Source organism: Pseudomonas sp. P4_C1 (assembly GCF_056402155.1).
This window is the reverse complement of the sequence record NZ_JBFUHY010000029.1, coordinates 1-56,400: the sequence shown is the minus strand read 5'-3', so window position 1 is coordinate 56,400 and position 56,400 is coordinate 1. Positions and strand designations below refer to the sequence as shown.

51 protein-coding genes and 1 pseudogene (1 of these 52 only partly in view) are annotated in these 56,400 nt (G+C 57.9%); 27 read left to right on the top strand and 25 right to left on the bottom strand.

What is annotated here, in order from left to right; all coding sequences use genetic code 11:
• Window positions 1-239: the 5' portion of a GNAT family N-acetyltransferase gene (locus AC1DU9_RS17300; RefSeq protein WP_477810536.1), read on the bottom strand. It extends 181 nt beyond the left edge of the window; the window shows 239 of its 420 coding nt (coding positions 1-239); its start codon is at window positions 237-239; its stop codon lies beyond the left edge, outside the window.
• A gap of 329 nt (window positions 240-568) precedes the next feature.
• On the opposite strand from AC1DU9_RS17300, the gene AC1DU9_RS17295 reads away from it, so the two are divergent.
• From AC1DU9_RS17295 to AC1DU9_RS17280, 4 genes are all read left to right on the top strand, one after another.
• Window positions 569-1,510 (top strand): fatty acid desaturase, encoded by a 942-nt coding sequence (locus AC1DU9_RS17295; RefSeq protein ID WP_477810535.1) that lies wholly within the window; start codon window positions 569-571, stop codon window positions 1,508-1,510.
• Window positions 1,511-1,653: 143 nt separating this feature from the next.
• Window positions 1,654-2,445, top strand: coding sequence for a phosphate/phosphite/phosphonate ABC transporter substrate-binding protein (locus AC1DU9_RS17290; protein WP_477810534.1), 792 nt, complete (start codon window positions 1,654-1,656; stop codon window positions 2,443-2,445).
• A 140-nt stretch (window positions 2,446-2,585) separates the two neighbouring features.
• Window positions 2,586-3,134 (top strand): sigma-70 family RNA polymerase sigma factor, encoded by a 549-nt coding sequence (locus tag AC1DU9_RS17285; RefSeq protein ID WP_477810533.1) that lies wholly within the window; start codon window positions 2,586-2,588, stop codon window positions 3,132-3,134.
• A complete protein-coding gene (locus AC1DU9_RS17280; protein WP_477810532.1) occupies window positions 3,131-4,144 on the top strand; it encodes an ABC transporter substrate-binding protein in 1,014 nt (337 codons plus the stop codon). The genes AC1DU9_RS17285 and AC1DU9_RS17280 overlap by 4 nt, the downstream gene beginning before the upstream one ends.
• 129 nt (window positions 4,145-4,273) lie before the next feature.
• Here the strand turns inward: AC1DU9_RS17280 and gstA are convergent, their stop codons facing one another.
• Complete coding sequence (gene gstA / locus AC1DU9_RS17275) at window positions 4,274-4,876, bottom strand: glutathione transferase GstA (protein ID WP_477810531.1); 603 nt, start codon at window positions 4,874-4,876, stop codon at window positions 4,274-4,276.
• A 99-nt stretch (window positions 4,877-4,975) separates the two neighbouring features.
• Between gstA and AC1DU9_RS17270 the strand changes: the two genes are divergently transcribed.
• Entirely contained in the window at window positions 4,976-5,848 is an 873-nt protein-coding gene (locus AC1DU9_RS17270) for a LysR family transcriptional regulator (protein ID WP_477810530.1), read from the top strand.
• Between the two features lie 109 nt (window positions 5,849-5,957).
• Here the strand turns inward: AC1DU9_RS17270 and AC1DU9_RS17265 are convergent, their stop codons facing one another.
• Complete coding sequence (locus tag AC1DU9_RS17265) at window positions 5,958-6,593, bottom strand: glutathione S-transferase family protein (RefSeq protein ID WP_477810529.1); 636 nt, start codon at window positions 6,591-6,593, stop codon at window positions 5,958-5,960.
• A 393-nt stretch (window positions 6,594-6,986) separates the two neighbouring features.
• Here AC1DU9_RS17265 and AC1DU9_RS17260 point away from each other — a divergent pair, with 393 nt between their 5' ends.
• Entirely contained in the window at window positions 6,987-7,235 is a 249-nt protein-coding gene (locus AC1DU9_RS17260) for a DUF6124 family protein (protein WP_095942720.1), read from the top strand.
• A 20-nt stretch (window positions 7,236-7,255) separates the two neighbouring features.
• Here AC1DU9_RS17260 and gntR read toward each other — a convergent pair whose 3' ends face one another.
• On the bottom strand, window positions 7,256-8,287 hold the full coding sequence (gntR, locus tag AC1DU9_RS17255) for an HTH-type transcriptional regulator GntR (RefSeq protein WP_477810528.1): 1,032 nt from the start codon (window positions 8,285-8,287) through the stop codon (window positions 7,256-7,258).
• A gap of 214 nt (window positions 8,288-8,501) precedes the next feature.
• Between gntR and AC1DU9_RS17250 the strand changes: the two genes are divergently transcribed.
• Complete coding sequence (locus AC1DU9_RS17250) at window positions 8,502-9,035, top strand: gluconokinase (protein ID WP_477810527.1); 534 nt, start codon at window positions 8,502-8,504, stop codon at window positions 9,033-9,035.
• An 81-nt stretch (window positions 9,036-9,116) separates the two neighbouring features.
• Window positions 9,117-10,469 (top strand): GntP family permease, encoded by a 1,353-nt coding sequence (locus AC1DU9_RS17245; protein ID WP_095944529.1) that lies wholly within the window; start codon window positions 9,117-9,119, stop codon window positions 10,467-10,469.
• Between the two features lie 178 nt (window positions 10,470-10,647).
• On the opposite strand, the gene alaC is transcribed toward AC1DU9_RS17245, so the two are convergent.
• Window positions 10,648-11,865, bottom strand: a complete 1,218-nt coding sequence (gene alaC / locus AC1DU9_RS17240; RefSeq protein WP_477810526.1) for an alanine transaminase — start codon at window positions 11,863-11,865, stop codon at window positions 10,648-10,650.
• A 139-nt stretch (window positions 11,866-12,004) separates the two neighbouring features.
• Between alaC and AC1DU9_RS17235 the strand changes: the two genes are divergently transcribed.
• From AC1DU9_RS17235 to AC1DU9_RS17225, 3 genes are all read left to right on the top strand, one after another.
• Window positions 12,005-12,667, top strand: a complete 663-nt coding sequence (locus tag AC1DU9_RS17235; RefSeq protein ID WP_477787734.1) for a LysE family translocator — start codon at window positions 12,005-12,007, stop codon at window positions 12,665-12,667.
• 66 nt (window positions 12,668-12,733) lie between these two features.
• Window positions 12,734-13,219: a GyrI-like domain-containing protein gene (locus tag AC1DU9_RS17230; RefSeq protein ID WP_477810525.1), complete on the top strand. Its 486-nt coding sequence runs from the start codon at window positions 12,734-12,736 to the stop codon at window positions 13,217-13,219.
• 98 nt (window positions 13,220-13,317) lie between these two features.
• The gene (locus AC1DU9_RS17225) at window positions 13,318-13,806 is read left to right on the top strand and encodes a GNAT family N-acetyltransferase (RefSeq protein ID WP_057399032.1); all 489 of its coding nucleotides are present in this window, start codon (window positions 13,318-13,320) and stop codon (window positions 13,804-13,806) included.
• Window positions 13,807-13,951: 145 nt separating this feature from the next.
• On the opposite strand, the gene AC1DU9_RS17220 is transcribed toward AC1DU9_RS17225, so the two are convergent.
• Window positions 13,952-14,437 (bottom strand): GNAT family N-acetyltransferase, encoded by a 486-nt coding sequence (locus tag AC1DU9_RS17220; RefSeq protein ID WP_223459382.1) that lies wholly within the window; start codon window positions 14,435-14,437, stop codon window positions 13,952-13,954.
• Between the two features lie 141 nt (window positions 14,438-14,578).
• On the opposite strand from AC1DU9_RS17220, the gene AC1DU9_RS17215 reads away from it, so the two are divergent.
• The 3 genes from AC1DU9_RS17215 (at window position 14,579) to AC1DU9_RS17205 (ending at window position 16,652) form a co-directional block, all read left to right on the top strand.
• Window positions 14,579-15,004 carry a YybH family protein gene (locus AC1DU9_RS17215; protein ID WP_223459379.1) on the top strand — a complete coding sequence of 142 codons (426 nt, stop codon included), beginning with the start codon at window positions 14,579-14,581 and terminating at the stop codon, window positions 15,002-15,004.
• 66 nt (window positions 15,005-15,070) lie between these two features.
• Window positions 15,071-15,415: a YciI family protein gene (locus AC1DU9_RS17210; RefSeq protein WP_108215161.1), complete on the top strand. Its 345-nt coding sequence runs from the start codon at window positions 15,071-15,073 to the stop codon at window positions 15,413-15,415.
• A gap of 1 nt (window position 15,416) precedes the next feature.
• Entirely contained in the window at window positions 15,417-16,652 is a 1,236-nt protein-coding gene (locus tag AC1DU9_RS17205) for an RNA polymerase sigma factor (RefSeq protein ID WP_223459377.1), read from the top strand.
• Between the two features lie 125 nt (window positions 16,653-16,777).
• Here the strand turns inward: AC1DU9_RS17205 and AC1DU9_RS17200 are convergent, their stop codons facing one another.
• The gene (locus AC1DU9_RS17200) at window positions 16,778-17,632 is read right to left on the bottom strand and encodes a LysR family transcriptional regulator (protein ID WP_223459375.1); all 855 of its coding nucleotides are present in this window, start codon (window positions 17,630-17,632) and stop codon (window positions 16,778-16,780) included.
• Window positions 17,633-17,722: 90 nt separating this feature from the next.
• Between AC1DU9_RS17200 and AC1DU9_RS17195 the strand changes: the two genes are divergently transcribed.
• Window positions 17,723-18,157: a multidrug/biocide efflux PACE transporter gene (locus AC1DU9_RS17195; RefSeq protein WP_223459373.1), complete on the top strand. Its 435-nt coding sequence runs from the start codon at window positions 17,723-17,725 to the stop codon at window positions 18,155-18,157.
• Window positions 18,158-18,297: 140 nt separating this feature from the next.
• Here the strand turns inward: AC1DU9_RS17195 and AC1DU9_RS17190 are convergent, their stop codons facing one another.
• The 4 genes from AC1DU9_RS17190 to AC1DU9_RS17175 all read right to left on the bottom strand — a co-directional run bounded on the left by AC1DU9_RS17190 (window position 18,298) and on the right by AC1DU9_RS17175 (window position 22,981).
• The gene (locus AC1DU9_RS17190) at window positions 18,298-19,020 is read right to left on the bottom strand and encodes a TylF/MycF/NovP-related O-methyltransferase (protein WP_223459371.1); all 723 of its coding nucleotides are present in this window, start codon (window positions 19,018-19,020) and stop codon (window positions 18,298-18,300) included.
• Window positions 19,017-19,883, bottom strand: coding sequence for a hypothetical protein (locus AC1DU9_RS17185; protein WP_223459369.1), 867 nt, complete (start codon window positions 19,881-19,883; stop codon window positions 19,017-19,019). Before AC1DU9_RS17185 ends, AC1DU9_RS17190 begins: the two co-directional genes overlap by 4 nt.
• A 218-nt stretch (window positions 19,884-20,101) precedes the next feature.
• The gene (locus AC1DU9_RS17180) at window positions 20,102-21,715 is read right to left on the bottom strand and encodes an inorganic phosphate transporter (RefSeq protein ID WP_477810524.1); all 1,614 of its coding nucleotides are present in this window, start codon (window positions 21,713-21,715) and stop codon (window positions 20,102-20,104) included.
• Window positions 21,716-21,958: 243 nt separating this feature from the next.
• Entirely contained in the window at window positions 21,959-22,981 is a 1,023-nt protein-coding gene (locus tag AC1DU9_RS17175) for a transporter (protein WP_223459365.1), read from the bottom strand.
• Between the two features lie 271 nt (window positions 22,982-23,252).
• On the opposite strand from AC1DU9_RS17175, the gene AC1DU9_RS17170 reads away from it, so the two are divergent.
• Window positions 23,253-24,878, top strand: coding sequence for a methyl-accepting chemotaxis protein (locus AC1DU9_RS17170; protein WP_223459363.1), 1,626 nt, complete (start codon window positions 23,253-23,255; stop codon window positions 24,876-24,878).
• Window positions 24,879-24,938: 60 nt separating this feature from the next.
• Here AC1DU9_RS17170 and AC1DU9_RS17165 read toward each other — a convergent pair whose 3' ends face one another.
• A complete protein-coding gene (locus tag AC1DU9_RS17165; protein WP_223459361.1) occupies window positions 24,939-25,244 on the bottom strand; it encodes a PepSY domain-containing protein in 306 nt (101 codons plus the stop codon).
• A 154-nt stretch (window positions 25,245-25,398) separates the two neighbouring features.
• Window positions 25,399-26,529 (bottom strand): glycerophosphodiester phosphodiesterase, encoded by a 1,131-nt coding sequence (locus tag AC1DU9_RS17160; RefSeq protein ID WP_223459359.1) that lies wholly within the window; start codon window positions 26,527-26,529, stop codon window positions 25,399-25,401.
• Window positions 26,530-26,738: 209 nt separating this feature from the next.
• On the opposite strand from AC1DU9_RS17160, the gene AC1DU9_RS17155 reads away from it, so the two are divergent.
• Window positions 26,739-27,065: a DUF2025 family protein gene (locus AC1DU9_RS17155; RefSeq protein WP_223459357.1), complete on the top strand. Its 327-nt coding sequence runs from the start codon at window positions 26,739-26,741 to the stop codon at window positions 27,063-27,065.
• A 341-nt stretch (window positions 27,066-27,406) separates the two neighbouring features.
• Here the strand turns inward: AC1DU9_RS17155 and AC1DU9_RS17150 are convergent.
• The 3 genes and pseudogenes from AC1DU9_RS17150 to AC1DU9_RS17140 form a co-directional block, all read right to left on the bottom strand.
• Window positions 27,407-27,499, bottom strand: a pseudogene (locus tag AC1DU9_RS17150) (antibiotic biosynthesis monooxygenase); the annotation flags it as partial.
• 101 nt (window positions 27,500-27,600) lie between these two features.
• Window positions 27,601-27,924 (bottom strand): antibiotic biosynthesis monooxygenase family protein, encoded by a 324-nt coding sequence (locus AC1DU9_RS17145; RefSeq protein WP_223459352.1) that lies wholly within the window; start codon window positions 27,922-27,924, stop codon window positions 27,601-27,603.
• The gene (locus AC1DU9_RS17140) at window positions 27,921-28,628 is read right to left on the bottom strand and encodes a CTP synthase C-terminal region-related (seleno)protein (RefSeq protein ID WP_223459349.1); all 708 of its coding nucleotides are present in this window, start codon (window positions 28,626-28,628) and stop codon (window positions 27,921-27,923) included. The genes AC1DU9_RS17145 and AC1DU9_RS17140 overlap by 4 nt, the downstream gene beginning before the upstream one ends.
• 15 nt (window positions 28,629-28,643) lie before the next feature.
• On the opposite strand from AC1DU9_RS17140, the gene AC1DU9_RS17135 reads away from it, so the two are divergent.
• Window positions 28,644-29,585, top strand: coding sequence for a LysR family transcriptional regulator (locus tag AC1DU9_RS17135; protein WP_223459347.1), 942 nt, complete (start codon window positions 28,644-28,646; stop codon window positions 29,583-29,585).
• Window positions 29,586-29,591: 6 nt separating this feature from the next.
• Here the strand turns inward: AC1DU9_RS17135 and AC1DU9_RS17130 are convergent, their stop codons facing one another.
• Window positions 29,592-30,125: a DUF1003 domain-containing protein gene (locus AC1DU9_RS17130; RefSeq protein WP_223459345.1), complete on the bottom strand. Its 534-nt coding sequence runs from the start codon at window positions 30,123-30,125 to the stop codon at window positions 29,592-29,594.
• Between the two features lie 125 nt (window positions 30,126-30,250).
• The gene (locus AC1DU9_RS17125) at window positions 30,251-30,862 is read right to left on the bottom strand and encodes a TetR/AcrR family transcriptional regulator (RefSeq protein WP_223459343.1); all 612 of its coding nucleotides are present in this window, start codon (window positions 30,860-30,862) and stop codon (window positions 30,251-30,253) included.
• Between the two features lie 215 nt (window positions 30,863-31,077).
• On the opposite strand from AC1DU9_RS17125, the gene AC1DU9_RS17120 reads away from it, so the two are divergent.
• Window positions 31,078-32,136, top strand: coding sequence for an MBL fold metallo-hydrolase (locus AC1DU9_RS17120; RefSeq protein WP_223459341.1), 1,059 nt, complete (start codon window positions 31,078-31,080; stop codon window positions 32,134-32,136).
• Between the two features lie 23 nt (window positions 32,137-32,159).
• On the opposite strand, the gene AC1DU9_RS17115 is transcribed toward AC1DU9_RS17120, so the two are convergent.
• From AC1DU9_RS17115 to AC1DU9_RS17105, 3 genes are read right to left on the bottom strand one after another with little or no spacing between them, the layout of a single operon-like run.
• The gene (locus AC1DU9_RS17115) at window positions 32,160-32,480 is read right to left on the bottom strand and encodes a helix-turn-helix domain-containing protein (protein ID WP_223459339.1); all 321 of its coding nucleotides are present in this window, start codon (window positions 32,478-32,480) and stop codon (window positions 32,160-32,162) included.
• Window positions 32,473-32,835, bottom strand: a complete 363-nt coding sequence (locus AC1DU9_RS17110; RefSeq protein WP_263289677.1) for a type II toxin-antitoxin system RelE/ParE family toxin — start codon at window positions 32,833-32,835, stop codon at window positions 32,473-32,475. Before AC1DU9_RS17110 ends, AC1DU9_RS17115 begins: the two co-directional genes overlap by 8 nt.
• Window positions 32,836-32,881: 46 nt before the next feature.
• Window positions 32,882-33,199, bottom strand: a complete 318-nt coding sequence (locus AC1DU9_RS17105) for a helix-turn-helix domain-containing protein (RefSeq protein WP_223459337.1) — start codon at window positions 33,197-33,199, stop codon at window positions 32,882-32,884.
• Window positions 33,200-33,442: 243 nt separating this feature from the next.
• Between AC1DU9_RS17105 and AC1DU9_RS17100 the strand changes: the two genes are divergently transcribed.
• Entirely contained in the window at window positions 33,443-33,811 is a 369-nt protein-coding gene (locus AC1DU9_RS17100) for a hypothetical protein (protein WP_223459335.1), read from the top strand.
• Between the two features lie 24 nt (window positions 33,812-33,835).
• Window positions 33,836-34,525: a DUF6933 domain-containing protein gene (locus AC1DU9_RS17095; protein ID WP_223459333.1), complete on the top strand. Its 690-nt coding sequence runs from the start codon at window positions 33,836-33,838 to the stop codon at window positions 34,523-34,525.
• A gap of 19 nt (window positions 34,526-34,544) precedes the next feature.
• On the opposite strand, the gene AC1DU9_RS17090 is transcribed toward AC1DU9_RS17095, so the two are convergent.
• Entirely contained in the window at window positions 34,545-35,510 is a 966-nt protein-coding gene (locus AC1DU9_RS17090; RefSeq protein ID WP_477810523.1) for a hypothetical protein, read from the bottom strand.
• Window positions 35,511-35,629: 119 nt separating this feature from the next.
• Between AC1DU9_RS17090 and AC1DU9_RS17085 the strand changes: the two genes are divergently transcribed.
• The 3 genes from AC1DU9_RS17085 to AC1DU9_RS17075 all read left to right on the top strand — a co-directional run bounded on the left by AC1DU9_RS17085 (window position 35,630) and on the right by AC1DU9_RS17075 (window position 42,263).
• Window positions 35,630-37,420 (top strand): SulP family inorganic anion transporter, encoded by a 1,791-nt coding sequence (locus AC1DU9_RS17085; RefSeq protein WP_477810522.1) that lies wholly within the window; start codon window positions 35,630-35,632, stop codon window positions 37,418-37,420.
• 44 nt (window positions 37,421-37,464) lie between these two features.
• Window positions 37,465-40,968, top strand: a complete 3,504-nt coding sequence (locus AC1DU9_RS17080) for an alkaline phosphatase family protein (protein ID WP_477810521.1) — start codon at window positions 37,465-37,467, stop codon at window positions 40,966-40,968.
• 197 nt (window positions 40,969-41,165) lie between these two features.
• Entirely contained in the window at window positions 41,166-42,263 is a 1,098-nt protein-coding gene (locus AC1DU9_RS17075; RefSeq protein WP_477810520.1) for an HNH endonuclease, read from the top strand.
• Window positions 42,264-42,401: 138 nt separating this feature from the next.
• On the opposite strand, the gene AC1DU9_RS17070 is transcribed toward AC1DU9_RS17075, so the two are convergent.
• From AC1DU9_RS17070 to AC1DU9_RS17060, 3 genes are all read right to left on the bottom strand, one after another.
• The gene (locus AC1DU9_RS17070; RefSeq protein WP_477810543.1) at window positions 42,402-42,965 is read right to left on the bottom strand and encodes a BRO-N domain-containing protein; all 564 of its coding nucleotides are present in this window, start codon (window positions 42,963-42,965) and stop codon (window positions 42,402-42,404) included.
• Window positions 42,966-43,412: 447 nt separating this feature from the next.
• The gene (locus AC1DU9_RS17065; RefSeq protein WP_477810519.1) at window positions 43,413-49,679 is read right to left on the bottom strand and encodes a DEAD/DEAH box helicase; all 6,267 of its coding nucleotides are present in this window, start codon (window positions 49,677-49,679) and stop codon (window positions 43,413-43,415) included.
• A gap of 9 nt (window positions 49,680-49,688) precedes the next feature.
• On the bottom strand, window positions 49,689-53,015 hold the full coding sequence (locus AC1DU9_RS17060; protein ID WP_477810518.1) for an STY4851/ECs_5259 family protein: 3,327 nt from the start codon (window positions 53,013-53,015) through the stop codon (window positions 49,689-49,691).
• A 473-nt stretch (window positions 53,016-53,488) separates the two neighbouring features.
• Here AC1DU9_RS17060 and AC1DU9_RS17055 point away from each other — a divergent pair, with 473 nt between their 5' ends.
• The 3 genes from AC1DU9_RS17055 to AC1DU9_RS17045 all read left to right on the top strand — a co-directional run.
• The gene (locus AC1DU9_RS17055) at window positions 53,489-54,826 is read left to right on the top strand and encodes a hypothetical protein (RefSeq protein ID WP_477810517.1); all 1,338 of its coding nucleotides are present in this window, start codon (window positions 53,489-53,491) and stop codon (window positions 54,824-54,826) included.
• A gap of 200 nt (window positions 54,827-55,026) precedes the next feature.
• On the top strand, window positions 55,027-55,188 hold the full coding sequence (locus tag AC1DU9_RS17050; RefSeq protein ID WP_477810544.1) for a hypothetical protein: 162 nt from the start codon (window positions 55,027-55,029) through the stop codon (window positions 55,186-55,188).
• 376 nt (window positions 55,189-55,564) lie between these two features.
• A partial coding sequence (locus AC1DU9_RS17045) for a type I restriction-modification system subunit M (protein WP_477810516.1) occupies window positions 55,565-56,400 on the top strand: 836 nt, incomplete at its 3' end.

Below are 56,400 nucleotides of genomic sequence, written 5' to 3'. Positions count from 1 at the left end.
GCCGCAATCAACCCGGCGGCAATCCCTTGTTCGCGACACTCCGGATCGACAAACAACCCGGTCAGCCAATGCCCACCGGACACCGGACGCAAACACAGTGCGGCAACAATCTGGTCACGCCGTGCCACCCACAACCGTGCGTCGCGCACGGCTTTCATCGACGATTGGTGAGCGCGGTAGAACTTGTTCATCAATGGCCATAACGGCTCGTCGAGCAGGGTGAATTGGGTATCGGGCATGGTCTCGGGCTGTCGGTGTGCAAAGCGGGCTATTATAAAAGAACGCACGCGCCGGGATAGGTGTATACCTGTTCTCACATCCCCATGAGTGGAGTACGCATCATGTCCAAAGGTCTGGATTCAAAGAAAGCGGCGAAAAAGAAACCAGTGAAAACCGCCATTGAAAAACGCGCGGACAAGAAGGCCAAAAAGGTCGGCGTGTTCGGTCACTGATTCCGCGTTGTTCGATCGCTCCCATGCGCCATGGGAGCGATCTTCCTGAAAATAATCTGCAAGATTTCCCAAGGCTATTGCACAGAAGGGGACTGGTCCCCGATCTGAGCAACGCCATGCCCCATTACTTTGATAACGCCCACCAGGAAGAAATCGAAACCCTGCGCCGACGTTTCACAGCGCGCACCGAATGGCCGACCTGGTTGCTGTTGATCGGTGTGTACGGCGCCTGGTTTGGCATTGTGTTGAACAGCCATCGGTTGGGTTTGTGGTGGAGCACGCTGTTGCTGATTCCATTGCTGGTGTTGTGGCTATCCGTACAACACGAACTGCTGCACGGTCATCCCACGCGTTGGCCAACCCTGAACAAAACCCTTGGCTACGCGCCGTTTGCCGTCTGGTATCCGTACACCTTGTACCGCGATAGCCATTTGCTGCATCACCGCGACGAGGACCTGACCATCCCCGGTCGCGATCCGGAAAGCCGTTACCTGAGCGCCGGGCAGTGGCAGGGCAGTTCACTGCTGGTGCGCAGCCTGCACTGGCTGAACAAAACCGTGCTTGGCCGCTTTGCCCTGGGTGCACCGCTGGCCTTGCTGACGCTGGCTCGCGAAGAACTGCAGCGCTTGAGAGCGGGTGAGCGTCAGGCCTGGCTGATGTGGTTGAGTCACGGCTTGATGACAGGAGTGATGCTGCTGTTTATCGCAAGCTTCAGTGTGTTGCCGGTTTGGCATTACCTGTTTTTGATCAGTGTGCCGGCACTGTCGATCGCCATGATTCGCTCCTACTATGAACATCGTCCTCACGCGGCACCGGAGCAACGCACCGTGCTCAATGAAGCGGCATGGCCGTGGCGCTGGCTGTTCCTGAACCTGAATTTTCATCTGGTGCATCACGAATTGCCGGGGTTGCCCTGGTACGACTTGCCCCGCGCTTACAGGGCTCGCCGCGAGCAATGGCTGGCGCGCAGTGGTGGGTTTCTGGTGCAGGGTTATGGACAGTTGTGGCGTGAACATGGCGTCAAAGTCATCGACAGCCCAAGGCATCCGTTTTACTGAATTTTTGAATCGCCACTGACCTACTGTGGGAGCGAGCTTGCTCGCGATAGCGGTCTGACAGTCAACTCATTTGTTGCCAGTTACACCGCCATCGCGAGCAAGCTCGCTCCCACAGGGGATTTACGTTGCATGGGACTATATCGATGACCCAACACATCGCCGAACTGCTGATGTACACCGCCCCCGAACCCATCCACCAGGCCAACGAACGCTGGCTGGCGCGAATCCTCGAGCACCTGGGCGAAACCCGCCGTGATGTCGAAGGCCTGTCCCTGATGCAGGTGTGGTTGTCGCCGCACTTGCTGCTGACACAAACCTGCGGCTATCCGCTGATGACGGCATTGCGCGGCAAGGTCCGGGTGCTGGGGCGGCCTCGTTATGAGCTGCCGGACAGCAGCGATGGCAATCATTGCAGCCTGATTCTGGGACGCCTTGATGAGGCACGTCGAACCCTGGCGGATTTTCGCGGCAGGCTAGGCGTGATCAATGGCCAGGACTCCAACAGCGGCATGAATCTGCTGCGCCACCGGTTGGCGCCGCTGCAACGTGACGGACGGTTTTTTGCTCAGGTGGGAATCAGCGGCAGCCATCGCGAAAGCCTGCGCTGGCTGCGCGAAGGCCTTGCCGATCTGGCGGCCATCGACAGCGTGACCTTTGCCTACCTGGCGCGCCATGCCGCAGAGGAAGTGGCCGGCTTGCAGGTGATTGCCCGCAGTGCGCTCAGTCCTGCCTTACCGTTCATTACCGCCGCGACGGTCAACGATGAGCAGGCTGAAGAGCTTCTGCGGGTGATGAACCTGGCGTTGCGCGAATTACCGGAGGTTGCCGAAATCCTCGGTTTGCCAGAGGTACTGCCCGCCAACGAAAGCGACTATCAGGTTGTGCTCGATTATCAGCGTGAGGCTGAGACGTTGGGGTATGGGGAATTGCGATAGCGGCCTATTAGGCAATACTTTTTAATTCCATAAATTAATATAAAAATAAGTTTTAAGTAYTATTAATGAATAAGGCTCCTTGCTAGGATTCGCCTCACCGGACCACCGGACATTCAGCGACCCCTAACCCAGGAGCCCCTATGTCCGGCGCCGATATTCTTCATCGCAAACACGTGGACGGCCTGTTCCGCGCTCACTACCACTGGCTCTGCACGCGCCTGCGTCAGTCTCTGAACGATGCCGCCGCTGTCGAAGACATTGCCTGCGAAACTTTCGTGCAATTGCTCGAAGCCCCTGGCCTGACGGCCATCCGTGAACCCCGTGCCTTGCTCACCACCATCGCCCGGCGCCTGCTCTATCAGCGTTGGCGTCGAGGTGATCTGGAGCGCAGCTATCTTCAGCAACTGCAACAGGTCGAGCCGGTCCATGCCGAATCGCCGGAGGAACTGGCTCAGTTGTCCCAGACCCTGTCCCGTGTGGCTCGCAGCCTTCAGCGGCTGCCGGGCAAAGTGCGTTCGACCTTCCTGCTGTCGCGGATCGACGGCCTGACCTATCCGCAAATTGCCGCTGCGCTGGGCATCTCGCTGCGTTCGGTCAGCGACTACATGACCCGTTCCCAGGCCCTGTGCGACCGGCACAGCGCCAACCAATCCTTGAACCGCCCACTCCAGAACAAGAGGTCCGCATGAGATCGATCAAAACCCTGCTCGGCAGTTCGTTGCTGGCCCTGAGCCTGTTGTCCCACCCGGCCTCGGCCACGGAGAAAGTCGCGCCCATTCACTTTGGCGATATCACTTGGGAAAGCGGCAGCCTCATCACCGAAATCCTGCGCCTGATCGTTGAAAAAGGTTACGGCTACCCGACCGACACGCTGCCGGGCAGCACCGTCAGCCTTGAAGCGGCGTTGGCCAAAAACGATATCCAGGTCATCGGTGAAGAGTGGGCCGGACGCAGTCCGGCCTGGGTCAAGGCTGCCGCGCAGGGCAAAGTGTTCGGCCTCGGCGATACGGTCAAAGGCGCCACCGAAGGTTGGTGGGTGCCGGAGTACGTGATCAAGGGCGATCCCGAGCGCGGCATCAAGCCATTGGCCCCGGAGCTGAAATCCGTTGCTGATCTGGCGAAATACAAGGACGTATTCCGCGACCCTGAAGACCCGAGCCGCGGACGTTTCCTCAACAGCCCGACCGGCTGGACCTCGGAAATCGTCAACAGCCAGAAACTCAAGGCCTATGACCTGACCGCCAGCTACGTCAACTTCCGCACCGGCTCCGGTGCCGCACTGGATGCCGAGGTGGCGTCTTCGATCCGCCGTGGCAAACCGGTGCTGTTCTATTACTGGTCGCCAACACCGCTGTTGGGGCGTTTCAAACTGGTGAAACTCGACGAACCGCCGTTCGACGCGCAAGCCTGGAAAACCCTGGCCGACGCCAATAACCCCAATCCCAAAGGCACCCGCTCGATGCCAGCGAGCCTGGCCATCGGCGTATCGGCACCGTTCAAGGCGCAATACCCGGACCTTGTGACGTTCTTTGAAAAGGTCGACCTGCCGATCGATCTGTTGAACCAGACCTTGGGCCAGATGAGTGAAAAGCGCCAGAAACCCCGGGAAGTCGCCGAAGCGTTTCTGCGTGAGCAGCCACAGGTGTGGAAGGGCTGGGTGCCGGGGGAGGTGGCTATCAGGGTGAGTGCCAGTTTGTAGTTTTGTGTTGTCTGGACTGCAGTCATCGCGAGCAGGCTCGCTCCCACATTAAGTCTGTATTGCCCACAAAACCCRTGGTCAACAAAGATCCCCTGTAGGAGCGAGCCTGCTCGCGATTGATCTAACGTCCTACGCCAACTCTGCGGCCAGCGCGGCTTTCACCGCCGGCCGCAGATCTACCCTGGCCTGAAACCTTGCCAACGCCGGCCACTCATTCAAATCAATCTCAAATAACCGAGCCCAACGCAACACCGTAAACAAATACGCATCAGCAATACCGAACCCGCCCGCCATCAAATAATCCTGCCGCTCCAGCGTCTGGTTCAACACGGCCAAACGCTTGAACAGTTTCTCCTTGATCAGCGCTTTCACTTCATCCGGAAATCGAGCGTTGAACAACCAACCGAGCCCGCCATGAATCTCCGTCGAGATGAAGTTCAGGCATTCCTGCAATCGCACCCGCTCAAATGTCCCTTGGGCTGCGGCCAGTTTCGCGTCTGGATGTAGATCAGCCAGGTATTGCAGGATCGCCGGGCCTTCGGTCAGCACTTCGCCGTTATCCAGTTGCAAGGCGGCCACGTATCCCTTGGGGTTGATGGCCAGGAAATCATCGCCAGCAGCGGTTTTCTTGGTGGCGTTATCGACGCGGATCAATTCGAAGGGCAGTTCCAGTTCGCGCAATACGATATGTGGCGCGAGCGAGCAGGCTTGGGGGGCGTAATACAGCTTCATGGGGCGGGCTCTGGTTGTGGGTTTACGCCAGTGTCATAGTGCGCGGTACCCCCGGTAAAATTAATCTTTCAGAAATCTGCCATAAGGAACGCTACTGCCATGATGAACCTGATGCACTGGCGAATGGTGGTGGCCGTGGCGGATACCGGCAACATCACCCGCGCTGCCGAACGGGTCGGCATGACCCAGTCAGGCGCCAGCCAGGCCCTGGCCTTGATCGAGGAAACCCTGGGCGTTCAATTGTTCATCCGGGAAAATCGCCAGACGTTGCCGACAGCCATCGGCCTGCCGGTCATCGAGCAGGCACGGACCATGCTCGGCGCGCTGGAAGCCATTCGCAGCACCGTCGAGGCCGCAAAAGGTGTTGAACGCGGGACGATTCGCCTGGCCAGTTTTCCCATGGTACTGGCGACCTTTCTGCCACCGTTGCTGCGTCAGTTCAACCGGCTTTACCCCGGCATCGAGGTGGTCGCCCTGGAAGTCAGCGATGACGAAGTGGAAACCCTGCTCGGCGCGGGGCTGGTGGATGTCGGCGTGGTGCTCAATCCGTCTGCCGAGCGCAAGGCCAGTCCATTGGGACGAGATGCCTGGATGGCGGTGTTGCCCGGAGGCCATCCACTGGCGCGGCGAACTCATGAAGAGGGCGTCTCCCTCGACGAATTGTCGAAGCAACCTTTTGTACTGGCCACGGGCGGTTGTTCGACCAATGCGCGAAGCCTGGCTGCCGATGCGGGGCTGCAACTGCAGGATGTGCGCGTCGAGGTCCGTGAATGGAGCAGTGCGTTCACCCTGGTGCGGGAAAACATCGGCGTGAGCCTGGTGCCGGAGATGACGCTGCCAGGCAATCGGCAGGGGTTGCGCGTGGTGCCGGTGCTGCCGCGGATCGAGCGCGAGTTTGCCTTGGTGGTCGCGGCGAACAAACCACCGTCGGCAGCGGTGCAGGCGCTGCTGGACATGCTCGATGGACAGTAGCCTCGACAAGCTGTTGAACCGATTTTGTCCTCAATGCCGGCCGACTAGTGGCCTTGCAAGCCCGAGGTTGCCTTGCTGTGTGGCGATCCAGGCGGCAACCTGCGGCCATTCAAGGCAAGCCGTTGCAGCAATGCTTCAGGAAACCGGGGTGTTGCGCCAGGCGTTTGAAATACTCATCGATGGCGGGGTAGTCAGGACGGTCGATCGGCGTCATCAGCCAGCGATTGACTGACAGCCCGATGACAACGTCGGCCAGAGTAAAGCTTGGCCCGGCGACATAGGCCTTGGTGGTCGCGAGTTGATGTTCGAGGATGCTCATTTTCTGGTTCCAGCCGCGGATGCCGACGTCGAGGCGATGGGCGTCCTGGAATTCCGGGTCCTTGCGCACCAGTGCCATGAACGCATAGGTCCAGGACGGATTGAGCTCGATGGCTTGCCAATCCATCCACTGCTCCACCCGAGCGCGGGCGGCCGGTTCGCCAGGCAGCAGTTCGTGGTGGTGTTGGTGTTTGCCGGCCAGATAGCGGCAGATGGTATTGGATTCCCACAACACGCCGGCTTCATCGATGATCACCGGCACCTGAGCGTTGGGATTGAAGCGCAGGAACTCGGGGCTGTGGGTGGACGCGAAGCCACTGCCCCAGTCCTCGCGTTCGTAGGTTATGCCCAGTTCTTCGCAGGTCCACAGGACTTTTCTGACGTTGATGGACGAGGCTTTGCCGAGAATTTTCAGGGTGTGTTCCATTTGAGCAACTCCATCGCGAATGGCGTAGGTGTAATTGTAGGAGCGGTCTGTAGGAAAGGCGTTTCGACAGGTTTCCGCTGCCTACGAATTATTGCGTCATTGCCTACAACTACGCCAGAATCCGCCGGCTTGTGCGCCTGGTATCCGGACTCTATCGTTCCGCGTCGCTGCAAATTCAGCGATCGGGTTTCGCAGCCCGGGTATCTCTAGACGCATGGCGTCCACCGTTCGTGATCAGGTGATTTTGTGCCTGGCAGTTCACGTTATGGCGGCTGTGCGTGGGAGACCTTCGGGTCTACCGGGTTCTAGAGTCCCGGTCTGCGACCCGCGTACAGCTGCCACCCTTCGTATCGCAGCGAATCGTGGCAGCTCCATTACTCTAGGAGCATCACCATGTTCAAACCCACGCCGAACCCCCCACGCAATCCCAGCCCAATGTTCTCCATCTCTCCCGGCATCAATAACGAAACCCTGTTGGCGCACGCCTGCGAATCGTTGGCCTCGGCGAGCGTCATGACCAATGACTTTGCGGCATTCCTGGAAGGTAGCCAGCGCAATACGGCATTGGCGATTGCACAGATCATCATGCTGGCCGAGCTGGCGGTGAACCGGGTGCTGGATAACCTCGATCCGCAGGATTAATCGCGGAACCTGTGTCGCGCCTACGTGCTTTCACGCACCTTCAACTCAAACCCCATGTCCTGCACCGGCTTGGCCACGGTATTGCCGGCCATCAGCGTCAGCATTTGTTCCGCCGCGCGGCGGCCGATGGCTTCGCGTGGGGTGTTGATGCTGCTCAGGCGCGGGACCATGTGTTCGGACATCGGCAAGTCGTTGAAGCCGAGGATCGCCACTTGCTCGGGGATCTTGATTCCGCAGCGCATCGCTTCGAGCAAGGCGCCCTGGGCCAGGTCGTCGTTGCCGAAGAAGATCGCGTCGACATCCGGATGACTGGCCAGCAGTTGCAGGAACAGTTCGCCGCCGAGGCCGACGGAGGATGAGCGGGGCGTCAGCACTTCCAGGTCCGGGTCATACAGACCGGCCTTTTGCAGGGCTTTGCGGAAGCCTTCGCCACGCAGCAAGGTGCGCTGGTCGAGTTGCGCGCCGATGTAGGCCAGGCGTTTGCGGCCGCGAGACAGCAAGTGTTCGGCAGCCGTTTCGCCGGCGGCCAGTTGCGAAAAGCCAACGCAATTGAGCCCGGCCGCGCTGTCCAGTTCCATCATGTACACGCAAGGAATGTTGCTGGCTTCGATCATCCGCCGCGAACTTTCGGTGCGGTCGAAACCGGTCAGGAGCAGGCCTCGGGGTTGATAGGCCATGTAATTTCGCAGCAGGTTTTCTTCTTCATCGCGGGAATAGTGGAAGTTGCCGATCAGCACTTCGAAGCCCTTGGGGCGTAAAACCCGATGAATGGCTTCCAGGGTGTCGATGAACAAAAGGTTCGACAGCGACGGCACCAACACCACCACCGATTGGCTTTGGGCCGAGGCCAGGGCACGGGCGGCAGGGTTGACGACATAGTTGAGGTCCAGCGCCGCTTTCTGCACCTTTTCCACAAGTTCAGTGGCCACGGTGCTGACGCCACGCAGGGCGCGGGAGGCGGTGATCGGGCTGACGCCGGCCAGTCGGGCAACTTCGTTCAGGGTAGGGCGGCCAGTGGTGCGGGTATTTTTATCGTTCTTGGTTGTGTTCATCGACGGCTTGCCAAACAAAATTCAAGGCACTAAGGTAGCGCTGTCTCGATGCAGCTGCAAATGCGTGAGCGAGGGTTCGCCTGATCCTTGCTTTTTGGCGTCGGGACCTAACTGCTGCAACCCATAAAATGACAAGAAAGGCGTCGGCAACTTCTGCTTTTGCTCTAGTGTCATAACTGGCAAAGGTAGCGCTGTCTGCGCGCTGAGGTGTTACATGAATCATCCCATCACCGCCCTGGTCATCATGGGCGTTGCCGGTTGCGGCAAGACGTGCGTCAGCGAGGCCCTGTGCCATTTGAGCGGCGCCACGGCCATTGAAGGCGACTCTTTCCACCCTGCCGCCAATATCGAAAAGATGAGCGCGGGGATCCCCCTGAACGACGAAGACCGCGCCGGCTGGCTCGACAGCCTGTGCGATGAACTGCGCCGCGTCGACGCCAAGGGCCAGCGCGCGGTGCTGACCTGTTCGGCGCTCAAGCACATCTATCGCGAACGTTTGCGCAGTGCCTTGCCGGGCCTGGGCTTTGTGTTCCTTGAACTGACCCCCGAAGTGGCCGCCGACCGCGTCTCCCATCGGCCAGGCCACTTCATGCCGTCGACCCTGATCGACAGCCAGTTCGCCACCCTCGAATCGCCCGTCGGCGAGCCGTTGACCCTGGCGCTGGATGCTTCGACCCATAGCGTCGAGCAACTGGCGGCGCAGGCTCATGCCTGGTGGCAGGCGCACGGCCTGAAACAGGCGGTATGACTGTGTTTGCAAAGACAGCGCTGTCCTCACGACTTCTGATCAACCCGCTTTAATAACAACAACAACCAGGAGACACCCCTAATGTTTGGCATGTCCCACGAGACGTTCCTGCTGCTCGATGCAGTGGTCACGGTGATCGGGCTTATCGTCCTGATCACCAAGTTCAAATTTCACCCCTTCATCGCCCTGATCATCGCCGCAGCCTTCCTCGGGCTGACCTCCGGCATGCCGATCGGCACCATCATCAAGGCGTTCCAGGACGGCTTCGGTGGCGTGCTTGGCTTTGTCGGCATCATCCTCGCGCTGGGCACCATGCTCGGCAAAATGATGGCCGAGTCAGGCGGTGCGGATCAGATTGCGCAGACGTTGATCCGCGCCTTCGGCAAGGACAAGGTGCAGTGGGCGATGATGTTCGCCGCGTTCCTGGTCGGTATTCCGCTGTTCTTCGAGATCGGCTTCGTGCTGCTGATCCCGCTGGTGTTCATCGTGGCCCGCCGTACCGGTGTGTCGATCATCAAGATCGGTATCCCGTTGCTGGCCGGTCTGTCCGCCGTGCACGGTCTGGTTCCGCCGCACCCGGGTCCGTTGCTGGCGATCGGCGTGTTCGGTGCCGACATCGGCAAGACCATTCTTTATGGTCTGATCGTTGCGTTGCCAACCGCCATCATCGCTGGCCCGATCTTCGGTACCTTCATTGCCAAGCACATTCCTGGTCATCCGAATCAGGAACTGGTGGATCAACTGGTGCGCGATGAGAATGCAGGCGATCTGCCTAGCTTCGGCATTACCCTGATCACTGTACTGTCACCCGTGTTCCTGATGTTGCTCAAGACCTTTGCCGATGTGGTGCTGCCGGACGGCAACTTCTTCCGCACTTTCATGGACCTGATCGGTCACCCGATCTCGGCCCTCCTGCTGGCGTTGCTGCTGTCGCTGTACACCTTCGGCTACAAGCAGGGCATCGGTTCGCAACAGATGCTCAAATGGCTGGACGCGAGCCTTGCGCCGACCGCCGCGATCATCCTGATCATCGGTGCCGGTGGTGGTTTCAAGCAGATGCTGGTAACCAGCGGTGTAGGTGATGTGATCGGTCACATGGCGGTGGCTGCACAGATCTCGCCGATCCTGCTGGCCTGGCTGGTGGCAGCGGTGATTCGTATCGCGACCGGTTCGGCGACCGTGGCGACCATTACCGGTGCCGGCATTGTGGTGCCGGTGGTGGGGATGATTCCGGGCGTGAACCGCGAACTGCTGGTGCTGGCCACCGGTGCAGGTTCCCTGATCCTGTCCCACGTCAACGACGCCGGTTTCTGGCTGGTCAAGCAATACTTCAACATGACCGTGGCCGAAACCTTCAAGACCTGGACCGCGATGGAAACCATCCTGTCGGTGGTGGGCCTGGGCTTTATCCTGTTGTTGTCGCTGTTCGTTTAAGCGATTCGGCAGGCACAAAAAAACCGCAGCGATGCGGTTTTTTTGTGGGTGATCGATTTAAAGGCAGAACACAATCAATGTAGGAGCGAGCCTGCTCGCGATAGCGGACTTGCATTCAACATCTTCGTTGAAGGTTAAGCCCTCATCGCGAGCAGGCTCGCTCCTACAGGTTTTTGTGTCAGGCGTTGGTTTTCTGTGCCAACCCATCCGCCCGAAACATCCCGCGAATCCCGCGTACAGCCTGACGAATCCGGTCCTGGTTTTCGATCAGGGCGAAGCGCACGTGATCATCGCCGTACTCGCCAAACCCGACGCCCGGCGAGACACACACCTTGGCCTCGGACAGCAGTTTCTTGGCAAACTCCAGCGAGCCCAGGTGCGCATAAGCCTCGGGAATCTTCGCCCAGACGTACATCGACGCTTTCGGGTTTTCCACCATCCAGCCCAGCTCATGCAGGCCCTTGACCAGCACGTTGCGCCGCTGCCGGTATTGCTCTGCGATGTCGCGCACGCATTGCTGATCGCCTTCCAGCGCGGCAATCGCCGCCACTTGCAGCGGGGTGAAGGTGCCGTAGTCGTGGTAGCTCTTGATCCGCGCCAGGGCGTTGACCAGTTCCGGGTTGCCGACCATGAAGCCAATGCGCCAGCCGGCCATGTTGTAGCTCTTGGACAGGGTGAAAAACTCCACCGCAATGTCCTTGGCCCCCGGCACCTGCATGATCGACGGGGCTTTCCAGCCGTCGTAGACGATGTCGGCGTAAGCCAGGTCGTGCACCACCAGCACGTCGTACTGCTTGGCGAGGGCGATCACCCGTTCGAAGAAGTCCAGCTCCACGCACTGCGCGGTAGGGTTGGACGGGAAGCCGAGGATCATCATCTTCGGCTTGGGGATCGAACCACGAATCGCCCGCTCCAGTTCAGCGAAAAAATCCACGCCCGGCACCAGCGGCACCGACCGCACCTGGGCACCGGCAATCACCGCGCCGTAGATGTGAATCGGGTAGCTCGGGTTCGGCACCAGTACGGTGTCGCCCTGATCCAGGGTGGCCAGCATCAGGTGCGCCAGGCCTTCCTTGGAGCCGATGGTGACGATGGCTTCGCTTTCCGGGTCGATGTCGACCTCGTAGCGATCCTTGTACCAGTTGGAAATCGCCCGGCGCAGGCGCGGAATACCCTTGGAGGTGGAGTAACCGTGGGTGTCTTCGCGCTGGGCCACCGTCACGAGTTTTTCGACGATGTGCGGCGGCGTGGCGCCGTCGGGGTTGCCCATGCTCAAGTCGATGATGTCTTCGCCACGACGACGGGCGGCCATCTTCAGCTCGGCGGTGATGTTGAAAACGTAAGGGGGGAGTCGATCTATGCGCGCAAAGCGGCGCGGCGAACCTTGTTCGGCCATTGTTGCCTCGGATAACGTAAGCGCCCGGAACCGTCCGAGCGACGCTGGCCACTGCGGTGGCCTGTGGCGGAATGTACGGGCAGCTGTGGCAGACTGTCCAGCCTCCATGTAAACAATTTTTTCCGAAGGATAGGGTTCGATGGAATTTACCAGCGGCTTCTTGCTGAGCCTCTCGCTGTGCCTGGATATCGGCGTGGCCAACATCGCAATGATCACCCTGGCCATGCAGCGCGGCTATTTCCAGGGCTTTGCCCTGGGCCTTGGGACCTGCGTCGGCGACCTGATCTACGCGGTGCTGGCGCTGGCCGGCATGACCGTATTGCTGCAGTACGAAACCGTGCGTTGGGTGTTGTGGATCGGTGGCTCGGCGCTGCTGGTGTACTTCGCGGCGAAGATGATTTATTCGGCGATCCACCATGAGGCGCTGTTGGCCGAGACCGCCGAGGTGGGCCACAACTCCCATCGCAAGGAGTTCTTTCGCGGGATTTTCCTGGCCATGTCGTCGCCCAGTGCGATTCTCTGGTTCGCCGCTGTGGGCGGTACGCTGATCGCCCGTTCCGGTGGCGGTGGCGCCCTCAGTTCCGCGCTGTTTCTCGGCGGTTTTCTCTGCGCGGGGATTCTCTGGTGTGTCGGGCTGTGCTTTGCCGCGAGCCACGGCGGCAAGTTGCTCGGCGACAAATTGCTGCGTTACTCCTACATGGCATCGGCGGCGATCTTCTGCTATTTCGCGGTCTACGTGATTCTATCTGGCTATAACGAGTTCGTTGGCGCCGCTGCCGTCGAGCAATTGCACGCACTGTAATTGGGCGAATCGGGTTTGGCTTCTATACTCCCAGCCGAACCCATTTTATGTGTCAGGAGTCGAGTCATGGAAGAGTTAGCACGCGTCGAACTGACGCAACCGCGCTTCGAACACGGGCACTTCCTGCTGATTGCAGGGCTTGGTGGACGATTCACCCAGCAATCCACCCAAGGCATTCCCGAACTCTGGGAGAAACTCAATCCGCATCTGGGCGAGATTCCGGGCCAAAAAGGCGAAGTCACTTACGGTGTCTGCTGCAATTTCGACGGCAAGGGCGGCTTCGATTACATCGCTGGCGTCGAGATCAGCAAACTCGACGATTTGCCGGACACGTACCGTTGGGTAGAGATTCAGCCCCAGCAGTACGTCGTGTTCGAACATCAAGGACCGCTGGCCACATTGCCGCAAACCTTCCAATACATCCATGGCACGTGGTTGCCACAGTCCGGGCATGAGTTGCTGGCTGCCCCGGAATTCGAGCGCTACAGCGAAGACTTCAACCCCAGGCTCAACACCGGAAAGCTGGAAATCTGGTTGCCGATCAAGGCATGACACCTGCATCGGGAGGCGGATCAGCCGATTCGTCTCTCGATGTCCCACGGCGGCTGATTTATCATCCCCAGCCTTTCCCACGCTGATCCCGAGCTGCCATGAACACCGTCATCCGCAACGTCACTCCTGCCGATCTGGACCGCTGCTTTGCCATCGAAACCCTTGCCTATGAAGGCGACGAAGCCGCGACCCGCGAGAAGATCGCCACCCGCATCGCCACCTGGCCCGAGGGTTTTATCGTCGCGGAAGTGGACGGGGCAGTCGCCGGTTTCATCAACTCCGGTGCGGCGTTCCAGGTGGAAATGTCGGACGAAGCGTTCAAGGAACTGATCGGCCACGACCCGGCCGGGCCGCACGTGGTGATCATGTCGGTGGTGGTGCACCCGGATTATCAGGGGCAGGGCCTGGCCAAACGGCTGATGGGTGAGTTCATCGAGCGCATGCGTGCGATGGGCAAGGTCAGCATCAACCTGATGTGCAAGGAGCGGCATATTCCGTTGTACGCTGGATTTGGTTTTGCCTACGTCAAACCCTCGGCATCCGACCATGGCGGCATGGCGTGGCATGAGATGGTGCTCGAACTCTGATCCGACGAAGATCCCCTGTAGGAGCGAGCCTGCTCGCGATGGAGTGTCAGTCGACACCACTTATGCTGACACACCTTCGCGAGCAGGCTCGCTCCTACAGGGGGCGGTGTTGTGTCAGGAATGTCTGCAAAAAACTAACGCGCAGTCAAAACACCAACCCCATCCGCCGCTCATAACCGATCCGGCCTTTGTACGCCTCGCCGCTGTCGACAAAGCCAAACTTGGCGTACAGGGCGATGGCGGCCTCGTTGTCGGCATCCACCGACAACTCCAGCCCCCGGATTTCCGGCCAGGCCAGGCGCGCGGCCTCGGGCAGCGCTTGCAGGCAGGCCTTGCCGTAGCCTTTGCCCTGGGCGCGTCGATCGACTTGCAGGGCATGCAGGGTGGCGCTGTGCTCATCGGCCCAGGCCGGCAACACCGGTGGGCGCTTGAGCAGCAGGAAGGCCACGGGAATATCTTCGGCCAGCAGGGCAAATCCTTTGACTCCCGGGCCGGGCTTGGACAACAAGGTGTGCAAGGCACCGTGGATATCACCGGAAAACCTGATTTGCTGCGGATGCACTTCGATGGCCTCGACCTGTTGGCGCTGCTGCGTATTCAGGCTTTCATAAGGCACGAGTCGGGCTGTCACGGGTGTGTCCTTTTCCAGCATGAATAGAGCCTCGGATTCTAGCGATTCCGGCCGTTTGAATTATTTTTATTTCACTTGTCGATTCGCCGGATCGCCGGACGACTAAGGGTGTCTTCACTATAAAAACCACGGAGAACCACCATGAACTCGCAAACCCAGATTCATAACCTCATCGAGAACTATCGTCAGGCGGTCATGGCCAAGGACATTGAAAAAGTCATGGCCCTTTATGCCGATGACATCGTCTCCTTCGACGCGGTCAAGGCCCTGCAATTCAAAGGCAAGCCGGCGTATCGCGCGCATTGGCAGGCCTGCATGGAAATGTGCCCCGGCCCGCACATCTTCGAATTCCACGAAATCACCATCGAGCCGTCCCAGGAAATTGCGTTCGCTCACTGGCTCGCCCACTGCGGCGGCACCAATGAAAAAGGTGAAACCCAGTCCTGCTGGATGCGCGTCACCGCCTGCTATCGGCAAGAAGCCGGGCTGTGGCAGATCGTCCACGAGCATTGGTCGGCACCGTTCGACATGACCAGCGGCGCGACGCTGTTCGATCTCAAACCCTGATCGTCGGGAAGCCGAGCCAGAATGCCAATCAGCGACCATAGTTGATCGTTCGATAAGGAGAGCGTGATGAAGTATCTATGCCTGGTCTACAGCGATGAGCAGTTGCTGCATTCGCTACCGGAAAGCCCGAAGGACGAAGAGTGCATGGCCTATGCCGAGTCGATCCAGGGCAGTGGCCGGATGGTCGCCGCCGAGGCATTGGAGTCGGTGCAGACCGCCACCACGGTGCGCATGCGCAATGGCAAGATGTCGATCACCGACGGCCCGTTCGCCGAAACCAAGGAGCAGTTGGCCGGCTTCTACCTGATCGACGCCCGCGACCTCAACGAGGCCATTCAGGTCGCGGGCAACATTCCGGCGGCCCGGGTCGGCAGTGTCGAAGTGCGCCCCGTTCGGCAGTTGAATCCTTAAGATGCCGGGGCTGCCGGTTCAGGCGCAGGTCGAGCGGGTCTATCGTGAAGAGTCGCGGCGCATTCTCGCGACCCTGATTCGCTTGCTGGGGGATTTCGACCTCGCCGAAGAAGCCTTGCACGAGGCGTTTTTCATCGCGGTCGAACGCTGGCAGCGTGACGGCGTGCCGGACAATCCACGGGCCTGGCTGGTGTCCACCGGGCGCTTCAAGGCCATCGATGCCTTGCGTCGGCGCGCACGCTTTACCGCCTCGCAGCCCTTGCTGATCGCGCAACTGGAGGCGCTGGAGCAGGCCGACTGGAGTGATGAAGACGTGGAAGACGATCGCCTGCGGCTGATCTTCACTTGCTGCCACCCGGCCTTGGCGGCGGACGCGCAAGTGCCGCTGACGCTGCGGGAAGTCTGCGACCTGACCACGGAAGAAATCGCCCGGGCCTTTCTCTCGGCCCCGGCCACCATCGCCCAGCGCATCGTGCGCGCCAAGGCGAAGATCCGTGATGCGAAAATCCCTTATCAAGTGCCGACGCTGGCTGAGTTGCCTGAGCGTCTGGACAGCGTATTGCGGGTGATTTATCTGGTGTTCAACGAGGGTTATTCGGCGTCCATCGGAGCCGAACTGATCCGCGAGGATTTGACCAGAGAAGCGATCCGTCTCGGTCGGTTGCTGGTGGAACTGCTGCCGGCGCCGGAGGTCATGGGCTTGCTGGCGTTGATGCTGTTGCACGAGTCGCGACGCCCGGCCAGGACCTCGGCGAGCGGCGAGCTGATTGTGCTGGACGAGCAGGACCGTTCGCTGTGGGACGCCGGGTTGATCACTGAAGGCTGCACGCTGATCGAACAGGCACTGACCATGGGACGCTTCGGACCCTATTGCCTGCAAGCGGCCATCGCGGCGGTGCACGCCGAAGCGCCGACGGCGGGGGAAACCGATTGGCCGCAGATTGTCGGTCTGTATGACGTGCTGCTGCGGGCGGTGCCGTCGCCGGTGATCGAGCTGAATCGGGCGGCGGCTATTTCGAAACGTGATGGACCGCTGGCGGGGTTGACGCTGGTGGACGCCATTCTGGAGCGGGGAGAGTTGCTCGATTACCACCTGGCGTATTCGGCGCGGGCGCAATTCTGTCGGCAACTGGGTCGCAAGCAAGAGGCGCGGGCGGCGTGGGAACGGGCGCTGGCGTTGACCCGGCAAGAGCCGGAGCGGCGGTTTATTGAAGAGCGGCTCAGGGCGTTGGATTGATGCGGCCGTTCTGGCCTCATCGCGAGCAGGCTCGCTCCTACAGTGATAGGTGGTGCACACAAATTTTGTGACCGACACAATAACTTGTAGGAGCGAGCCTGCTCGCGATAAGGGCCGAAGGACCTTCACTCCAGCATCTTGCCCAGCAACCAGCTCCCCGCCGGCCCCGGCGGATTCAGCCGCGACCACAACGCATCCACCGACACCGTTTTCGGCCAGCCGCGCACCACCAGTTCCTGCAAGGTGCCTGGCCCGAACCGCTCGACCAGCCAGCGGGGCAACGGTGCCCAGCCGAATCCGCCCTGGGCCATTTCCAGCAGCATCAGATAACTCGGCGCCGACCAGACGCGGCCCTTCGCCCGACTTTCATAGGGATTGATGATGGTGGCCAGACGCAGCTCGCGGTGTTGCTGCAGTACGTCCCGGTCGACGTGGTCCAGCGTCGCCAACGGGTGTGTCGGGGACACGAACAAGGCGATTTCCGTGCGCTCGTCCACCGTCGAGCTGACCAGGTCCGGCGGGTAGCTGTCCTGCATTTCGGCGAAGGCAATGTGCGCCCGTCCGCTTTGCACCAGGGACATCAGGTCATCGCACTCGGCGATCAGGCATTCGAGCTCCAGGTCCGGGTAACGCTGCTCGAAGGCACTGAGGGCGGCTTCGAAGCGGTCCGACTGATAGGTATCGGACAGTGCCACCGTCAGCTTTGCTTCCACTCCTTGGGACAGTTGGCTGGCGGTCATTTCCAGGCGACTGGTGGCGGCCAGGATGTCTTCGGCCCGTTGCAGCATGACGTGCCCGGCCGGGGTCAGCCCGGGTTTGCGGCTGCTGCGGTCGAACAGCGTCAGGTTCAGGTCGATTTCCAGACTGGCCACTGCGGCGCTGATGGTCGACTGACTGCGGCCCAGCTTGCGTGCCGCGGCAGAAAATGAGCCCTGGGTCGCCGCTTCGACAAACGCCAGCAACACTTCGTGAGAAGCCATGAACTATCGCCCTGATCGATGGTTATTGGTTATGAAGTATCGGTGTGATGACAGATCATGGCAACCACAGTCACTCAAGGGAGTTCGGCCATGAGCGCCAACAAGTCCATTACTGAACGTATTTTTCAAGCCATCGGTTTCGAACTGCTGGCCATCCTGATCTGTACCCCGTTGCTGGCCTGGATCATGAACAAACCGATACTGGACATGGGTGCTGTGACCATCGCCATGGCTGCACTGGCCCTGGCCTGGAACGTGGTGTTCAACGGTATGTTCGATCGGGTGCTCAAGCGCCTGGCCATCGTGCACAACGCCTGGGTCCGCGTGGTGCATGCGCTGTTGTTCGAAGGCGGTCTGGTCGCCCTCGGCGTGCCGTTGATCGCCTGGTGGCTGAATGTCAGCCTGTGGCAGGCGTTCCTGCTGGATTTCGGTGTGCTGCTGTTTTTCCTGCCGTACACCTATATCTATCACTGGGTGTATGACGTGGTTCGGGAGCGGATGGTGATGACTCGCGGGGCTTGCTGAGTCGTGTTTGAACCGGTTTTTGTAGGAGCGAGCCTGCTCGCGATGCCGGCGTGTCAGACAACATCAATGCTGAATGTCAGACCGCTATCGCGAGCAGGCTCGCTCCCACAGGTTTTTGTACCAGTTTCCAGGTCTTTGGATCAGACGTGGAAGTAACCCACGCACGAATCGAACGGCAGGCGCTTGAGTTCGATCTTGTTCAGGTCGAGCACTTCACGCAGGGCTTTGGTTTCGCCCGGGAAGTTGCGGTAGGCGACTTCGTCGAGTACCACGATCGCGCCTTTGGGCATGTACGGCAGGAAGGTCTCCAGCGCGACTTTGGTCGATTCGTACAGGTCGGTGTCGAGGATCAGCATGGCCACGACCAGGTCCGGACGGGTCTTGACCCACTCCGGCACGGTCTGGACGATGTCGCCCTTGACCAGCTCGCAACGCGGAATGCGGTTGACCGGGCGCAACAGGTCGTTGGCGTCGATCATGTCCTGGATCAGCGACTGGTCGGTGTCGGCGAACATGGTCTCGTTGACGTCGGCCGGGTCTTCTTTCTTGTCGATGCTCTGGAAGCCTTCGAAGGTGTCGAAGCCCACGATCGAGCGGTTGATCGCATACGGCTCGAGAATCATCGACAAGTGCATGTAGAGCATCAACGAGTTGCCCTTGTACACGCCGCACTCGATGATCGCGCCCGGTACTTCGGCGACTTTCTTGAACAGTTCCATGCGCGACAATGCAGCTGTCACGCCGATACGGTTGGCGAAGACGAACGGGGCGTCGGCCACGTACTCGGCATCGACCCGTTTCAGGACGCTGGAACGGGTTTCGTTGTACTGGGCCTCGGCGGGCGTGATGCGACGCTTGGTCATTGCGGGATTCCTCGGAAATTCGAAAAGTCGTGGGCGTGGAAATAATCTTTGAAACCGGCACCGACGTCAGGGCAGGCACTGTCGACGTTGATTGCGCCACGGTGGTGCTTGAGATCATCGAGGTGCATCAGGCGGAAGTCCACGCTGAAGCGGGTTTGTTGCGTGTAATTGGGCACGGTGCCGTGCAGGTGCGAACCCGAGAACACCAGCATCTCGGCGGTGTTGCCGGCGATGCGCAGTTCAGAGGTGGTGTTGATCGCTTCGGTAGGAACCGGGTGTTGGCGCGCCTCTTCCTTGACGTTGTCCCTGGCGCGCTGGCGTTGCACGTCGATCCAGTCAGTCAGGCTCCACTGCGCCGAGGTGTTTTTCACCGGGACGTCGAAGTAGGCCGGGTTGATCATCATGGTCTGCTCAGGCTGGATCGTGTAGACCGGCATCCAGGTATTGATCTGGCAGTCGACACCGCCGTACCAGGTATCGCGATGGGGCTTGTAGGCGTAGCTGACGCCAGCATGCAGGTAGTCGTAGTTGGGCACCACACGGATGCGCGGTACGTCGAAAATGAATTCCTCGGGAGCGGCACCGATTTCGTCGGTGAAGCTGCGGATCAGCTCCTTGGCCCGCAGGCTGTTGGTGAACTGACCCTTGAGGCGAGTCACCAGCACCACGAACTCTTCCACCGGCATCAGCGTGTGCAGCGCCTGGTGGTTGGTTTCGCCGTCGAAGGCGGCGGTAATGCTTTGCTGCGCGAAAGCACAAAGTTCTTTGGCTGCGCGTAACTGCGTGTTCAGGAAAATATCGCCCGCATAAATGGCTTCTTTGAAGTCAGCTTTCTGCTGCAGCTGATTGATGTACAGATTCACGGTTCCTCTCCTGAATACATCGAGTCTCTTATGAGTCGGCACCACGCGGACAAACTGAAGGGCTGTCGGACCTGTGGTGCGTCAATAAAGCGCAAGCCTTTGAGCATGCGAGCAAATGCCGTGCCGCTGGACGAAAAAAATCCCGACGGGAAAACCCGCCGGGATGTTTGGCTGCGACCCTGGACTTTTTACCTGTGGGAGCAAACCCGCCCCCACATTCAGAACAATTGGGTGAACAACCAGTACAGGCTGCCCGACAGCAGGATCGCCGCCGGCAACGTCAGCACCCAGGCCATCAGCAGGTTGCGGATGGTCTTCATATGCAAGCCGCCACCGTTGGCAACCATGGTCCCGGCCACGCCCGAGGACAGCACGTGAGTGGTCGACACCGGCAGGCCGAACATGTCGGCGGCGCCGATGGTCAGCATCGCCACGGTTTCTGCCGAGGCGCCCTGGGCGTAGGTCAGGTGGGTCTTGCCGATTTTCTCACCGACCGTCACCACGATGCGCTTCCAGCCGACCATGGTGCCCAGGCCCAGGGCGATGGCCACGGCGATCTYCACCCACAACGGAATGAACCGCGTGGAGTTGTCGATCTGTTGCTTGAACAGTTGCAGCTTGCCATTGGTGTCGGCGTCGAAATTGCCGACCTTGTTCTTGTCCATCAAGCGAATGGTTTCGCTGCTCAGGTACATGTCATTACGCACGTTGCCCACGGCCTCGGCCGGGACTTTCGACAGCGAGCCATAACCCTTGACCTGGGCACCGATGCTGCCGGTCAGCGCAGCCAGCGCCGGCACCAGTTGCGGGGTCGCTTCCTTGCTGCGCACATATTCGGACAGCACCGGGCGCGGGTCGGCTGGCGCTGGCAGCGGAGCAGCTTTGACCAACGCTTGCTGGGTGACTTCGGCGACCGCCGCGAACTGCAACGCTTGATCGGCCGGCATGGTGCGGTTCAAGGCGTAAGCCATTGGCAGCGTGCCCACCAGAATCAGCATGATCAGGCCCATGCCTTTCTGGCCATCGTTCGAACCGTGGGCAAACGACACACCGGTGCAGGTCACGATCAACAGGCCGCGAATCCACCATGGCGGCGGGGTCTCGCCCTTTGGCTCCTTGTACAGCGCACGATTCTTGACGAACGCGCGCAGCGCCAGCAACAGCAGCGCGGCGCAGCCGAAGCCGACCAGTGGCGAGAGCAGTAGCGCGTAACCGATCTTGGTGGCTTGCGCCCAGTCCACGCCACTGGTGCCGTCGCGGCCGTGCATCAGGGCGTTGGCCACGCCGACCCCGATGATCGAACCGATCAGGGTGTGCGATGACGACGCCGGCAGGCCCAGCCACCAGGTGCCGAGGTTCCACAGGATGGCAGCGATCAGCAGGGCGAAGATCATTGCGAAACCGGCGGACGAGCCGACTTGCAGGATCAGCTCCACCGGCAGCAGGGCGATGATGCCGAACGCCACCGCGCCGCTGGACAGCAGCACCCCGAGGAAGTTGAAAAATCCGGACCAGACCACCGCCACGTTCGGCGGCAGCGAGTGGGTGTAGATCACCGTGGCCACCGCGTTGGCGGTGTCGTGGAATCCGTTGACGAACTCAAAGCCCAGGGCGATCAACAACGCCACGCCGAGCAGCAGGAACGGCGTCCAGGTGGTCACCACCGTGCCGAGTTCGTTCATGTCGTGCATCAGGCTGTAGGCGGTAAACAACAAGCCGATGGCCAGCACGGCAAAAAACACCACGATGGTGATCAGGCCGGGCTTTTTGTCGAATTGCGGTTTGGCACTACTGGCGGGCGCCGGGGCGGCGGTGAAGGAGGGCGTAGCCATCACGGACATTCCTGAGGAGGGAGGTGTATCAGTGATAATCGTTGCCAATTGTTACAGGGAGACTGCTTTGGGTCAGTGTTTGGGTTTTTCGCAGGCTGCTGATCTGAAGTCGAGCGCTTAAAACTGTGGGAGCGAGCTTGCTCGCGATAGCGGTGTGTCAGCCGACAACAATGTTGGATTTGCCGACGTCATCGTCGGAACGCCGCCCGGAGCAAGCTCGCTCCCACAGGGGGCCGGGTGCGTTCAATAATCCTGCTGCTTGCGAAACGCCCAGCGCCCGGCGATCACGGTAAAGGTCGCGACCAGCGCCACGAGGATCCAGAAACCCTGCGGATCGCCGGCCAGCGGAATGCCGCCGACGTTCATGCCGAAGAAGCCGGCGATGATGTTGATCGGCAGCGCCAGCACCGTCACCACCGTCAGGGTGAACAGCGTGCGGTTGGTCTGTTCGTTGATGTTGGCGGCGATCTCTTCCTGCAACAACTTGATCCGCTCACCCAGCGCCGTGAGGTCGTTGATGATCAGCGCGAACTCCTCGGTGGATTTGCGCAGCTCCTTCACGTCTTCCTTTTGCAGCCATTGCGGTGGCCGGTTGAGCAGGCGCAGCAAGGAGCCTGGCTCCAGCGCCAGCAGCCGTTGCAAACGCACCAGCACCCGGCGATTGGCGCCCAGCTCGGCGCGGTTGGTCGACAGCCGCGAAGAGAGCAATTCATCTTCGATCTGATCCACGCTCTGGCTGGTCTTGCGCACGATCTGGGTCAGCACTTCACCCTGGTCGCGCAGCAAATGCACCAGCAACTCCAGCGGGGAGCGAAAGCATTCCCGGGCCTTCACCGACGAGCGCAGTTTGTCCACCGAGTGCAGCGGTTGCAGGCGGGCGCTGATGATCAGCCGGCTGCGGGCGCACACCCAAAGCGTCGAGACGTCCGACGAGACCATGTTGCTGAGGTTGAACACCACGTCGTTGACCACCGCCAGCAACGCCGAATCGACATGTTCGATGCGCGTCGAGCGTGAGCCTTCGTGCAGCGCTTCGAAAAATTCCTCGGGCAATTCCAGATGACTCTTCATCCAGCGCTCGCACGCGGCATGGGCGAGGTTCAGGTGCAGCCACAGAAATTGCTCGTCGCTCTCCGGTTGTTGCAGGTACTGCAAGGCCTCGGCCGAATTGATTTCCCGGCCAGCCTCTCCGGGGTGAAAGCTGAAACCGTAGAGCAGGCCGAACAGATCCGTGTCGCGATGACTGTGATCGATGCTGTGGTTCATGAGGGCTCGCAAGGAGAGACGCCTGTCGCAGGTTTCGCAGGTTCACTTGAGCGGCATCATCGCAAGGCGGGATGACGTTTTTGTGACGGGGAAATAACGCAAACGATTGCGCTACCGGCGGTCGGGATTTTCTCAAGAACCGCTCTGGCTAGCCGATCACGCTTGGGTTGAGTTGCGCGCCGCAGGCCTCGGCCGGGACCGCAGACAGGGATGTCCGGACACTTTTCACGCCTTTACGGGCGTGCCTCATTCCTGTCATGAGTACCCTCCGATGTTTTTGCAAAAGTCCCTGAGAGCACAAATTCTCGCGCTGCTGAGCGGCAGCCTGCTGGCGATGCTGTTGATCGCCCTGGCGTGCTTTCACTTCCTGTCCAGCGGCGTGCAGAGCTACGCCAATCTGATCGAGGGCCCGCTGCATACCTCGCAACTGATCGATGAAGCCAACCTGCAATTCAAGGTGCAGGTGCAGGAGTGGAAAAACGTCCTGTTACGTGGCAAGCAACCGGCGGACCTGAGCAAGTACTGGGGGCAATTCGAAGACCGTCAGCGCGATGTGCAAAACAGCCTTGGCGAACTGGCCGGGCAGAAGGGCATCGAGCCGCAGCTCAAGAGCCGCATCGAGCGCTTGCGTGACGAGCATCGCCAATTGGGCGCGGCCTATCAGAAGGGCCGGGACGCGTTCGTGGCCGCCGGTGGTGACCCGACGGCGGGCGACACCGCGGTCAAGGGCATGGACCGCGCGGCCAGCGATCAGATGAGCGAACTGGTCAGCGAATTGCGCAAGCAGGGCGCCGAACAATCGACTCTAATCAGCGCCGCTGCCGATCGCACGGTGTTGCTGGGAATTATCGTGATGCTGGTTTCGGGGCTGCTGATCGGCCTGCTGAGCCTGTGGCTGGTCAACCGCAACCTGGTCGAGCCGATCCGCAAATTGATCGAATACGTGGCACAGCTCAGCCAGGGGCGTATTGCCGAGCGCGTCGCCAGCACCCGTCAGGACGAGTTGGGCAAACTGGCGATGGCCGCCAACACCCTGCGCGATTTCCTCGCCGAAACCTTCAGCCGTTTGCAGCGCAGCGCGTCTGACCTGGACAGCGCCAGCGGTGAGTTGAACTCGATCGCCACCGTGATGGCCGGCGGTACCAACGAGCAGTTCAATCGCACCGATCAGGTGGCCACGGCGATGAACGAAATGTCCGCTACCGCACAGGAAGTGGCCCGTCATGCCGCTGAAGCGGCGCGGGCCGCCGACGATGCCGACCAGTCCGCCCAACAGGGCGAAAAAGTCATGCAGGGCACCATCCACACCATCACCCAAATGCGCGGTGAAATCGCCAACACCGCCACGGTCATTCGCCAACTGGAAACCGACAGCGGGCGCATCGGCAAGGTCCTGGAAGTGATCCGCGGCATCGCCGAACAGACCAACCTGCTGGCGCTCAACGCCGCCATCGAAGCGGCCCGCGCCGGTGAGGCCGGACGCGGATTCGCGGTGGTGGCCGATGAAGTGCGCAGCCTGGCCCAGCGCACGGCGGCGTCGATCATCGAGATCAACCAGATCATCCAGACCGTGCAGACCGGTGCAATCGAAGCGGCCCAGGCGATTGAAAGCGGTCAGTCGCGCAGCGAACAAAGCGTGCAGCAAGTGACCGAGGCCGGCGCCATGCTCGAACGCATCACCCTGGCCGTGGAGGCCATCCGTGACATGAACCGCCAGATCGCCACTGCCGCCGAAGAACAGACCTCGGTGGCCGAAGACATCTCGCGCAACCTCACCGAGATCACCAGCATCGCCAGCACCAACCTGGACAACGTGCAGCGCACTGAAGCGGCCAGCAGCAACCTGCACGGTTTGTCGGGGCAGTTGAACGAGGTGACGGCGCGCCTGAGCGCTTGAACCCAGAATGCACAAAAGCCGCACGACTTCTCGATCGTGCGGCTTTTGTGCGTTTCGCGATTACGTGTCCTGTTTGTTCTTCAGGACCTTGCCGTTGGAAGCATCGATGTCCACATCCCACTCGACGTTCTTGGCGTCACGCAGTTCGACTTCGTACTCGTAACCGTTGAAGTAGTTGTCCAGTTCGGTTTTGTTGATCGTTGCACCCGGGTGCAGATCCAGCGCGATCTTGTTCAGATCTTCCAGCGCCTTGATCTTGCCGTCCTTGACCAGTTGCGGGATCTCATCGACCCGCACATCGGCCTGGGCCAGGCCCGCGGCAAAGGTCAGGGTTGCAGCGGTCAACAAAGCAGTCAGGGTCTTCATGGGCTTCTTTCCTTGGGTGATCCGTTCAAGTGAGATCAGGCTAGCCTGTGTAACTTAATCCACCCTTAAAACCCTCTGCATGTCCTGCATCAATCCCTCTGTGGGAGTGAGCCTGCTCGCGATGCAGGCACCTCGGTGTCGTGCCAGGCAGGGCTCAATAGCCGTTGTTCTTCAATACTTGATCGACACTCGCCGCCGGGCGTTTATAGAACTTCAACAACTCGCTGGCGCGGTTGGTGAAGATGCCGTCGACTCCGGCGTCCATGACTTTCTGGTAGTCCACCGCTTCGTCGATGGTGTAGACGTGCACCAGCAGGCCCTGATCGTGGGTGTACTGGTTCATCCACGGTTGCACCAGATCCGAATAACTCTGGTCGCCACCCTGGGTCAGTGCGGCGGACGGGCCGGTGCCTATGGCGCCCTGGGCCTTCGCGTAGTCGACCCAACGCTGGAATTCGGCTTTGTCCTTCGGTTCCTGTGCGGCGTAGTACGCGGCCTTGTCCCTGGCGCCGGACTCGGCAAATTTCACCTTGGACTTGGGCTCGATACTGCCTTCACCGACCCACAACAGCAGGATCTTCGGCACCTTCGGCATTTCCTTTTGCAGCAGTTCGAGGCTGCTCTTCTCGAAGGTCTGCAGGACCACCTTGCCTTTGCCCTGGCCGACCGCCAACTCGCTTTTTGCCAGTTTCGAACCGGTCGGGCTCAGCCAGCCGCGGTCCTGAAGTTTTTCCTTGAGGTCGTGTTCGATGCCGGGAAACTGCTTCGGCTCCTTGGTCTCGATGTACAGGCCGGGCTTGTGCAGGGAGTTGCCCTCGGCGATGTCGATGATTTCATCAAGGGTCAGAATCTTCAGGCCCGCGAAGGCGGGACGTGCGCGATCCGGGTACGCGGCATTGAACCAGCTGCCCGCATCCAGGGTTTTCAGCTCGACCATGGTGAACGCATTGGCCGGGCTGTCCTTGCGCTCGGGGAATTTGCTGGCAACGTCGGTGGTGCGTTGCAGATTATTGTCGTGCAGGGCAAACAGTACGCCATCCTTACTGCGCTGCAGGTCCATTTCCAGGTAGTCGGCGCCCAGGTCGCGGGCCGTCTTGTAGGCGGCGGCGGTGGATTCCGGCGCATCGAAAGACGCGCCACGGTGAGCGATCACCGCTGGATGCGGAATGCCCAGGCGGGTCGCCAGTGCCGCGGGACCGGGTTCGCTGGCGGCCTGTGCGTGGCCGACGCACAGGCCGAGCAACAGGCTCAGTAACAGGGCGCTTTTAGTAAAGGTTACGGGCATGGTCGAGATCCTTTCGCAATGAGGGGGCGTCCCTTTTAACAACTGATCATTGCAGGCGCTATCGCGAGACCGACACGAACCTGTCCAAAGCTGATGTTCGTCAGCGTTTTTGTGCGCCCGGTTGCAGTACGCTGGGGTCCTGCAATTCCCCGGCAGAGGGAAACGCAGGCCCTGCGTGCAAACCAACGATCACCATTGCGGGGTTTACCATGCGCATCACTTCCCAGCTCATCTGCCAGGCTGCCGACCAACTCAAAGGCTTCGTCGGCCTCAACCGCAAGACCGGCCACTACATCGTGCGTTTCAGCGAAGACTCGTTCGGCATGGACGTGGCAGACGACGGCATCATCCCGACCAGCGAATTTGTCTGGGTCACTGGTCCCGGGCAGACCATGACGCTAAAGCGCGAATTGATTCAGTTGCTGCTGGACCAGAATATCGATGACCGGATCAACATCACCGAGCCGTTGCGGGTGTACATGAACCGGCGGGAAGTGCCGGAGATTTCGGCGGTTCGCAGTCTGGTTCGGGGTTGAGTTTTTTTGCGGTGAATTGACTGGCCCCATCGCGAGCAAGCTCGCTCCCACAGTGGATCTTTGTCGTGCACAAATATTGTGACCGACCGGGATCGAATTGTGGGAGCGAGCTTGCTCGCGATGGCGGCCTGAATAACACCGCATCAATTACAGGCTGAACCCATAAGCCCGCTCAACCCGGCACACCCGYGTATGACACCGCGCATACCAGGTCGAGCGCCCACGCTCGCGAATCGCACTCCCACAGTGRRTCTTTGTCGTGCACAAATATTGTGACCGACCGGGATCAAATTGTGGGAGCGAGCTTGCTCGCGATGGCGGCYTGAATAACACCGCATCAATTACAGGCTGAACCCATAAGCCCGATCAACCCGGCACACCCGCGTATGACACCGCGCATACCAGGTCGAGCGCCCACGCTCGCGAATCGCACTCCCACAGTGGRTCTTTGTCGTGCACAAATATTGTGACCGACCGGGATCRAATTGTGGGAGCGAGCTTGCTCGCGATGGCGGCYTGAATAACACCGCATCAATTACAGGCTGAACCCATAAGCCCGCTCAACCCGGCACACCCGTGTATGACACCGCGCATACCAGGTCGAGCGCCCACGCTCGCGAATGGCCGTATGCTCCGGATGATGTTTCCACGCCAGAATCGCCTCCTCACTGGCCCAGTACGACACCGTAATGCCAAGCCCATCCTCGCCCCGCGCCGACTCCACCCCGAGAAACCCTGGCTGTTCACGGACCAGTTCCAGCATCCGTGCGGCCGCTTCGGCGTAACCCAAATCGCCCTCGGTGCGCAGTGAGGTGAAGATCACCGCGTAGTAAGGCGTCGCTGGCGTATCGGCGATCATGCCGAGCGCCCCGCACAGGCCTCGACAAAGGCGTTCACCAACGGCGGCAAGATGCCCTTGAGCGCCGCCCGCTCGGGTTGGAACAAAGTCGCGACAAAGAACGGATGACCGCTGAGTTCCACCGCCCGCAGTCCGTGTTCCGAATCGTGGCCGACGGCGTGAAGTTCGCGCTTGAGCAACTCCCCTTCGAACTGCGGATTCACGCCATAACGACAGCGATAGCCTTCACGAATCTCGGAGCTTTCGTACGCCTGGGCGATCAACGAGCCTTCACGTAAATGAATGGTATCGACCGCTTCCACCAGCGCGCACGTCAGCGGTGTCAGCAGCGCCCGTGCTGCATCGGGCGAAGTCTCGCCGTGTTCGGCATCCGACCAGCCCAGCACATTGCGCGCATATTCCAGCACCGCGTGTTGAAAACCGCCGCAGGTGCCGAGGAAAGGTCGCCGCTGTTCGCGGGCAAAACGAATCGCCCGCAATGCACCGTCCGTGTTGCGGTACGGGCTGGCTGGCACACACCAGAAACCGTCGAATGTGTGCAGCGCTGTCTCGGCGTGGATTTCATCGGTGGCGAGCCAGTGCCAGTGCAGGTTCAGGCCCGTGTGTTCGGCGACCCTTTCGAGGGCGACGGGAATGGCCTGGTGGGCGGTGACTTGTGGGTCGTAGTCGCCGATCAGGGCGATGCGAATCGGGCGGGTTTCCATGCGAGGCCTCTACACTTGTTGATTGCTGGTGCCCACTATAGATTGGCGTTCACGCATTCAATATTGGCGTTTTCCCAAGTGATCAATGCAGCGACGCACTATCGACTGGACTACCCGGACCTGGCCCTGATCCTCGCTCTGGTGCGCGGCGGCTCTCTGGCCCGGGCCGCGCAACTGCTGAGGGTGGATGTCTCGACGGTGTTTCGAGCGGTGCGCCGGCTGGAGGCTGCGCTGGGTCGGCAACTGTTCGAAAAAAGCCGCGCCGGTTACCTGCCCACCACCCTGGCGCAGTCCCTGGCGGAACAGGCCGAGCGCGCCGAGCAGGCACTGGAGGCGGCGCGCATTGGTGTCGAGCAGGGCGGTGAAGTGATCAGTGGCATCGTGCGCCTGACCTGTACCGATTCGGTCCTGCAAGGTTTGCTGTTGCCGGCGCTGGCGCAGTTCATGCCGAACTATCCGGCGCTGACCCTCGAACTCAGCACGTCCAATGATTTTGCCAACCTCAGCCGCCGGGATGCCGATATCGCCCTGCGCCTGACCCGCACGCCTCCGGAGCATCTGGTGGGACGGCGGCTGGCGGATGTTTCCTACCGCGTGTGTGCCAGCGAGCGATACCTGCGATCGGTCAACACCACCGATCTGGCCGCATTGACCTGGATCGCCCCGGATGACTTCCTGCCCGATCACCCGACCGTTACCTGGCGTCGCCAGGCTTTGCCGGGGGTAACGCCGGGCTATCGCTGCAACAGCATGCTGTCGGTGACCGAGCTGGTCAGGGCGGGGCTGGGTATAGCGGCGCTGCCGGACTTTTTGATCGGCGACGGATTACAGCCGCTGGGCGAGCCGTTGCACGGATACGACACCACGCTATGGCTGCTGACCCGTCCCGACTGCCGCGCCTTGCGCTCGGTGGTCACCTTGTTCGATGAGTTGGGACGGGCGCTGAAACAGCCGTGAAGCCATTCAGGCCTTAGGCTCATTCTTGCGCACGAAGTGCTGATGCATTTCCGTAGTCAGGTTTTCGATGCGCTCGGTGAGGGCCTTGGTCATCTCCGTGAGACGGGTGTTCTGCTCAAGCAACTCCAGCAGTTGCGCAGTGTTTTTCGCGGCCTGCGCCTGTCGCTCACTGTTGGCGGTCGCCAGCGCTTCGCGGTGCTGCGCATCGGCATCGGATTGGGCTTTGTCCCGGGCGGCCTGACGCGTCTGGGCTAACAGAATCAATGGTGCGGCGTAGGCCGATTGCAAGCTGAAAGCCAGGTTGAGCAGGATGAACGGGTACAAATCGAAGTGGGTGAAACCGGAAAGGTTGAGGCACACCCAGACCACCACGATCAGCGTTTGTGCACCGAGAAAAGTCGGTGTGCCAAAGAACCGCGCAAAGGCTTCGGCGCGCAGGGCAAACTTGTCATTGCCAAAGGTCGGCGCGAGGTGGGCATGAGGGCGATGGAAACGCAGGTGATCGACGTGGGCGGCGGTTTCGTGGCTGGTGCTGGTCATGATGCTCTCTGTTTGGCGCTGGGACTGAGGCTCACTATAGCCTCAGTGCCAGTTTCATTCTGAAACACATTGCGCCATTCAAGTCAGCGCCATCAATCCTTCGACACCGCCGTTGACCTTGTCATTTATTGCACCTGATAGCAGGCCAGAAACATGTCTAGCGCGGACTCGGCCACCCGGTGTTGTTCTTCGGCTGACAAGCCGGGTTGCCCCATGGAAATCTGCGGCCAGAATGCAAAAGACTTGAGCAGGCCATGGATCTGTTGAGCGGCGAATTCGGGAGCCACGGCCTTCAATCGGCCATCCGCTTGAGCGGCCCGAATCCACACTGTCAGCCCTTCTTCGCGTTCGCCCATTCGCGCCACCATATCCTGCGCCCGCTCCGGGGAATGAATCGTCGCCGCTATCGCCACCCGCGCCAGGTCGAGAAAATTGTCATCGCCCATCATTTGCAGCTTGGCCATCAGCAGCGAACGCAACTGCTCGCGTAGCGGCTGGTCGGAACGGTAGGACGTTTCCTGTTCCGCCGTCACCCGGATCCATAGCTGATTGAGGATTTCTGCGAACAACTCTTCCTTGCTGGGGAAGTGGTTGTACACCGTGCGCTTCGACACACCGGCAGTGGCAGCAATCTTGTCCATGCTGGTGATCTCGAAACCGTTGTCACGGAATTCGTTGATCGCCGCTTGAATGATCGCTTGGCGTTTTCGGTCGGTGAGGCGCTGTGGAGCTGTCATAAGTACGCTTCGGCAGGAGGAAGAGGAGAATTACACTCAGCAGTTTACTTGTCATCGACTTTGATGCAACCTAGAAACTACACTGTGCAGTGTAATGTTTTGTTAATCCTGCCCAGTAAAAATAGAAAGTCCGGCTGATGCGTGCGTGCCTTGGCCATTTATCGTCCCAAAGCGGAAAATCGCGTCATGCGCGGTTTTTCTGGAGTCATTCAGTCATGGCCAATTCAAACTCCCCGGCGGACAACGCCTCCACACCTGAAGCGTCCCGACAGGCTCAAGGGCAGTACCAAAACTTCACGCCGGTGCAACGTTTAAGCTTTGGCAAAACCATGGGCATCCTGTGGAACGCGCTGTTCCACAAACCGCAAAACACCCGCCCGAGCGCGCCCGTCCCGGTACAAGCCCTGACTCAAGCCGCGTTGATCGCAGCGCCCAACAACAGCGTCTATCGCCTGGGCCACTCCACGGTGTTGCTCAAGCTGCGCGACAAGTTCTGGATCACCGACCCGGTCTTCGCCGAGCGCGCCTCGCCCGTGCAGTGGGCCGGCCCCAAGCGTTTCCACCAGCCACCGATCAGCCTGGAAGAATTGCCACCGATCGAAGCGGTGATCCTGTCCCACGATCACTATGACCACCTGGATCATGCGGCCGTGCTCAAGCTCGCGAACAAGACCAAATATTTCCTTACCCCGCTGGGCGTAGGCGACACCCTGATCAAATGGGGCATCGACGCCAGCAAAATCCGCCAGCTGGATTGGTGGCAAGGCACGGAAGTCGATGGCATCCAGTTCATCGCCACCCCGTCGCAGCACTTTTCCGGTCGTGGCCTGTTCGACAGCAACAGCACCCTCTGGGCCTCGTGGGTGATGATCGACGGCGACTCACGCATCTTCTTCAGCGGCGACAGCGGCTACTTCGACGGCTTCAAACGCATCGGCGAACAGTACGGCCCATTCGACCTGACTCTGATGGAAACCGGTGCCTACAACGTCGACTGGCCGCACGTGCACATGCAACCCGAACAAACCCTGCAAGCCCACCTCGACCTCAAGGGCCGCTGGCTACTGCCCATCCACAACGGCACCTTCGACCTGTCGATGCACGCCTGGTACGAACCCTTCGACCGCATCCTGGCCCTGGCCTGGGAACGCAACGTATCGATCACCACACCGCAGATGGGCGAGGCGTTCAACCTGATGCATCCGCAGCGCGGTGGGGCGTGGTGGCTGGCGGTGGAAGGGGAGAGTGATCGGGTGGTCGCTCATAACGCGTAGTGCAGTTAGCTGAGGTGTAGACCTCAGCTAAAAACCACGTCAATTCGGCCTTCTTTGCGTGAGCGCGGGGCCGACTTGACCACGATTTGCACATCACGCCCGAGAAGTAACAGGCATTCCATCATCTTGGCCTCACTGATCCCACGAAATTTTCCGCGCAACATTTCAGATAGCTTGGGCTGTGACAGACCTAAAATTTCGGATGCCTGAACCTGAGTCAAATGACGAGCCTTGATGATTTCGCCTATTTTTGCGGCCAATTGGGATTTGACTCGCATTTCATTGGCGTTGGGTGTCCCGAGGTCTTCGTAGACGTTGCCACTGCTTTCTTCGATTTCAATCATGTTCTGATCCTTTTGCGTGTTCCTGCGCCGCTTGAAGTCTCTTCCTGATCAAATCGACGTCGCACTGCGCGGTTTTGATTCCCGTGGTCGACTTTTTCTGAAAACAGTGCAGAACATAAACAGCATTGCCAAAACGAACGGTATAAACGGCGCGATAGGTGTTCGTATCGAAGTCCTCGATCAACTCAAGGACTCCAGCACCACCAAAACCTTTCAGTGGTTTTGCATCCGGGTGCTTCTTGCTGCTTTGGGCCAGATCAAGAGCGTGGCCAAAAACGTCCTGTACATCTGCGGGCATCTGCTTGAGATCTTTTTTGCTGCTGCTAACCCACAGGAGTGGCTTCCTTGTACTCATGTGAAAATATACCTAAATGGGAATAATCGTCAATCGATGAATTGGCTCACTCCACCATCGCAAAATCCGCCCGCCCAACCGGATTCGGCGTCGACCCCTTCACATTCATCCCTCGACCCGGCGCAAACCCCGGGAAGAACGCCAACCCCTCCGATTCGAACCGATAGGCCAGTGCCAGACGTGTGACATCCAGCACCTCCTGGCGCGCCTCGAAGCGTTGAATGGCCTCCACCGAAACCCGGGATTCCCGCGACAGCTCTTGCATACTCCAGCCCAGCATCGCTCGGGCCTGGGCGCAGTGGGCCGGGGTGAATTGGAAGAGGGCGATACGTTCCAGGGTGATTTTCATCGCTTGAGAGGCCATGGTGTTCTCCGGGCTCGAGAGTATTGGTCAAAATATACTGTGTTTTTGTACAGTTGTTTTGAGCCGAGATCAAATGCAATTTTTGAAGTTTCTTTTCGGCCGGACGAGCGGTGACTGTCCCGATGCGTGGGGAAACTGTCGAAGTCGCCAGGGAATCACGACGCGAATTGAGGGTTGGTAAAGGCGGTTTTTTTCGCAAGAATAGCGCTTCGCACTGTTCAGGTTTTCATGCAGGAGAATCTCATGCCGATCCTCGAAAGCGACTGGAAGAAGTTCAAGGAACTGCGCAAGATTGCGCTCGACCGTTTCTGCCAAGGTGTTCTTGCCGATGCCAAGGCTATTGCAGAACATGGCGCATTGTCGGCTCATGCCCGCTACGGCATGCTTTACGGCATGATCCATGATCGAAACAAGGATATGGCCCAGGCGTTTGACTACAACAGCCAATCCCGTTCAAGTGCGCTCCGGGGCTTGTGGCTGATGGTCATGCATGACTTGCTGACCGAGGCAGAGCTATCAACTCTCAGCGAAGATGCGCTGAGATACATTGCCGAGGTTGTTCGCCAGCCCTACGAACTTGAATGGGTCGACGAGATCGTCCCGCAGGACTGACCAACCAATACCCGAGAACCAGGGATGCTGATTTTCAACTGCACCGAAGCGGCCAGCAAATTCTTCAGTCGTGTGCACAAGGGCAAGAAAGTCACCAGGGTGGAAAGTCCACCATCGCCCGTCATAGAAGACGATGAGCCTGATGAGTCCGCCGAACAGTGGCTGGTCCATGCCGTCACTGTTCAACGCAAACATGTGCTGTTCGCCATTCACATCCCGACTCGTTACTGCATGATCTTCGCCGATGCCAAAAAGGCCGACGTCGAGGGGTTTGTTCAGCGTTTTACTGATCGCTGGATTAGCGGGCTGATACGCCATGCAGGGCAGTTCGACATCCTTCAGTGGGTCGATGACGAGCCGATGATGGAACGCTTTCAAGAAAATTGCAGCCAGTTCATCCTGTACCGGCGCAGCCATCGCAGTGCGCAAAAACACATCGATGAAATCGCCTGGGTTTTTCAGGGTGTTGCCGCTGAGCGGGGCTCTTTACCGCCGGACGAGATTTCTGCAGAGCGCTTCGACGGCGAAATGAATGACTACCCAAGAAACAGCAAAGGCCATAAAGACTATTTCTACCCGGATTCGGAAATGATGGCTCACTGGTTACGTCGATACTGCGGCCTCGACGCATCAGGCATCCAGACTGCACTGGATCGACGTATGGAAGTGAAGCGGGAGATATGGGCGCTGCAAAGGGAGCTCAATTCGCAATGAACCAACGCTGCGCTTCGTATTACTTGCCCTCCAACCCCGGCGCTTCCCGCACGATAAAGTGATCCAGGTTTTCAATGTTGGCGCTGAACACCCCGAACGTCTGCTCGGGGTTTTTCTTGCTCGGCACCTGCTTCAGCTCGGGCGTCACGCCATAAAAGAAGCAGTACAACTCCCGCCCGCTCTCGATGGCGTGTTTGATCTCTTCCAGGAACGCCTTGCGCTTGCGGTAGCTGTCGATGAGTTTCTTGCTCAGGTAGACATTGACCGAGTACGGCTTTTTCTCGAGCCAGACCTTCTTCTCGAAGTCGATGCGAAAGCTCTGGGTGTAGTCCTTGATCTCCTTGATCTTGCCCCAGTAAATCAGCCCCTTGTTGTCCTGCAGGTATTCGATCTTCTTGAAAAACGACGCGTAAGGCGCAGTGTGCTCGCCAATCTTCAGCGGCACGCACTTGAGCAAATCCTTGTCGTCGAAGTTCGACACGAAACACTCCACCGGATGGGCGAAGACGCTGGTCTTGTCCGGGGCCGATTCCTTGCTCGGCTGCTCGACGTTGCTGGTCACCGAAGGCGTTGGCGACTCATCCCGCAGCCCGTCCGCCGCGACCTTCGGGCTGGATGGCTTACGCACATACTCACGGCGAGTCAGTAACAATTCCGACGGGAAATTTTCCTCGCGGCTGTCATCCGTTTCCGTCTCGTCCACACCCGACGTAGGCGTCTTCAAGCTGACATAAGGGCAACCCTCGACATGCCGCGTACTTGGCAAGTTCTTGAAGTGCGGCGTGCGTACGTAATTCACATTCTTCGCGTTGAACGTGCCCAGCTCATTGGCCGCATCGAACGCCAGGCGACAGGCATCGTTGGGGCACTGGAAGTGTTCCCTGGCGGAATCGAAATCCATCGTCTCGTCGAAATTCAGATCCCGAACGTCGTAGATCGACAACTTGTCGTTGAGGCTGAGGCAGTAGGCGAGGTCGAATTTCATGTCGGCTTCCAGGTCCTTTAGGTGACCAGCTTCCAGTGATGGCGTATTCGAAGCAATAGCTACACTGAGATCACTTCGATATCGCCTAGTCTGCATCGTCCATCAAAGAGGGCGGTTTTATGAGCCATTCAGATGCTTCGCCGCCCGTTTCGGAGCCGGGCCGGATAGCCCGCCGGGATGAACAGACCGGTTGGCGCCGCTGGCTACCGGGGCTGGGCATGCTGCGCGAGTACCAACCGGCATGGTTGCGTTACGACATCGTGGCCGGCCTGGTGCTGACCACGATGCTGGTGCCCGTCGGTATCGCCTATGCGGTGGCCTCGGGCGTGCCCGGCATTTATGGCCTCTACGCGACTATCGTTCCGCTGCTGTTCTATGCCTTGTTCGGCCCCAGTCGAATTCTGGTGATGGGGCCGGATTCCTCTCTGGTGGCCGTCATCCTTGCCGTCATCCTGCCACTCTCCGGCGGCGACCCGCAGCGTGCCGTCGCCCTGGCGGGGATGATGGCGCTCGTCTCGGGAGCAGTGTGTATCCTGGCCGGTATCGCGCGCCTGGGTTTTGTGACCGAGCTTCTGTCCAAGCCGATCCGCTACGGCTACATGAATGGGATCGCACTGACCGTATTGATCAGCCAACTGCCCAAGCTGTTCGGTTTTTCGATTGAGTCCAACGGTCCATTGAGAGACTTATGGTCCATCGCCTCAGCGGTGATGGAGGGTAAAGTCAACTGGACCACCTTCATGGTGGGCGGGCTCACCCTGGCGGTGATCCTGCTCCTCAAAAGGTGGCCGCGGTTGCCGGGCATCCTGATCGCCGTGGCAGGAGCGACAGTCGCCGTGGGTGTGCTCGACCTTGCGACACGCGCCGGTGTGTCGGTCCTCGGTTCGCTCCCCCAAGGCTTGCCCGGTTTCGCCATCCCCTGGATCACCAGCGCCGATATCGTCCCGGTGTTGATCGGCGGTTGCGCCGTCGCCCTTGTCTCGTTCGCCGACACCAGCGTGCTGTCCCGTGTCTATGCGGCGCGGACCCGAACCTACGTCAACCCGAATCAGGAAATGGTGGGCCTGGGCATCGCCAACCTCGCAGCCGGTTTTTTTCAGGGTTTCCCGATCAGCAGCAGCTCGTCACGTACACCCGTGGCCGAGGCCGCCGGAGCCAAAACCCAAATGACCGGCGTCGTCGGCGCACTGGCGGTTGCCTTGCTGCTGGTGGTGGCGCCGGACCTGCTGCAACATTTGCCGTCCAGCGCACTGGCGGCGGTCGTGATCGCCTCGGCCATTGGCTTGATCGAGATCACCGACCTGCGCCGGATCTATCGCATCCAGCGCTGGGAATGCTGGCTGTCGATCGTCTGTACGGTCGGCGTAGCGGTGTTCGGCGCGATCGAGGGCATCGGCCTGGCTATCGTGATTGCCGTCATAGAATTCCTCTGGGACGGCTGGCGCCCGTACTCCGCGGTATTGGGCCGCGCCGACGGGGTCAAGGGCTACCACGACATCAAACGCTACCCCGACGCGCGCCTGATCCCCGGCCTGGTCCTGTTTCGCTGGGATGCGCCCTTGTTTTTCGCCAACGCCGAGCTGTTCCATGACCGAGTGCTGGACGCCGTGGCGGCATCGCCCACGCCGGTGCGCTGGCTGGTGGTCGCCGCAGGGCCGGTCACCAGCGTGGACGTGACCTCCGCCGACATGCTGGCCGAACTGGACGACACCCTGCACGCGGYGGGTATCGAGTTGTGCATTGCCGAGATGAAGGACCCGGTCAAGGACAAGCTCAAGCGGTTCGGGTTGTTTGCGCGGCTGGGGGAGACGGCGTTTTTTCCTACGATTGGGGCGGCTGTGGATAGTTACGTGGCAAATTATCGGGTGGATTACAGGGAGCGTGAAGATGAAGGGAAAGGATTGCCGTGAAACCCGCGAGATCGAAACAGAGACTTCATATCAAGGAGCGAACCATGCCGAACAACTGGCCCGCCGGGATTGAGCACGTTGTCGTGCTGATGATGGAAAACCGGTCATTCGATCATCTGCTGGGGGATTACACCCGCATCAACCCGGCGTGTGACGGTATCGACCGTCACGCACCCAGCACCAATGCGCTGAAGCTGGCCAATGGCAGTTCGACGGTGATCACCCAGGCATCGGAGTTCCCGGAGAACTACAGCCTGTGGGCGCCGCCGCCCCCTCTACCTCCGGCGCTGCCGCCGAGTAACAGTGAGGGTTTCGACCTTGGCCACGAGTTCGTCAACGTAGAGAAACAACTGGGCGTCTCCTTCAAGACCAGCCCGGCCAACCCTACACTCGCCGGTTTTGCCCAGGATGCCTACGACAAGGCCCGCGCCGACCTGAAGGTCTACAAAACCTGGTCGCAATCCATGGCCCAGCGGGCGATGAACTACATCCCGTTCGGCGCCACCCCGGCCGACGATACGTTACCGGCAATTCACGGACTGGCGCGCAATTTCACCGTGTGTGATCGCTGGTTTTCCTCGGTGCCAGGCCCCACCTGGCCGAACCGTTTTTTTGCCATGCTCGGCAGTTGCAATGGCCACCTGCTGATGCCCTCCACAGGCACGGTACTGGCCGGCATCAAAAGCCTGATCGCACAGTTCGGCGGCGAGAGTATTTTTTCGCTGCTGCGCAACAACGGCCATGACGCACGCATTTATTCCGATGGCGCCGTTCCGCTGGCGGCGCTGGTCAAGGGTGGATTGCAGCACCTGAGCATCGACGATTTCAAATCAGACGTCGCCGGTAACAAGCTCCCTGAGCTGTCGTGGATCGAGCCGAGCTATGGCCTGCTCAATGGCAAACTCGGGCCCAACGTGTCCCATCATCCACCTGAAGACCTGCGCTTCGGTGATCAGTTTGTCGGTGAGGTGTTCAACGCCTTGTCGGCCAATACCGCTGTCTGGAACAAGACCCTGTTCGTGCTGCTGTACGACGAACATGGCGGCTTCCATGACCACGTAGTGCCGCCGACTTGCGTGGCGACCGGTTCAACGGTGGATGTCCCATGGAAAAATCCCTTCACCCGACTCGGCGTTCGCGTTCCGGCGATCCTGGCTTCGCCATGGCTCAAGCCGGGGTTGATCCCCTGGACGGGCGATGTCCAGGCGCAGCACTACGATCACACCAGTTTGCTGGCGTTTCTTTGCGATCATTTCAAGTTGCCGCGCAGCGCCCTTGGCCCACGGGTGGTCGCCGCGCAGCACTTCGGCAATGCGCCCATCTGGCGTGCCGCGCCGGGCGTAACGGCTGCGCCAAAATTGGCGGCTACCGTGGTGCCGAGTCGCGCCGGGTTGCCATTGATCGAGTCCGAACTGGCGACCCAGAGTCGACAAGTGGTGGACAGCGCCACCGGTTACCTCGACGGCCTCGATCCTGAGCAGATCTGGAAGAGCAGCGCCCAGTGGGTCAGCGGTTTTCTCGGCAACCGCAGCCGTGCCCTGGCTGATCCGGGTCAGGCCGCACTCACGCCGGCCGCGCCCAGTGCAGACAGCCTGGAGGCGAAACTGCGGCGTCTGCAGGATTTGATGGTCACCGCTCAAGGGCAAACAGCTCCTCCGGCTGCGGCGCCGGCCAGCAAAGCCTTGGCAGAACCGGGAGCGGAAGTCGCGCCAACACGGCTGCGCGTCCTGTGCCTGCCCGGTGTGGGGTTCACGCCGGCCAGCCAAGGGCAGGGCGGCATCGATGGGAACTGGCAGGAACAATGGCGCACCTTGATCCGCACTCAACTGGCACAGAACGGTCGCCCCATCGATGATCAGGACATCGACTTTCTGACTTTCGATGAGCAGCTCAAAGAGGGGCCGGACTTCGCCCAGGTCACCCGAGGCCTGGCGATGCTGAGGGCCGACGCCAGGGGCAAGGCCGATGAGAACTTCGGCAGTTGGGGCCTGCCGGTCAACCAGATGTTGCGCACCACGGTGGGCGCCCTCGTGCAATGGATCGAAGACGCCGAGTTGCGCACAGAGTTGACTCAACATCTGCTGGCGAAGATCGAAGCATTCAATCCGCAGATCATCTTCGCCCAAGGCCTGGGCAGCCTGATCGGCTACGACGCCCTGCGCCGTTCGGTGGCGAAAAAGGGGGCGGCGCTCAAGCGCATCGATGGCCGAGTGTTCGTCAGCTTCGGCTCACCGATCGCACTGCCGCTGGTGATGCGCGAAGTGTGGGGCGGGCGGGTCCTGCGCCTGAGCGAAAACGGCCGAGGCATCCGCCGCTGGTTCCACCTCCATAACCCCGACGACGGATTGTTGACCCGGCCGATTACCTCGCCGGATTCGGCGCGGATCGACCTGAAAACCGAATTCAGCGTGCCATTGCGCGATGACCTGCTCGACCTCAATCACGCCGCTCAGGCCTACTTGTCGTCACCCACCAGCCAGACCGGCCTGTGGCCACAACTGGCCCGCGACGTGGTGGCCGCACGGGCACTGGAAGTGCCGGCGTTTCTGTCCCGCAGCGGCCAACGCAAACGCCGAGCCCTGGTGGTCGGCATCAACGATTACCCCGACCCGAGCGCACGCCTCGACGGCTGCATCAACGACACCTACCTGATCAGCCGCATGCTCCAGGAAAGCGGCTACGACGCCGGCGACATCCGATTGCTGCACGACGCCCGAGCGACCCGGGCCAACTTCGTCGAACGCCTCGAATGGCTGGTGGAAGGCGCCCGCGCCGGGGACGAGCGCGTGTTGTTCTACTCCGGCCATGGCACCCAACTTCCGGTCTACAGCAGCAGCGGCGAAGCCGACTGCATGGACGAAACCCTGGTGCTCCACGACTTCGACTGGGACGACGAAAGCACCCACTTCACCGACAAACTGTTCCGCCAGTTCTACAGCCACCTGCCATTCGACCCGGACGGCCACGGCGCCAAACTCACCGTCATGTTCGACTGCTGCTACGCCGGCGGCATGACCCGCGGCAACGGCCGCGTGCGCGGCATCACGCCACCCAGCGACATCCGCCACCGCATGCTGCGCTGGGACCCCTACGCCGGCGACTGGGACCGCCGCGTCTACGCCGTCGACAGCGACCGCCGCGACTTCAGCGAACAAGACAACAAAACCCGCGGCCTCACCCGCACCCGCACCACCCAAGGCGCCGCCACCGGCCTGCGCCCCGAGAAAAAAGCCCAACTGCTGCGTCAGGGAAAACTCTACGGCCACCACGGCCCGTACATGCCCCTGATGCTCTACGCCGCGCGGGAGAACGAAAAAGCCAGCGAATATGTGGCGGGCTCCAACCACTACGGCGCCTTCACCTACGCCCTGGTTGAGCAACTGCGCAAATTGCATCAGGAGGATGCGACGTTGGGGTTTGATCAGTTGATAGAGCGGGTGGGGAGTGTGTTGAGTGCGAGGTCGCTTGGGCAGACGCCAGAAATTGTCGGGCCGAGTGGGGTGAGGGCGGCGGTATGTCCGTGGCGGATTAGTGGGTTGGGGAGGTGAGGGCGCAGAGTATTGTCGTGGGAGATATGAGATTGATGTAGCAGGCGAACAGCGGCTGGGCCATTCCACCGCTGTCCGCTATTGAGCAATAGCGCTTAGAAATAGTGGCTTTTCGCCCTATAACAAATTGAAACCTTTTGATACTTTGGTGATTGTAGGAATTTTCCTACAGCCATTGTCGATAAAGGGCAGCACTCGTGGTGATCAAAGCGGTTTCGAAGGAACGAATAGACAAAGCGTTGCTGGAATTTGATCGTAAATTTCGGAGTAAGCACGAGTGGCAGGGCTGGGAAAAAAACTTAGCTCACCGTTACGCCGTTCACTCGGGCGGTGAACTGTATCCGGCGAAGAAAATCGTCTCTCTGGCAACTGGCATTGCCGTAGGCGAATTTTCCGGTGGGCACCCGACAAACAGTTACCTAAAAAAGCGAGGCTTCACTGTTGTGGAGTTACCTCGTGGGGAGGGCAAGCCTGTTTTGCAGTTCAGACCGGGAGCTGTTTACGACCGAAAAACTGAAATCAATGGACCGTTCGGTGGAAGCCTGCAAAGCGGCATTGCAGCGTCCGCTACCTACCCTGCGATTTTTTTGTTCACAGGCGATAGCGGTGAACAATACGGGTATGCCGACCACTGGGAAGACGGCGCCTACTTTTACACCGGTGAAGGACAACGCGGGCCGATGACTTTCATCCGTGGCAACCGAGCCATTGCTGAGCATGCCGTGGATGGCCGAGCGCTTCACTTGTTTAAGTCCCTAGGCAAAGGTAAAGGCAACGCTTACATGGGCGAGTTTTCTTGCGCCGACATGTTTGAGCGGACCCAACCGGATGTGAGCGGCCAGGATCGGACGGCGATTGTTTTTCGGTTAGTCCCTGTGGGTATTCCTGGTGAAATAATTGAAGCTGAAGAACAGGATGAAGATGAGGCTGATCTTTCCGGGTCTCTGGCTGCTGCGCGGTTGGCTGCGCTGGCTGCATGTAAGCCTAGCAGCGATGATTTGGGGCAATCCGCTCCGCGTAAGATCTATCAGCGCAGCCGGAAGGTTGCGCACTATGTGCTGATGCGCGCAAAGGGGGAATGCGAGAGCTGTGAGAAGGCGGCTCCTTTTATGAAAAAGGATGGCACCCCCTACTTAGAGCCGCATCACGTAAACCGGCTCTCAGATGGTGGGTTAGATCACCCGCGCTATGTGGGAGCCGTGTGCCCAAGTTGCCATCGGGAAATTCATTCTGGAGTACATGGAGCGTTGGTGAATGAGAAACTGAAGCAGCGGTTGGAAGCAATTGAAGGCTGATTGAATTGTGTGCCGAGGCAGTGAGGACTGTTGCCTGCAAATATTGAGAGACTGCGAGTTGCTGGTTGTGGAAATGAGGACAGTTGGTGAAGTGCTTGTTGTAGGAAACCCTCGCGTTTTCGTTCCTACAGACTGTCCTTAGTCCCTCGAATGCTTCGACGACTGAAACACCCGGGCTACCTTCCGCCACCAAGGCTTAGCTACCAACACCCGCCGCTGCGTTTGATCGTCTAACAGGTAAGGCATGTCTCGTAGCCGAATCCAACTTTCACCCCGCCAGTGCAGCAGATTTAACGACATTTCCGGCCAGTCCAACGAACTCACCATCGGTCGATCCGCAGCATACGGCTGCATGGCATCGCGTAAGGCCTGCACAACCTGCTGGGTCAGCCATTCACGTAACAATCGATTTGCGGGAACATAGTGATACACCAATAGTGCATACACACCGGACTCGCTGAGCATTAGCTGTTTCCGTGGTTGTCGGAAATACTCAATCCACAAGAAGCAGCGTTGATCCTTATCCAGTTTGCTGACCATGCGATCACTCAGATGGACACCCATCAAGCGACCAATGTCACGGGCACAGAACCATGGTTGATTTTCCAGCAGGAGGGCATGGAGCGGTAGGTTATGGAGGGTAAAGATCATTGGATGGAAAGGATCAGAGATTACTGATCGGTGTGAAGTATTTACAGGCATATCCATTACCTCTACGTATAAAGTTGAAAATGGCCAGAGCCCGACGTAGAGGATCTAAGAAATCCCAACAAGCGGTTCCTCCTACCCACAGGATTGCGCATGTATGGCGGATGCCAGCATGCATTCTGCGTGATGAAGTCGCTTCTACGTTGGGCGTTTCTTAGGCGCTTGCAATAAAGTTTAGAGTTGCTTGGAGTGACCCTCAATACAGAATGTGCTGGATTTTCTGTAGGAGGTTTAGCTGCTACTGAGATTGCCAGTAGGTGTTTTCCTACCCCATAAGAACGCCCCGATCAGATCGGGGGGCTTTCAGATGTTCGATTTGTGTAGTGGTCTAAAGAAATCCGACGCACAGATAATTTTGGAGCGCCTTTAAAGACAGACGAGTGGCGTCCACTTTACCTTAGGTGGACACCACTCTCTGACTCATTGGGTGCTTGGCTTGGCTTAGCTCACGAGCAGACTCATGTAAGTGGGCCAATCGCCGCTAGGACACATTTGCGCCATTTTATATTTCTCCAGCATTTGTAGCGCTTGGCTCTCGTGGTTAGCGCGGAAGTCAAACCCCATCTGGTCGCGATACGGCATTCTACCTCGCCAGTAACCCATTCCTTGATCAAGGAAAACTTTGCTGCGCTTACCCGATGCCCAATCTACTGTTATCACTCTCGCGTGTTGAAGCTCCCTGCTTCGTTCTTTTATTTCAATTTCAGGTGAGATGGAGAACTGGCTACCCAACCAAAGCTTAAGAAGTGCTTCTTGATCAAGTTGAAACCTCCAGTCATGACTAATTTGATTGCTGGACTGATCGCCAGTGGATGCTAGCGTTTGAATTCGAAGCGACTCAAGTTTTTCATTTTTGAAAAGTTCAAGAAAACCGCTTAACAACATTAACGACCATGGAGATTTCAAATACCGGTCGGAATAGCTGACCACTGATGCTTGGTCCGTGGCAATCAACTCAGTCAGTTCGGGCGCGTGCTTCTCAATGAGAGTAGCGAGACGTCTATGCAAGCTGCTGATAGGCCCGTCAAGTTCGTGGGTGATTTCGATGACCCGTGCACCTTGCTCAAATTGGCGCCAGGTCCGGACGTCGATAGACTGACCAGCGCAAGCAGAAACACAGTCGCTTCCAGCCCATACTATTCCATCGTTGCTACTCAGCCATCCGGCTCCTGGAATCGCAGCGGAGGCATCGCTGCTAAAAAGACTCTTGATGCCCGACTTCGAACGAATTTGAGCCACCAGGTAAGGCTTGATCAGTGGGAGGGAGTTGTCCATATCCTCAATCACAACCCCAAGACTAGCCAGGTCAAAGAGGGTGTTCTTCTGTTCTTTGCTTAGCGACGCTCCTGAAGGAATTGCCAGTTTCACCTTGAGTTTGTCAGCGATTGCCCAAGTGAGGATTTTTTCACGGAAGTAAGGGTGATCTAGGTCCCAGTCCTCTGCATCTCCCCTCATCACCAGGCAAATAGAGGTGTCGTTTTCACCGCGATCCGCTGAATTGATCGCAGAGGACAAATAGCGGATCGGGCCGGTCGAACAATAACTAGCCCCCACCACAGTTTCAAACTCGCTGGGTAAGTCTAAATGTTCGATTAGGCCCGACACAGTCAACCACTCCATGGCGCGTCCACGGTCTAGCTCCTCTCGCTCCACTCGACTGTCTTGACCTGCAAGACAGTGTGAGCAGACGTTTTCGCAGTTAACCGGGCAATGCAGCTTCCCTAACGTTTTACGTAATAGCTCGGTTGTATTCGCTAAGCCAGCCAGGACAAACCCGGCTCCTCCGCTGACTTCATCGAACAGCTGAATGACCGTTCGCCCTTGTCCACTTTCGATATCGCGATCAAGACGGAAACCAAAGCCCATTTCTGTGCTGGCAATACCTAAGAGTTCGGCGATTACGTCGCGTAGCGCAACGGCAAGAGTCGTGGCTATAGTTTGCTCTGCCAGACTATCTCCGAGCCACAGGCCTGTCTGGGGACTTCTCAAGTAAAGCTCCATGACGTCAGTGCGAATTTGATAGCCCAGGAACAGGTTAGGCTTAACTGCCGTGCCGGGGCAGTCGAACTCTTTACGACTCCCTGTGATCCCTCCCACTGGCCGGTGTAGCTGATCTGGAAGCAGATTTTTAGGAATGTCACCGGAGGCTAGCATTGAATCTGCACGTCCGCAGGTTAGGCACACGGCGTAACCTTTTTCGTGTTCACCGGATGAATGATGGAACACACTGCCGTCGTGACCAAATCGAACGAAACCACACCGCTTGTCGGGCAGCGAGATCGTCTCGCCAGTCAGTTGGATGCGAGGTCGTTCGACTCGGATGAACTTCTGAGAAGTGATGTCGTTTGTTGTGGACTCATAGAAGTCGGTTACAAAGCCGCCAGGGCGAAGGACGGTTCGTCGCTCGTTTGGTTGAATTGCGTGCATGCAGTGTGAGCACGTTAGCTCGGAGCTATTGGTGTAGGCGTTTTCGATTACGCCTGTCGCGCCACAATTTGAGCATCGCCAGGCGATATCAAATTTTTGTGCTTCGTTTACTTGGCCTGATGCATGCCATTGCAAACTGATTCCTGCCGAACGATAGACTCGCCCATCGATTACCACTTGCGACCCAGGTGCAYACTCTCGGATCGCAATGTTTAAGCCGCGAGACGGAAGCTCTTTGTTGTTGAAAATGCTGTCTTCACGACTCTCAGGATGAGTTCGCTGGTGCTTGAAGTCCTCAATGTTGTAGGTATTGAGTGTCACGACATCGGTAGGGAATCCATATCCTGGAAGGAACGCACGGGACGCGAGATCGCGCAGTAAGTACTCACCGTCGTGACGTTTTTTCTCCAGCTCTAGCGCTTTTTTGTACGGTAAATCTGTCGCCGCTTGCAGCTTAGCGTTGAGCTTTCGAGACTCTTCAAGCCACCGGTCCTCCAGAATACGTACGCTTTCCTGAGTCTCGGCTAAGATTGTGCTGAGCAGGCAGCCATCTAAGCAAGTTCCGCTGACAAGGCGTTTGATTGGGTCTGCGAATTCTGTCTGACAACTAGTCAGCCAGCTTTTGAATTGCTGGCAAGGCGAGTCGTCCCCGCCAAAAAACCATTGGAGAGTCAGCCTGGTTCGGTCACCGTCACTACTGGTTTTTGACTTTAGGAAAATAGACAAGAGCAGCGAATTGACGTGCCTCTGAACAATGCGAGAAGAGCTTAAAGTAATGGTGGGAGCGGGAATGGCGGTAATGAATGGCCACTTAGGCTGTGCAAACGCGCGCTGGTTATGAGGGTCCGCTTTACATAAGGTGTAGGCTATCGCGCGTGCCTCACTACGGCGTCCGGCGCGTCCCGCCCGTTGCAAATAGTTGGCAGGGTGGGGCGGCAGATTGTTCATCACTACAGCAGAGATGCCCCCAATATCTACGCCCATCTCCATAGTCGTGGAGCAGTTGAGTACGTTGATATCACCCTTCTTAAACAGATCAACATAGTCATCGAGTCTCTGGGCCGACTGCTGAGCCGAATGTTCTGCGGTTCGATAGTAAAATCCGCCTTCCACGGTACGGTCGCTGATATCGGTCCAGAGATTCTCAGACCGAAGGTGCTGGATGACCGGGTCTTGTAAGACCTGCGTACGAATCTGCAATTGCTTGGCCACGGCGCTACCATCTATCTGGAGGTTAGCTAGCGAGGCGAGTTGGATTTTCTGGCAACGATAGTCTTGCGGACGCAACTTTATGGGTAAATAAGGGGTTAACCCACGAAAAGTCGAATCAAAAATTCGGTGCGTTATCGGGCAGAGCCACCCCTCTTCTAATAGCGAAAAGGTCAGTGTTTCTAGCTTCAGGCGATGCCCTGGGTCTGCGGGCTCCAGGATGAGAGCCTGTGTTAGAGCAGACCATGCAGCCTCTAGCCAAGCATTGATTTTGTCCGCATCTGTAGCGACCGTCCGATTCAATCCGGTGGCTTGTTCCAATAGTTTTACTAACCGATGCGGATTCCCAGACTTTACTTGAGGCCATTTTTTTACTGTTGTGCTTTCTTCCAGCTCGGTTTTTGGAGAGAACAGCGATTTGGGGGTGAACCTGCTGCCCATCCAGGATTGCATGTCGCGATCCATGTTTATAAAGGTGTTCTCGCGCACGTAAAAATCAAGTGCAACTTTAAGGTAGTCGTGCCAATCCTCAAGAGTTAAGCGAGTTTCAGGCGCCGAAAATGCTCCTGTCGCCGGTACCGCGTTTGTTTCCGTCCACATCGGCGGTGTAGAGCTAATTTCTTTGAGACCTCGGTAGGTTACTTTCACGAGGCCGAGAGTCTCCGTACTGTTTTGATTTTTTGGGCGTCGGGAAAATTCCCGAGCTAAAAGTAAGCGAGCCATGGTTGCGCCACCTTGGCTCCCGTCAAAAAGGACCGGGTTGGCGTAGCGGTTGTAGCGCAGGATTGACTGTTCAACATCTTTGGAGGCTGCTAGCTCATACACCATGCTTGCCCAATCGACGTTGACGATTCGTTTTTGTGGGGCACCGCCGGATCGTAGCGCGGCCGCTTGTCTGCGTAGCTCTGCCGCCATGACACCCATTCCCGACTGTTCTAAGCCTTCTGCCTGGTGCATCAGCAGATCATAGTTGCCAGTGGGAACGTCTTTAGGTTCCGCATCAGCTTTGGCCTGAACGTTCCGAAGCGTTTCAAATACCAAGCCACGCAACCGCGAACGCTCGGCTTCTTGTTGCATGCGTACGGCCATACGTGCCGTACCTTGACGGCTATCGGTGAACGTAATTAGCTTGCGCCCCCGACCGGGTAATTCCTCTGGGGAGCGCTCATTGCTGTCTTTTTTGTCGGCGTCTGGGCAAAACTCCAGCACCGTCGGGACGGCATTCGCAACATAGAATGGAGCGCCCAGATACGCTTTTCTCAGAAAGCTTTTTTTGTTTGGAAGTTCGTGATCGCAGTGACTACAGCAAGCGGCTTTCTCTTCAGCGATAGTAATGTTGATAGGGCGCGCTGAGTTAGTAGCACATAAGCCGTGGGTGTCGAGATCGAGGCTGACGCTGAAAAAGGGATCTTGTGCGACCTGCAACCCGGCAATTACCAAACGTTGTGCATACGTACGACTAGTAGTGGGGCCGGTTACCTCACGTTCAGGCGACGTCTCTTCTTCGCCGCTTTCGTAGCTCAGAGAAAACTCATCTCCTGCGTACGGGCTCAATTGGTGAAGAACCCCGTTGCGATCCTCTGCAATCAAATGCGGAGTTTTACAGTCATCGCAAAATCCTAATTCGTACACTGGCGCGTTGCATTCGCAGCGTGCACGTTGATGAACGTAGACGTTGCCAAATGGCCATTCAATCAGACTGGTAGATTTTGCAGTGCAATTGGGGTCTATGCAGGACCATAGTCCATGAAGCATTCGTTGAAAAAGATGGGTCCGTAGCTTAAGAAACGGCGGTTCGTCCTTATGGCGTCGGGTGCCGGTTGATACATCGAGCCAACCTAACACTTCCCGTTGCTGCTCCAGCCGCGAGCCGGGCATTAATTCGGATTTCAGTATCGTCAGTAATTCATTTAAATCTAACGGTTTTGTCGAGTTAACAATCGCATGCCTTAACGCGCGTGCTATTGAATTGCGTCCTAAAGCATCAAAACGGGACGGTGATATTTCTTGTTCATTCTCGATAGACTGCACGGCCTCCAGCGAGGCCTTTTCGACTTTCGAGTCGAACAGTATGTCCGGCCAAACACGAGATCCTCCAATGACGTCGACTTGTTCTAGCCGCACTCCTGCGAGGTCTGCAAGGTACCGTTTCAGCTTTTCTTCGGCCTCAGCCCCGGCGATGGTGGCCGATGTCGCGACGAAACGAATCTCCTCAGGATTTTTACCGAAGGCTTGAACGACGCGGCGCAGTAGGAGGGACATTTCTGCAGCTTGAGAACCAACGTAAGTGTGTGCCTCGTCGAGGACAATCCAGCGTAGAGACTTCTGCTGCTTTGAAATCTCCAGGATAGGATTGTCTACCTGACGAACCAGCATGTATTCGAGCATTGTCGCGTTGGTCATTAGTATTGGCGCGGGCTCTTTGCGCAAAAGCTCACGTGACAAAACCTGATTGGGTTTCTGTTCTTGAATCTTACGAATGACCCCTTCGCGTTCTTCAGTCTTACCATTGTATAAACAAAACCGGATATCTTTACCGTACGCACGGGTCCATGCGTCTAAACGCTCTTGTTGAGAGTTAATTAGGGCGTTGAGAGGGTAGAGAAATAGCGCTCTCACCCCAATCAAGGATGACTGATTTCGCTCACGCTCCCGGATTAGATCTTCAAGGATAGGCACCATAAAACATTCTGTTTTCCCCGAGCCGGTACCACTGGTGATGATGGCAGATCGAGGTTTCTCGTTAAGCAACGTTCGCCAAGCCTGAAGCTGGTGCGTATAGGGATGGGCTTCTCTTGGAAAGTCATACGCATGGGCGTTTTTTAATGTATTGAGCAGGCTTTTGGAGAGCAATGACCCCTCTATGTCGAGAAGACGTTTTTCCGACTCTTTCCAACCAAACGTATGTTCGAAAACCGGCGGAGCCAGAAAGCAGCCATCGGCGCCCAATTCATCAACCATTTTTTCGTTCAGATGACGGCGAAGCCCTGGTTCGTTAACTCCTAGGACGCCTAGGGTTGCTTCCCGCGTGCGGTTAAGGCTTTGCTCAATTAAATCCGTGAAAAAACGCATCGGAACTCCTTATGCCTCGTCTTCGGAGGCTAGCAAATACGAAACCATCAGTGCGTGAGTAGGTGCGAACCATCCCTGACGATCAAAATCAGAAACCAATCGAATGGCGAATTTTAGGTACGCCATCGGCACAGGAAGATCATTTAGGGTGGCTTTGCCTGCCGTCACATAGGCCAAAAAAATTGGTAAGTAAGAAACCGCTTTAGTGAAACCAACAGGGGTAATCTCTCTCAAGAATGCAGGTATCGGATTCTGAAGGAGCCAGCTAGTCAACTCCGCAGTAAGATCGGTAGGCCACTGTCTGTCGGTAGCGTGTTGTTGGCGTAAGGCTTGATTCCAGCCTGGTACCACCAATTGGGGAGGGATTTTGGTCAGACTGCTTTTATTGCCAGTACTTAGGTAGTCGCCCAAATAATCAAAGCCGGAAACCACAAGTCGCAACACGGCCGCGCGATTCGTTTCAAGGTTCTTGATAAGAATCTCCGGCAAGCCACATGCCATCAGCCCTTGTAAAAATCGTGCATGCGCTTCGGCCCACATGGGGAGAGGAATTGCTTCCCAGATTACCGCCAGCTCATCGCGAATTCGAGCGCAGAACGCTTCGTCCATTTCTAGTCGGAGCACCGCGAATGCCAGCGCCTCTGGTTGCTTTGACAGTGCCTTCCAGCTTTCAAATGAGGACAACGGCAGGTGCGCGTAATGTTGCTTCAAATCCGCTAAATATTGCCAACCACTGTGTCCGAACTCTTTTGCCATGACGGTGATTTGTTGACTGATGGCGTTTGGGTTGGCTTTTGGGTGGAAAACCTGTGTCGCTCTGTGCAGGGAAAAAACTTCAGTTTGAATTTCAGTAATCGACGAAGCCGACACGAACAGTGCAGGGCGAAATTGAGTTTTACAATCTTTGGCCGGATAGATTAGCCATGGGCCATCACGTTGCATGGTATTGGGTATAATAAATCGTCCGGTGCCAACATCCTGGCTCTTGAGTTCCTCAATTTTGACTGGCGCTTGTTTAGGATCAGAAAGCAACATTGCTTCAACTTCGGTGTCATTCAAAATTGTCGCGTTACTTATTTCGCAGATCGTGAATGTGTCTCGACTTTCCCATTGTAAGCGGCCGTTGTACCGTCTGATATTCAGGCTGAGCGCGCGCTGTTCGGTTTCTAAGGTGAGCTTAATAAACGCATCTTGTTCGTCGACAGCTCCCAGCATTTGAAGCATGTCATTTTGGTAGCTAAACAAATTTAGCAGCGTGGGCGATGAGCCTACTTTGATCTCATAGTGCCGTTTTGGATGTGGCAGCGCCTCGCACACCAGTTCCAATTGCATGTAGAAACTTTGCCCTTGAGTTTGCCCTGAGGTCAATGCGATGCGATGACCTATCAGCTCAGCTAACGTAAGTTGGTGTGCTCGTGAGGGCCGGTCGTCCGGTCCAATAAGCCGTGCTCCTTGATACGGATACGGGAGGCGAAGTCGTAGTGGCTGATTGCTGCTTTTCTGGTCGATTTCCAGCGTAAAACCAGCAGGAGGTGTATCGGTTCGATGAATAAGGCTGAAAGTGGTTGCGGAGTGATCAGACTCCAATCGTTTGGCCATTAGCAGCGAGATGTCGATTTTTAAATCAAGCTGGAGCGCACCTTTGACCTGCAATCGAGCAGGTTTTTCGGTGGTTGCGGGAAGCAACGAGGTACTGAATTCTTTGGGTAGGACGGCAAAGCGGCGAGTTAAAAGCGTTTTTCCCGTGCGGTTTTTCAAGGTGTAACGAACGACACCGAAGGGCCCGGTACGGCGAAGAGTGTCCAGGGGTTGCCCATTGGCAAATTCTAGAATATCGCCCAGACCAAACTCATAGTCTTCGGGCAACTCCAGTCGTGGCCAACCCAAATATACAACACCTGGGTTACTGTCATAGAGCCCCTGAACACCGGCCAGAGCGGGCTTTCGGTGTTCGTTTTGATTTTGATTTTGATTTAATTCGATTCGATAGAGGTCAGGGCCGTTTTGGAGCGATACATTGGCCCGTAGATCCAGCCACTGGCCGCTCTCTTTGTCGGTAGTCAGCAGCGATGGTGCGAGGCCGTCTGACGAAAAACTAAATTTGGTCGGAATGCGAATACGTGCGGACTCACCAGCGACACCGCAAGAAGATGTTCCGACCAATTGCCAGCAATCAGCCCGCTGCTCAAAAACTAACGGCGTTTCTTCGTAATCCAACTCGCTGCCGTCGAATTGGTAACATTGAACAATTCGTCCATTGTCGAGTAAGCGCAGCGTGACAGGTTCGCCTAGCCGGCGACGTTCTATTGATATTGAGGGATTTGAGAAGCGGATCGTCAGACGCGACTCGTTCAGCTGGGCATACACCGCAGGCCCACGAGCTAATATGTGCTCACCTTCGTAATAGGCTTGATCGAGCCGAGTGCTACCCAACTGCTGGGCATCAATGTCAAATGAGTGTTCCTTTGGCAAGGCCAGCTCTGTCCTAATCCTCCAGTCCGGCAGTGTGCCTAATAGAAAATGCTCACATGTGAATGCTCTGGCTTGAATGAGGGCCTCTTTTCTATCAAGCCGCTGCTTGCCAGCATCATGTAGCCAATCATTAATCAGGCCTCTAGCGTTAGTTTCATCGAGAGGGATTGGAAAGGCTTCTGTCCACTCAGGAGCGACTTTATCCAGGTAAGCAGCCGGGTCTTTCTGATCCTTGAGCGGATATTGCCCCGCCAGATGCATCAACTGTTCAACAATGCCGGCAAGCAGCTGCCTGGTTTCTAGATTTCGAAAGGAAATTGGCAATTCATCTTCGTGCGCCGCTATTAGGTCAGCAGTTGTTCGGTGGCTGCTCCCTGCACTGAAGAGATTAATGCCTCGATTGACGGCCTTGCCAAAGCCATGTGATTCCTTTTGAACTAGGGGCCAAGGTAACCCACCCTCTGCGAAGAGGGACCCTAGCCAATCCCTACCGTTTTCACGGTGCCGAATAGGGCGTTTCCAGTATTCCAGTCCTTTACTGGTCAAGGTTGCATGCTGGCTGTGTGAAAGTGAGACGGCTAACTCACTCTCAGCGCCTGACCAGGACCATGAGCTGTTGTAATTTCTACGGTACTGCTCACTGACGAATAAACAAAAACATGCTCCCAGGTGTATGACCTGAACTGGGCTGGACGCTAGGCGAAGGTACTTTTGAAGTAAATCGCGTAAGGATGCGTACTCGTGTTCGGACAGTTGGTAGCTGTACAGAGGCTTGCCGTTAGGTCCTTTGAATAGTTCGCGGGTGAGCAAAAACTCGCTGAGCCAGGCTTTTATGGGATTTACAGCAGGAGTGAACGCGGTCATTGACGCAAATCCTTATGCTGAAGATTCAAAAGCATGCCACGCAGCACAGACCCTCGACGACGTCTACAGCTGCACCACCTCAGTTTTTTACGCGTGTGTCACTGTGCCATCTTCGCGAAACGCCGTCGACATTTGTATTTTGATAGGTCGGAGGCTCCAATCGGTATTTATGCTCGCAACAGCGCCGCTGTTCTTGCGGCTGGGCACGCTGCCCTTAGGTTATGGAGTGCTTACCGCAAACCGCTCGCGCGCTGGTGGAGAGTTCGATTCGGGTGAGGGAGTCACGAATGGGTGAGCCGAGGCGATTGCGAACTTAGCTCGGCGGCGCCAGTGCGTGACTATCGGGCGCTGGATCATGATGCTGATTTGGTTAAGTCCTTTTTGGTGGCCTTTTGCTATAGCCATGTTCGGCGAAAGGCAGTTCAATACCCCCTTTAGCTACTTTCAGTAAAGCAAAAGGAATTCCATACAATATGAAATGGGATCTGCGAATCCATTATGGGTTTCACGGCGTAGGTCAGGGCTTATTCAGTTCGGGAAGCGTTGCGATGCTCAACCCTACTGCTAGAAGCCAATTCAACTGGGTGTATGACTGCGGTACCTCTTCCTCCCAGTATTATCTGGATAGAGCGCTGGGCGGCTTGGAGTGTGACATCCGCACACCTGCGGGCCGGCGTCCCTACCTTGATCTGGTTACCATTTCACACTTCGATAAGGATCACATCAGCGGACTTGTGAAGCTGCTGGAGCGCTTCGATGTCGGTGACCTTCTATTGCCGTATATGCCACTCTGGCAACGGCTTGTTATTGCCTTTCACGCCCATCGGGGCCATCGCTCGCGCTTGACGAATTTTCTGGTGAGTCCCGTGGCGTTCATTGCTGCTGTGCCGGAATCCAACGTCAAACGTATTTTGTTTGCTTCAGGCGGGCCTCCCCTTGAGGAACCGCGCCTTGATACAGGTATCTCGCCACGCCCCGAACGACCACCAGCATCAGGTGACGAGCGCGCGGAGCGTCGCCGTGGGGAGCCTATTTCCGTAGAAGTTGATATCGAGGATTTGTCCAGCCTGGGGGCTGCGGATGATAGGAGGCTTGATGCCTCGCGCATGGCTAGGGCGGCCAAAAATGGAACAAGCGTCGCGTTCATGAAGGTTGGAACAGCGTTGGTGGTCGCTGGCTGCTGGGAGTTCATGCCGTACAACGATGCACAGCTGGCACCGATGGCCTCGGCCGCATTTCGCAATGAGGTTTCCCGTTTGCGCAGCGATCTGCTTGGCGGTGTCAAGAGCGTTGCAACCCGTGCCTTGGCGGTGCTGAAAAGGTTGTACGCAAAGGAGTTTGACTTCAATGGTCATGAGGAAAACAACAATTTGATTTCCCTATTTCTCTACGCCGGACCATTGGATCCGAGCGCGGAGGTCATTCGTGCGCTTTTTTCAAGAGGGGCGTGTTGGTGTTGTCGCCGTTGGGTTGAGCTGACTCCACCGGGCATGGTTAGCCTGCTCTATACCGGTGATGGTTACCTCGATACCGATGCACGGCTTGCCAGTATGCGGGCCTTCCTGGGCCCTCATCGTGTGAATAGTCTCGCTGCATTGCAAGTCATGCATCACGGGGCGAGAGCAAATTGGCACACCGGGTTGGCTGATAAAATCCGCCCCAAATTCAGCGTGTTCAGCTCCAATCCTCTTCACAGGGGATATCGTCACCCGCACACCGAAGTTCTGGAGGACTTCGCTTCGTACCGGCCACTACAAGCGAGTAAAGATAAATCCGTGAACCTCGCTTTCGGGTTGTTATTCCCCCGATAGGCGATCGGTCGCAGTGGGGCGCATATCCCTCGTCCTTCATAAAAAGATGTGCGCGCATAATTGGACGTTATGGTCAATTAGCCCCTACAGTCGAGCCGGCGATGGTGGCATGCCGACTGGATGCTGCGCACCAGATCGGCATGCTGCGTTCTACCAGTACCCTGGGCTATGGTTAAACCGTCGCGCTGGAGGGGCACGAAATGAAGAAAACCATCGAGCAGGAGACGTCGCTGGCGTTGGTGGAAATCGGGGCAGTGAGAGAGTTTCGGGTACCGGGGGAAGACGGGAACTGGCGGTTGGAGTTACGCCTTGGGATGAAATGGCTTCCGGTGCGTTTGCGGCGTGAACCAGTGCGACACTGACGCTCACTGACGGTGGGCGGGCGGTTTGCCAAGGAGTGGGGGCGTCTCGAACCAGCTTCATAAATCGCTCCGTTCTCAGGCTGTTGTGGCTGCCAATCCATCGCCCATACGTAGATATGGCTGTGCCCCCATTTCGATAGTAAACATCAATGATAAGTACGAGTATACGTCCATCCGGAAAATGGTCAGACTTCCCCTCAGAAGGAGCTGCTGAGCTCAACTAACTTCCTCGTTACAACGGAATATGCGCCCTCTATCGGGTCGTAAGAATTGGACTGTTCCAGCCCCAACGGGCACACCACATCAATAAGTAAATAGCCCTCGGAAAACCCACACACGCTGACCGATAGCTATTCATCACGCATTAAGGCCACTAATGAGCCCCGCTAAAATTCAAGACCAAAGCCAAATCAAGTGGATTTCAGACTTCATCTGGAACATCGCCGATGACCGCCTACGCGATGTGTATGTGCGCGGCAAATACCGCGATGTCATCCTCCCATTCACAGTACTGCGGCGACTAGATGCCGTGCTGGCGTCCACCAAGGAAGCGGTTCTTGAACGCAAAAAATTTCTCGACGCCCACAAAGTCGCCGAGCAAGACGGCGCGCTGCGCATGGCAGCCGGGCAGGCTTTCTACAACGTCTCCGAGTTCACGCTGGCAAATCTGAAAGCTAGCGCAGCAGGACAGCGGCTTCGCGATGACTTCATCGACTACCTAGACGGTTTCTCGCCCAACGTGCAGGAGATCCTCGCCAAGTTCAACTTCCGCAATCAGATCCAGAAGCTCGTGGACTCTCACGTGCTCGGCTATATGATCGAGGACTTCCTCGATTCCGGGATTAACCTTTCGCCACTTTCTGTCAAAGATACTGATGGGCGCATCAAGCTACCGGCGTTGGACAACCACGGAATGGGTACGGTGTTCGAGGAGCTGATCCGCCGCTTCAACGAAGACAACAACCTTGAAGCCGGAGAGCACTACACGCCACGCGATGTGGTGCAGCTCATGGCCAAATTGCTGTTCCTGCCAGTGGCCGACCGTATCGAATCCAGCACCTACTCACTTTACGATGGYAGCTGTGGCACAGGCGGGATGTTAACCGTGGCCGAAGAAGCCTTGCAGGAGCTAGCAGAGGAACACGGCAAAGAAGTATCCATCCACTTGTTCGGTCAGGAAATCAGCGATGAAACCTACGCTATCTGCAAGGC

Coding starts and splice junctions, on each gene's coding strand:
- AC1DU9_RS17295 (WP_477810535.1), top strand. CDS start 569: ATGCCCCATTACTTTGATAACGCCCACCAGGAAGAAATCGAAACCCTG.
- AC1DU9_RS17290 (WP_477810534.1), top strand. CDS start 1,654: ATGACCCAACACATCGCCGAACTGCTGATGTACACCGCCCCCGAACCC.
- AC1DU9_RS17285 (WP_477810533.1), top strand. CDS start 2,586: ATGTCCGGCGCCGATATTCTTCATCGCAAACACGTGGACGGCCTGTTC.
- AC1DU9_RS17280 (WP_477810532.1), top strand. CDS start 3,131: ATGAGATCGATCAAAACCCTGCTCGGCAGTTCGTTGCTGGCCCTGAGC.
- gstA (WP_477810531.1), bottom strand. CDS start 4,876: ATGAAGCTGTATTACGCCCCCCAAGCCTGCTCGCTCGCGCCACATATC.
- AC1DU9_RS17270 (WP_477810530.1), top strand. CDS start 4,976: ATGATGAACCTGATGCACTGGCGAATGGTGGTGGCCGTGGCGGATACC.
- AC1DU9_RS17265 (WP_477810529.1), bottom strand. CDS start 6,593: ATGGAACACACCCTGAAAATTCTCGGCAAAGCCTCGTCCATCAACGTC.
- AC1DU9_RS17260 (WP_095942720.1), top strand. CDS start 6,987: ATGTTCAAACCCACGCCGAACCCCCCACGCAATCCCAGCCCAATGTTC.
- gntR (WP_477810528.1), bottom strand. CDS start 8,287: ATGAACACAACCAAGAACGATAAAAATACCCGCACCACTGGCCGCCCT.
- AC1DU9_RS17250 (WP_477810527.1), top strand. CDS start 8,502: ATGAATCATCCCATCACCGCCCTGGTCATCATGGGCGTTGCCGGTTGC.
- AC1DU9_RS17245 (WP_095944529.1), top strand. CDS start 9,117: ATGTTTGGCATGTCCCACGAGACGTTCCTGCTGCTCGATGCAGTGGTC.
- alaC (WP_477810526.1), bottom strand. CDS start 11,865: ATGGCCGAACAAGGTTCGCCGCGCCGCTTTGCGCGCATAGATCGACTC.
- AC1DU9_RS17235 (WP_477787734.1), top strand. CDS start 12,005: ATGGAATTTACCAGCGGCTTCTTGCTGAGCCTCTCGCTGTGCCTGGAT.
- AC1DU9_RS17230 (WP_477810525.1), top strand. CDS start 12,734: ATGGAAGAGTTAGCACGCGTCGAACTGACGCAACCGCGCTTCGAACAC.
- AC1DU9_RS17225 (WP_057399032.1), top strand. CDS start 13,318: ATGAACACCGTCATCCGCAACGTCACTCCTGCCGATCTGGACCGCTGC.
- AC1DU9_RS17215 (WP_223459379.1), top strand. CDS start 14,579: ATGAACTCGCAAACCCAGATTCATAACCTCATCGAGAACTATCGTCAG.
- AC1DU9_RS17210 (WP_108215161.1), top strand. CDS start 15,071: ATGAAGTATCTATGCCTGGTCTACAGCGATGAGCAGTTGCTGCATTCG.
- AC1DU9_RS17205 (WP_223459377.1), top strand. CDS start 15,417: ATGCCGGGGCTGCCGGTTCAGGCGCAGGTCGAGCGGGTCTATCGTGAA.
- AC1DU9_RS17200 (WP_223459375.1), bottom strand. CDS start 17,632: ATGGCTTCTCACGAAGTGTTGCTGGCGTTTGTCGAAGCGGCGACCCAG.
- AC1DU9_RS17195 (WP_223459373.1), top strand. CDS start 17,723: ATGAGCGCCAACAAGTCCATTACTGAACGTATTTTTCAAGCCATCGGT.
- AC1DU9_RS17190 (WP_223459371.1), bottom strand. CDS start 19,020: ATGACCAAGCGTCGCATCACGCCCGCCGAGGCCCAGTACAACGAAACC.
- AC1DU9_RS17175 (WP_223459365.1), bottom strand. CDS start 22,981: ATGAACCACAGCATCGATCACAGTCATCGCGACACGGATCTGTTCGGC.
- AC1DU9_RS17170 (WP_223459363.1), top strand. CDS start 23,253: ATGTTTTTGCAAAAGTCCCTGAGAGCACAAATTCTCGCGCTGCTGAGC.
- AC1DU9_RS17165 (WP_223459361.1), bottom strand. CDS start 25,244: ATGAAGACCCTGACTGCTTTGTTGACCGCTGCAACCCTGACCTTTGCC.
- AC1DU9_RS17160 (WP_223459359.1), bottom strand. CDS start 26,529: ATGCCCGTAACCTTTACTAAAAGCGCCCTGTTACTGAGCCTGTTGCTC.
- AC1DU9_RS17155 (WP_223459357.1), top strand. CDS start 26,739: ATGCGCATCACTTCCCAGCTCATCTGCCAGGCTGCCGACCAACTCAAA.
- AC1DU9_RS17145 (WP_223459352.1), bottom strand. CDS start 27,924: ATGATCGCCGATACGCCAGCGACGCCTTACTACGCGGTGATCTTCACC.
- AC1DU9_RS17140 (WP_223459349.1), bottom strand. CDS start 28,628: ATGGAAACCCGCCCGATTCGCATCGCCCTGATCGGCGACTACGACCCA.
- AC1DU9_RS17130 (WP_223459345.1), bottom strand. CDS start 30,125: ATGACCAGCACCAGCCACGAAACCGCCGCCCACGTCGATCACCTGCGT.
- AC1DU9_RS17125 (WP_223459343.1), bottom strand. CDS start 30,862: ATGACAGCTCCACAGCGCCTCACCGACCGAAAACGCCAAGCGATCATT.
- AC1DU9_RS17120 (WP_223459341.1), top strand. CDS start 31,078: ATGGCCAATTCAAACTCCCCGGCGGACAACGCCTCCACACCTGAAGCG.
- AC1DU9_RS17115 (WP_223459339.1), bottom strand. CDS start 32,480: ATGATTGAAATCGAAGAAAGCAGTGGCAACGTCTACGAAGACCTCGGG.
- AC1DU9_RS17110 (WP_263289677.1), bottom strand. CDS start 32,835: ATGAGTACAAGGAAGCCACTCCTGTGGGTTAGCAGCAGCAAAAAAGAT.
- AC1DU9_RS17105 (WP_223459337.1), bottom strand. CDS start 33,199: ATGGCCTCTCAAGCGATGAAAATCACCCTGGAACGTATCGCCCTCTTC.
- AC1DU9_RS17100 (WP_223459335.1), top strand. CDS start 33,443: ATGCCGATCCTCGAAAGCGACTGGAAGAAGTTCAAGGAACTGCGCAAG.
- AC1DU9_RS17095 (WP_223459333.1), top strand. CDS start 33,836: ATGCTGATTTTCAACTGCACCGAAGCGGCCAGCAAATTCTTCAGTCGT.
- AC1DU9_RS17090 (WP_477810523.1), bottom strand. CDS start 35,510: ATGAAATTCGACCTCGCCTACTGCCTCAGCCTCAACGACAAGTTGTCG.
- AC1DU9_RS17080 (WP_477810521.1), top strand. CDS start 37,465: ATGCCGAACAACTGGCCCGCCGGGATTGAGCACGTTGTCGTGCTGATG.
- AC1DU9_RS17070 (WP_477810543.1), bottom strand. CDS start 42,965: ATGCCTGTAAATACTTCACACCGATCAGTAATCTCTGATCCTTTCCAT.
- AC1DU9_RS17060 (WP_477810518.1), bottom strand. CDS start 53,015: ATGACCGCGTTCACTCCTGCTGTAAATCCCATAAAAGCCTGGCTCAGC.
- AC1DU9_RS17055 (WP_477810517.1), top strand. CDS start 53,489: ATGAAATGGGATCTGCGAATCCATTATGGGTTTCACGGCGTAGGTCAG.
- AC1DU9_RS17050 (WP_477810544.1), top strand. CDS start 55,027: ATGAAGAAAACCATCGAGCAGGAGACGTCGCTGGCGTTGGTGGAAATC.